The sequence below is a fragment of the Bradyrhizobium sp. ORS 111 genome (assembly GCF_045571485.1).
Lineage (GTDB): Bacteria > Pseudomonadota > Alphaproteobacteria > Rhizobiales > Xanthobacteraceae > Bradyrhizobium.
The window spans coordinates 4,713,694-4,769,926 of the sequence record NZ_CP120701.1; the positions used below are offsets into that span (position 1 = coordinate 4,713,694).

Annotated in this window: 51 protein-coding genes and 2 pseudogenes (2 of these 53 running past the window's edge); 18 read left to right on the forward strand and 35 right to left on the reverse strand. The window is 64.7% G+C overall.

Going from position 1 to position 56,233, the window contains the following annotated elements; translation table 11 throughout:
• Positions 1–1,657, forward strand: the 3' portion of a protein-coding gene (locus P6U30_RS22090; protein ID WP_407165023.1) for a PAS domain S-box protein. It extends 290 nt beyond the left edge of the window; 1,657 of the gene's 1,947 nt are visible here — the last part of the coding sequence; the start codon falls outside the window, past its left edge; the stop codon is at positions 1,655–1,657.
• Between the two features lie 261 nt (positions 1,658–1,918).
• Here P6U30_RS22090 and P6U30_RS22095 read toward each other — a convergent pair whose 3' ends face one another.
• The 4 genes from P6U30_RS22095 to P6U30_RS22110 form a co-directional block, all read right to left on the reverse strand.
• Complete coding sequence (locus P6U30_RS22095; RefSeq protein ID WP_407165024.1) at positions 1,919–3,190, reverse strand: NAD(P)/FAD-dependent oxidoreductase; 1,272 nt, start codon at positions 3,188–3,190, stop codon at positions 1,919–1,921.
• A complete protein-coding gene (locus P6U30_RS22100) occupies positions 3,190–4,854 on the reverse strand; it encodes a thiamine pyrophosphate-binding protein (protein ID WP_407165025.1) in 1,665 nt (554 codons plus the stop codon). Before P6U30_RS22100 ends, P6U30_RS22095 begins: the two co-directional genes overlap by 1 nt.
• Positions 4,855–5,216: 362 nt before the next feature.
• A complete protein-coding gene (locus P6U30_RS22105) occupies positions 5,217–6,362 on the reverse strand; it encodes an acyl-CoA dehydrogenase family protein (protein ID WP_407165026.1) in 1,146 nt (381 codons plus the stop codon).
• Positions 6,363–6,463: 101 nt separating this feature from the next.
• Complete coding sequence (locus P6U30_RS22110) at positions 6,464–7,648, reverse strand: lipid-transfer protein (protein WP_407165027.1); 1,185 nt, start codon at positions 7,646–7,648, stop codon at positions 6,464–6,466.
• A gap of 73 nt (positions 7,649–7,721) precedes the next feature.
• On the opposite strand from P6U30_RS22110, the gene P6U30_RS22115 reads away from it, so the two are divergent.
• Together P6U30_RS22115 and P6U30_RS22120 are read left to right on the forward strand one after the other, a co-directional pair.
• Complete coding sequence (locus tag P6U30_RS22115) at positions 7,722–8,507, forward strand: TetR/AcrR family transcriptional regulator (RefSeq protein ID WP_407165028.1); 786 nt, start codon at positions 7,722–7,724, stop codon at positions 8,505–8,507.
• Positions 8,437–9,991: pseudogene (locus P6U30_RS22120) on the forward strand (acyl-CoA synthetase). The gene P6U30_RS22115 and the pseudogene P6U30_RS22120 overlap by 71 nt, the downstream one beginning before the upstream one ends.
• Before the next feature lie 111 nt (positions 9,992–10,102).
• Here P6U30_RS22120 and P6U30_RS22125 read toward each other — a convergent pair.
• Entirely contained in the window at positions 10,103–10,927 is an 825-nt protein-coding gene (locus P6U30_RS22125; RefSeq protein ID WP_407165029.1) for an SDR family NAD(P)-dependent oxidoreductase, read from the reverse strand.
• 373 nt (positions 10,928–11,300) lie between these two features.
• Between P6U30_RS22125 and P6U30_RS22130 the strand changes: the two genes are divergently transcribed.
• Complete coding sequence (locus P6U30_RS22130) at positions 11,301–11,594, forward strand: hypothetical protein (RefSeq protein ID WP_407146917.1); 294 nt, start codon at positions 11,301–11,303, stop codon at positions 11,592–11,594.
• Positions 11,595–11,770: 176 nt separating this feature from the next.
• The gene (locus tag P6U30_RS22135) at positions 11,771–12,391 is read left to right on the forward strand and encodes a TerC family protein (RefSeq protein WP_407165030.1); all 621 of its coding nucleotides are present in this window, start codon (positions 11,771–11,773) and stop codon (positions 12,389–12,391) included.
• A gap of 204 nt (positions 12,392–12,595) precedes the next feature.
• On the opposite strand, the gene P6U30_RS22140 is transcribed toward P6U30_RS22135, so the two are convergent.
• The 4 genes from P6U30_RS22140 to P6U30_RS22155 form a co-directional block, all read right to left on the reverse strand.
• Positions 12,596–13,342, reverse strand: coding sequence for an RraA family protein (locus P6U30_RS22140; RefSeq protein WP_407165031.1), 747 nt, complete (start codon positions 13,340–13,342; stop codon positions 12,596–12,598).
• A 328-nt stretch (positions 13,343–13,670) separates the two neighbouring features.
• Positions 13,671–14,546 carry a CDP-diacylglycerol--serine O-phosphatidyltransferase gene (pssA, locus tag P6U30_RS22145; protein WP_407165032.1) on the reverse strand — a complete coding sequence of 292 codons (876 nt, stop codon included), beginning with the start codon at positions 14,544–14,546 and terminating at the stop codon, positions 13,671–13,673.
• Between the two features lie 78 nt (positions 14,547–14,624).
• Positions 14,625–15,323, reverse strand: a complete 699-nt coding sequence (locus P6U30_RS22150; RefSeq protein WP_407146921.1) for a phosphatidylserine decarboxylase — start codon at positions 15,321–15,323, stop codon at positions 14,625–14,627.
• Positions 15,324–15,377: 54 nt separating this feature from the next.
• Positions 15,378–17,366 (reverse strand): ABCB family ABC transporter ATP-binding protein/permease, encoded by a 1,989-nt coding sequence (locus P6U30_RS22155; protein WP_407165033.1) that lies wholly within the window; start codon positions 17,364–17,366, stop codon positions 15,378–15,380.
• Between the two features lie 213 nt (positions 17,367–17,579).
• Between P6U30_RS22155 and P6U30_RS22160 the strand changes: the two genes are divergently transcribed.
• Positions 17,580–18,185: a TIGR00730 family Rossman fold protein gene (locus P6U30_RS22160; protein ID WP_407165034.1), complete on the forward strand. Its 606-nt coding sequence runs from the start codon at positions 17,580–17,582 to the stop codon at positions 18,183–18,185.
• Positions 18,186–18,352: 167 nt separating this feature from the next.
• Here the strand turns inward: P6U30_RS22160 and P6U30_RS22165 are convergent, their stop codons facing one another.
• The 4 genes from P6U30_RS22165 to cysS all read right to left on the reverse strand — a co-directional run bounded on the left by P6U30_RS22165 (position 18,353) and on the right by cysS (position 22,361).
• Positions 18,353–18,730, reverse strand: coding sequence for a VOC family protein (locus P6U30_RS22165; protein WP_407165035.1), 378 nt, complete (start codon positions 18,728–18,730; stop codon positions 18,353–18,355).
• A 117-nt stretch (positions 18,731–18,847) separates the two neighbouring features.
• On the reverse strand, positions 18,848–20,446 hold the full coding sequence (gene cimA, locus P6U30_RS22170; protein ID WP_407165036.1) for a citramalate synthase: 1,599 nt from the start codon (positions 20,444–20,446) through the stop codon (positions 18,848–18,850).
• Positions 20,443–20,949, reverse strand: a complete 507-nt coding sequence (locus P6U30_RS22175; protein WP_407165037.1) for a GNAT family N-acetyltransferase — start codon at positions 20,947–20,949, stop codon at positions 20,443–20,445. The genes cimA and P6U30_RS22175 overlap by 4 nt, the downstream gene beginning before the upstream one ends.
• Positions 20,946–22,361, reverse strand: a complete 1,416-nt coding sequence (cysS, locus tag P6U30_RS22180; protein ID WP_407165038.1) for a cysteine--tRNA ligase — start codon at positions 22,359–22,361, stop codon at positions 20,946–20,948. Before cysS ends, P6U30_RS22175 begins: the two co-directional genes overlap by 4 nt.
• Before the next feature lie 296 nt (positions 22,362–22,657).
• Here cysS and P6U30_RS22185 point away from each other — a divergent pair, with 296 nt between their 5' ends.
• Positions 22,658–22,966 (forward strand): hypothetical protein, encoded by a 309-nt coding sequence (locus tag P6U30_RS22185; RefSeq protein ID WP_407165039.1) that lies wholly within the window; start codon positions 22,658–22,660, stop codon positions 22,964–22,966.
• 150 nt (positions 22,967–23,116) lie between these two features.
• On the forward strand, positions 23,117–24,274 hold the full coding sequence (locus P6U30_RS22190) for a DUF2865 domain-containing protein (RefSeq protein WP_407165040.1): 1,158 nt from the start codon (positions 23,117–23,119) through the stop codon (positions 24,272–24,274).
• A gap of 66 nt (positions 24,275–24,340) precedes the next feature.
• On the opposite strand, the gene P6U30_RS22195 is transcribed toward P6U30_RS22190, so the two are convergent.
• From P6U30_RS22195 to P6U30_RS22205, 3 genes are read right to left on the reverse strand one after another with little or no spacing between them, the layout of a single operon-like run.
• The gene (locus P6U30_RS22195) at positions 24,341–26,092 is read right to left on the reverse strand and encodes an NAD+ synthase (RefSeq protein WP_407165041.1); all 1,752 of its coding nucleotides are present in this window, start codon (positions 26,090–26,092) and stop codon (positions 24,341–24,343) included.
• A gap of 45 nt (positions 26,093–26,137) precedes the next feature.
• The gene (locus P6U30_RS22200; RefSeq protein ID WP_407146931.1) at positions 26,138–26,491 is read right to left on the reverse strand and encodes a diacylglycerol kinase; all 354 of its coding nucleotides are present in this window, start codon (positions 26,489–26,491) and stop codon (positions 26,138–26,140) included.
• Positions 26,492–26,506: 15 nt separating this feature from the next.
• Positions 26,507–27,895: a class II 3-deoxy-7-phosphoheptulonate synthase gene (locus tag P6U30_RS22205; RefSeq protein WP_407165042.1), complete on the reverse strand. Its 1,389-nt coding sequence runs from the start codon at positions 27,893–27,895 to the stop codon at positions 26,507–26,509.
• Positions 27,896–28,047: 152 nt separating this feature from the next.
• Between P6U30_RS22205 and P6U30_RS22210 the strand changes: the two are divergent.
• Positions 28,048–28,260 (forward strand): annotated as a pseudogene (locus tag P6U30_RS22210) (alpha/beta hydrolase); the annotation flags it as partial.
• Between the two features lie 825 nt (positions 28,261–29,085).
• Here the strand turns inward: P6U30_RS22210 and P6U30_RS22215 are convergent.
• The 7 genes from P6U30_RS22215 to P6U30_RS22245 all read right to left on the reverse strand — a co-directional run bounded on the left by P6U30_RS22215 (position 29,086) and on the right by P6U30_RS22245 (position 35,479).
• Positions 29,086–29,325 (reverse strand): DUF2934 domain-containing protein, encoded by a 240-nt coding sequence (locus P6U30_RS22215; protein ID WP_407165043.1) that lies wholly within the window; start codon positions 29,323–29,325, stop codon positions 29,086–29,088.
• Between the two features lie 293 nt (positions 29,326–29,618).
• Positions 29,619–30,347, reverse strand: a complete 729-nt coding sequence (gene mddA, locus P6U30_RS22220; RefSeq protein WP_407165044.1) for a methanethiol S-methyltransferase — start codon at positions 30,345–30,347, stop codon at positions 29,619–29,621.
• A gap of 229 nt (positions 30,348–30,576) precedes the next feature.
• Entirely contained in the window at positions 30,577–31,662 is a 1,086-nt protein-coding gene (locus P6U30_RS22225; RefSeq protein ID WP_407165045.1) for an alpha/beta hydrolase family protein, read from the reverse strand.
• A 26-nt stretch (positions 31,663–31,688) separates the two neighbouring features.
• A complete protein-coding gene (gor, locus tag P6U30_RS22230; protein WP_407165046.1) occupies positions 31,689–33,074 on the reverse strand; it encodes a glutathione-disulfide reductase in 1,386 nt (461 codons plus the stop codon).
• Between the two features lie 175 nt (positions 33,075–33,249).
• Positions 33,250–33,786, reverse strand: a complete 537-nt coding sequence (locus tag P6U30_RS22235; RefSeq protein ID WP_407165047.1) for a DUF2059 domain-containing protein — start codon at positions 33,784–33,786, stop codon at positions 33,250–33,252.
• A 23-nt stretch (positions 33,787–33,809) separates the two neighbouring features.
• Positions 33,810–34,508, reverse strand: a complete 699-nt coding sequence (rpiA, locus tag P6U30_RS22240) for a ribose-5-phosphate isomerase RpiA (RefSeq protein WP_407165048.1) — start codon at positions 34,506–34,508, stop codon at positions 33,810–33,812.
• A gap of 134 nt (positions 34,509–34,642) precedes the next feature.
• A complete protein-coding gene (locus P6U30_RS22245) occupies positions 34,643–35,479 on the reverse strand; it encodes an SDR family NAD(P)-dependent oxidoreductase (protein ID WP_407165049.1) in 837 nt (278 codons plus the stop codon).
• Between the two features lie 73 nt (positions 35,480–35,552).
• Between P6U30_RS22245 and P6U30_RS22250 the strand changes: the two genes are divergently transcribed.
• The 5 genes from P6U30_RS22250 (at position 35,553) to P6U30_RS22270 (ending at position 40,647) form a co-directional block, all read left to right on the forward strand.
• Entirely contained in the window at positions 35,553–36,233 is a 681-nt protein-coding gene (locus P6U30_RS22250; RefSeq protein WP_407165050.1) for an HAD-IA family hydrolase, read from the forward strand.
• Between the two features lie 161 nt (positions 36,234–36,394).
• Complete coding sequence (locus tag P6U30_RS22255) at positions 36,395–36,895, forward strand: hypothetical protein (protein WP_407165051.1); 501 nt, start codon at positions 36,395–36,397, stop codon at positions 36,893–36,895.
• A gap of 254 nt (positions 36,896–37,149) precedes the next feature.
• Complete coding sequence (gene moaA / locus P6U30_RS22260; RefSeq protein ID WP_407165052.1) at positions 37,150–38,184, forward strand: GTP 3',8-cyclase MoaA; 1,035 nt, start codon at positions 37,150–37,152, stop codon at positions 38,182–38,184.
• Positions 38,185–38,509: 325 nt separating this feature from the next.
• Positions 38,510–39,049, forward strand: a complete 540-nt coding sequence (locus P6U30_RS22265) for a TRAP transporter small permease subunit (protein ID WP_407165053.1) — start codon at positions 38,510–38,512, stop codon at positions 39,047–39,049.
• Complete coding sequence (locus P6U30_RS22270) at positions 39,046–40,647, forward strand: TRAP transporter large permease subunit (protein WP_407165054.1); 1,602 nt, start codon at positions 39,046–39,048, stop codon at positions 40,645–40,647. The genes P6U30_RS22265 and P6U30_RS22270 overlap by 4 nt, the downstream gene beginning before the upstream one ends.
• A gap of 26 nt (positions 40,648–40,673) precedes the next feature.
• On the opposite strand, the gene P6U30_RS22275 is transcribed toward P6U30_RS22270, so the two are convergent.
• The 7 genes from P6U30_RS22275 to P6U30_RS22305 form a co-directional block, all read right to left on the reverse strand.
• The gene (locus P6U30_RS22275; RefSeq protein ID WP_407165055.1) at positions 40,674–42,005 is read right to left on the reverse strand and encodes a sensor histidine kinase; all 1,332 of its coding nucleotides are present in this window, start codon (positions 42,003–42,005) and stop codon (positions 40,674–40,676) included.
• Between the two features lies 1 nt (position 42,006).
• The gene (locus tag P6U30_RS22280) at positions 42,007–42,681 is read right to left on the reverse strand and encodes a response regulator transcription factor (protein ID WP_407165056.1); all 675 of its coding nucleotides are present in this window, start codon (positions 42,679–42,681) and stop codon (positions 42,007–42,009) included.
• Between the two features lie 418 nt (positions 42,682–43,099).
• Positions 43,100–44,188 (reverse strand): TRAP transporter substrate-binding protein, encoded by a 1,089-nt coding sequence (locus P6U30_RS22285; protein WP_407165057.1) that lies wholly within the window; start codon positions 44,186–44,188, stop codon positions 43,100–43,102.
• Between the two features lie 214 nt (positions 44,189–44,402).
• On the reverse strand, positions 44,403–45,491 hold the full coding sequence (locus P6U30_RS22290) for a TRAP transporter substrate-binding protein (RefSeq protein ID WP_407165058.1): 1,089 nt from the start codon (positions 45,489–45,491) through the stop codon (positions 44,403–44,405).
• A 278-nt stretch (positions 45,492–45,769) separates the two neighbouring features.
• Positions 45,770–46,006 (reverse strand): hypothetical protein, encoded by a 237-nt coding sequence (locus P6U30_RS22295; RefSeq protein ID WP_407165059.1) that lies wholly within the window; start codon positions 46,004–46,006, stop codon positions 45,770–45,772.
• Positions 46,007–46,178: 172 nt separating this feature from the next.
• The gene (locus tag P6U30_RS22300; protein ID WP_407165060.1) at positions 46,179–47,312 is read right to left on the reverse strand and encodes an Mrp/NBP35 family ATP-binding protein; all 1,134 of its coding nucleotides are present in this window, start codon (positions 47,310–47,312) and stop codon (positions 46,179–46,181) included.
• Between the two features lie 56 nt (positions 47,313–47,368).
• The gene (locus P6U30_RS22305) at positions 47,369–47,806 is read right to left on the reverse strand and encodes a VOC family protein (RefSeq protein WP_407165061.1); all 438 of its coding nucleotides are present in this window, start codon (positions 47,804–47,806) and stop codon (positions 47,369–47,371) included.
• 214 nt (positions 47,807–48,020) lie between these two features.
• On the opposite strand from P6U30_RS22305, the gene P6U30_RS22310 reads away from it, so the two are divergent.
• From P6U30_RS22310 to P6U30_RS22325, 4 genes are all read left to right on the forward strand, one after another.
• Positions 48,021–48,893: an NAD(P)-dependent oxidoreductase gene (locus tag P6U30_RS22310; RefSeq protein ID WP_407165062.1), complete on the forward strand. Its 873-nt coding sequence runs from the start codon at positions 48,021–48,023 to the stop codon at positions 48,891–48,893.
• Between the two features lie 241 nt (positions 48,894–49,134).
• Positions 49,135–50,739 carry a sensor histidine kinase gene (locus tag P6U30_RS22315; protein WP_407165063.1) on the forward strand — a complete coding sequence of 535 codons (1,605 nt, stop codon included), beginning with the start codon at positions 49,135–49,137 and terminating at the stop codon, positions 50,737–50,739.
• 128 nt (positions 50,740–50,867) lie between these two features.
• Positions 50,868–51,071, forward strand: coding sequence for a DUF1289 domain-containing protein (locus P6U30_RS22320; RefSeq protein ID WP_280972183.1), 204 nt, complete (start codon positions 50,868–50,870; stop codon positions 51,069–51,071).
• Positions 51,072–51,099: 28 nt separating this feature from the next.
• The gene (locus tag P6U30_RS22325) at positions 51,100–51,669 is read left to right on the forward strand and encodes a TIGR02281 family clan AA aspartic protease (protein WP_407165064.1); all 570 of its coding nucleotides are present in this window, start codon (positions 51,100–51,102) and stop codon (positions 51,667–51,669) included.
• Positions 51,670–52,050: 381 nt separating this feature from the next.
• Here the strand turns inward: P6U30_RS22325 and P6U30_RS22330 are convergent, their stop codons facing one another.
• The 5 genes in view from P6U30_RS22330 to P6U30_RS22350 are tightly spaced (at most 40 nt apart) and all read right to left on the reverse strand, a layout consistent with a single transcriptional unit that may run on beyond the window.
• Positions 52,051–52,791: an ABC transporter ATP-binding protein gene (locus P6U30_RS22330; protein WP_407165065.1), complete on the reverse strand. Its 741-nt coding sequence runs from the start codon at positions 52,789–52,791 to the stop codon at positions 52,051–52,053.
• Positions 52,788–53,531, reverse strand: a complete 744-nt coding sequence (locus P6U30_RS22335) for an ABC transporter ATP-binding protein (protein ID WP_407165066.1) — start codon at positions 53,529–53,531, stop codon at positions 52,788–52,790. Before P6U30_RS22335 ends, P6U30_RS22330 begins: the two co-directional genes overlap by 4 nt.
• 2 nt (positions 53,532–53,533) lie before the next feature.
• Positions 53,534–54,538, reverse strand: a complete 1,005-nt coding sequence (locus P6U30_RS22340) for a branched-chain amino acid ABC transporter permease (protein ID WP_407165067.1) — start codon at positions 54,536–54,538, stop codon at positions 53,534–53,536.
• Complete coding sequence (locus tag P6U30_RS22345; RefSeq protein WP_407165068.1) at positions 54,535–55,404, reverse strand: branched-chain amino acid ABC transporter permease; 870 nt, start codon at positions 55,402–55,404, stop codon at positions 54,535–54,537. The genes P6U30_RS22340 and P6U30_RS22345 overlap by 4 nt, the downstream gene beginning before the upstream one ends.
• Before the next feature lie 40 nt (positions 55,405–55,444).
• Positions 55,445–56,233, reverse strand: partial view of an ABC transporter substrate-binding protein gene (locus P6U30_RS22350; RefSeq protein WP_407165069.1) — the 3' portion only. Its footprint extends 462 nt past the window's final position; the window shows 789 of its 1,251 coding nt (coding positions 463–1,251); its start codon lies beyond the right edge, outside the window; it ends in the stop codon at positions 55,445–55,447.

Below are 56,233 nucleotides of genomic sequence, written 5' to 3' on the forward strand. Positions count from 1 at the left end.
AACGGTGGTGATCGAGGCCGTGAAGAATCGCGACGGGTCGCTGGTCGGATTCGCCAAGGTCACGCGCGACGTCACCGAACGTCAAGAAGCCACCCAAGCCCTGCTGCACAGCGAACAGCGCTATCGCCGGCTGATCGAAGCGGTCGTTGACTACGCCATTTTCCAGCTCGATGCCGCTGGCGTCGTCGTCACCTGGAACGCCGGCGCCGAGCGGATCAAGGGCTACGCACCGGAGGAGATCATCGGCCAACACTTCTCGCGGTTCTACACAGAGGAGGATCGCGCAAATCGCGTGCCTCACCGCGCACTCGAGGAAGCAAGGCAACATGGCCGGTTCGAAGCCGAGGGATGGCGTGTCCGCAAGGACGGCTCGAAGTTCTGGGCGTCTGTGGTCATCGACAGGATCGTGGACGAAAGCGGGGCACTGGTCGGGTTTGCCAAAGTGACCCGCGATATCAGCGAGCGCCGGAACGCACAGCAAGCGCTGGCCAAGATCCAGGACCAGTTGCTCGCCTCGCAGAAGCTCGAAGCGGTCGGACAGCTCAGCGGGGGCGTCGCGCACGACTTCAACAACTTGCTGATGATCGTGATCGGCAATCTTGAAACGATGGAGCGGCACGGCAGGCAGCTTGCCACGAACGTCAATTTTCAGCGCGCTCTATCCCACGCAAAGCGCGGCGCCCAACGCGCCGCGAGCCTGACGAGCCGCCTGCTCGCCTTCTCGCGGCGGCAGGCTCTTGCCCCGAAACCGATCGAACTGAACAACTTCCTCAACGGATTGCAGGACTTTCTGCAACGGACCCTCGGCGAGCGCGTCGAGGTGCAGACCGTCGGCAGCGCCGGGCTTTGGCAGATCGAGGCGGACGCAAACCATTTGGAGTCCGCCATGCTGAACCTTGCGATCAATGCTCGGGACGCGATGCCGGACGGCGGTAAACTGACGATCGAGGCGGTGAACGTATCCGCCGATCATGAGTATTGCCTGCGCAATCCCGAACTCAGGCCGGGGCAATATGTGGTGATCAGTGTGACGGACACAGGTCTCGGCATGAGCCCGGATATCCTGAGCCATGCCTTCGAGCCGTTCTTCACGACCAAGGAGATCGGACAGGGCACGGGTCTCGGCCTCAGCCAAGTGTATGGCTTTGCGAAGCAGTCGGGCGGCCATATCAAGATCTACAGCGAGCTCGGCTACGGCACCAACGTCAAGATGTATTTCCCTCGTTACCGTGGCCCTGCTGTCGAGCAGGACATCGACCAGCCGGTCGCCGAGGCGGAAGGGAACAAGGTCGAGACAATTCTGGTCGTCGAAGACGACGAGGATCTTCGCACCTATATCAGCGAGTTATTGCGCGAGTTGAACTATCACGTGCTGGCGGCCGCGAGCGCACAGGCCGCACTGACCGTCCTGCTGCAGGAGCAACCGCATATCGACCTCCTTCTGACCGACGTGGTGATGCCGGGCATGAACGGTCGCGAGTTGGGCAAACGGGCTGCAGAGATGCGGCCTGGACTAAAGATCCTCTACATGACGGGCTACTCGCACAACGCGGTGATACATCATGGCAGGCTGGACCAGGGCGTCGACCTTCTGGAGAAGCCGGTCTCCCAAGCCAAGCTTGCCTTGCGGGTCAGGCAGATACTCGATCGCCGCTAGAGCATGACGGAATGAGATCGACCTGAAACAGCATCGGAGGTCACCTCTCCCTACGGAGAGGAGAACCGAAGCCCCGGCGAGTCGATCAACCCAAGCCCATGCCGCTTCCCGACAGCACGGCGTAAGCAGTACAGCACGATCGCGTCCGCAGGCGTTCCGCGGCCCTGCTCGATCAAACGGAAGACGTCAAGCATCGCCGACGATCAACCCGCACCGGCGAAGGCACGTGATCGCGCCGGCCGCCATCGCGGCGCGCCACGGCTACAGAAACCGCGACGGCGCGAACGGCTGAAGCTCGATCTCCGGCTGCTTGCCGCTCAACAATTGCGCGACGAGCCGGCCGGTGCGCGCCGAGCCGACCAGACCGACATGACCGTGACCGAACGCGTACACGACGTCGCGGGTGGCGCGCGCATAGCCGATGCAGGGCCGTCCATCGGGCATGCTGGGGCGGTAGCCGAACCAGGTCTTGATGCGTGATGCGGGAATAGTCTTGGGCAGCTTCGGAAACATGCCGAGCAGATTGTCGCGCAGGATCTCGGCGCGCTTCCAGTTCGGCTCGGCGTCCAACCCTGCGATCTCGACGGTGCCGGCGGCGCGCAGGCCCTTGTCGGTCCAGTTGACGACCATCTTGGCGTCGGAGGCCATCATCGAAGTGCGCGGTCCCGACTCCGGATGCTCGATCATGACGTGATAGCCGCGCTCTGTCTCAAGCGGCAGCGGATCGCCGATCGATGCGGTGAGCTGCTTCGAGCGCGCGCCGGCGGCGACGACTGCAGCATCGCAGGCGATCTCGCCGCACTCGGTGACGACGGCGACGAGCTTGCCGCCTTCGAGCTTCAGGCCGGTCGCCTTAGCCGCGACGCGGACGGCGCCGTTCGCGATCGCATGACTGGCGAGCGCTGCGACATAAGCCCCAGGATCGCGGCAACGCCCGGCCTCCTCCACCACGACGCCGAATTTGTAGCGCGAGTCGAGATCGGGCTCGCGCTGGCGCATCTCGTCCTCATCGAGCTCCAGCCATTCGATGCCGACACGCTTGCGGATACGCCAGCCGAGATCGCGGTCGAACGGCGCGCGGGACGGAAATACGTGCATCACCCCGCGCCGCTCGATCAGTTCGGGGACACCGGCCTCCTCCGCGAGCTGCCGGTGCAGCAGCGGCGCGTCCTTGAGCAGATCGCGCATCGCGCGCGCGGTGGCCTCGACCTGCGCCTCGGTCCAGCTCGACAGCAGATACTTGACGAGCCAGGGCAATGCCTTCGGCAGATAAGACCAGCGGATCGCCAGCGGCCCGAGCGGGTCCATCAGATAGCCCGGGACCTTTTTCCAGGTGCCGGGCTCGGCCGGCGGAATCACCGAATGCGACGACAGCCAGCCGGCATTGCCATAGCTTGCCGCCTGCTCACCTCCGGGCTCGCCCGGATCGATCAGCGTGACGCGATGCCCCTCGCGCAATGCCTCGATGGCACTGATCACGCCGACCGCGCCGGCGCCGATGATCGCAACGTGACGGCCGGCAGGCTGGGCCATCAGCGCGCGGCCTGCTGCGGCACAAAATCCTTGCCGACCGACAGCGCGCGCTGATCGACCAGGCAATGCAGGATCGCGGGCTTGCCGGAGGCCAGCGCGCGCTCGAACGCCGGCGCAAAGTCCTCGGTGCGCTCGACACGTTCGCCATGACCGCCGAATGCCTTGGCGTAAAGCGCGAAGTCCGGGTTCTTCAGTTGGGTGCCGACGACGCGGCCGGGATAATCGCGCTCCTGATGCATGCGGATGGTGCCGTATTGCGCGTTGTCGATGATGACGACGATCAGCGGCGCATCATACTGAACCGCGGTGGCGAACTCCTGCCCGTTCATGAGGAAGCAGCCGTCACCGGCGAACGCCACGACGACGCGATCCGGATAGTGCCGCTTGGCCATGACGGCGGCCGGCACGCCGTAGCCCATCGAGCCCGAGGTCGGCGCAAGCTGGGCCGCGAACGCGTGGAAGCGATGGTGGCGATGCAGCCAGCCGGCGTAATTGCCGGCGCCGTTGCAGATGATCGCGTCCTTCGGCAGCCGGTCGCGCAGCCAGGTGACGACCTGGCCGTACTGAAAGTTACCGGGCAATTCGCGCGGCTTCTCGGTCCAGGCGAGATAGTCCGCATGGGCCTTCGTCGCCTCACCCTTCCAGGCCGGCGTTGCCGATGGCTTCATGGCCTCGACCGCGGCGGCGAAGGCGGCCGGCGTGGCCTGGATCGCGAGCGCCGGCTGATAGACGCGGCCGAGCTCGTCGGAGCCGGGATGGACGTGAATCAGCTTCTGCTGCGGAACGGGAATGTCGAGCAACGTGTAGGACGACGACGGCATTTCCGACATGCGGCCGCCGATCAGCAGGATCACGTCGGCACCGGTGATGCGGTCCTTCAGCTTCGGGCTGGGGCCAATGCCGAGGTCGCCCGCATAATGCGAGTGGTCGGCGTCGAACAACGAGGCGCGGCGGAACGAGGTCGCGACCGGCAGATCGAACCGTTCGGCAAAGCGCGCAATGCCCTTGGCCGCGTCGACCGTCCAGGCGGAGCCGCCGAGCACGACGATCGGCGCCTTGGCCGAGTCCAGCATCGCACCGAGGCGTTCGAGGTCTGACGGCGCCGGCCAGGTTGCGGCGGGCTCGACGCGCGGCGCATCGGCGACCGCCGCGGTCTCGGTGAGCATGTTCTCGGGCAGCGAGATCACGACAGGACCGGGGCGGCCCTGCAACGCGACACGGAAGGCGCGCGCCACCAGTTCCGGGATGCGGTCGGGGCGATCGATCTCGACCGCCCATTTCGCCATGGTGCCGAATACCGCCTTGTAGTCGAGTTCCTGGAACGCCTCGCGCTCGCGCATGCCGGTGTCGACCTGGCCGACGAACAGGATCATCGGGGTCGAGTCCTGCATCGCGATGTGCACGCCATGGGCGGCATTGGTCGAGCCGGGGCCACGGGTCACGAAGCAGATGCCCGGACGTCCGGTGAGCTTGCCATAGGCCTCCGCCATCATCGCCGCCCCGCCTTCAGCGCGACAGATCACCACATCGATCGAGCTGTCATGCAGGGCGTCCAGCGCCGCGAGATAGCTCTCGCCCGGCACGCAGGTAACGCGCTCCACCCCTTGCGCGACCAGTTGGTCGATCAGAATCTGGCCTCCGGTGCGGGCATTGCTTTTGGTCATGAGGGCTCCCTAACGGATAGTGGCGCGTGTCGAGGCGTCGCGCGGATTGCTCCGAACGGGGTATGATAGACGGAAATACGGCGCAAGGCCGAAGTCGCCGCGGGAGACCGCGGCAACGACGAGCCATGCGACAGGGAAAGGACAGCGCGGCGGCGTCACCGATTTCCGCAGAACGGGCGGTTGCTGCCCGATCGGCCCAGCACGTCTGCGGACGCCGCGTTGCCACTCATAGTGAGGAGCGCGGAACGCGCGTCTCGAACCATGAGGTCCCGCCTTCGGCCTGCATCCTTCGAGACGCCGCTTCGCGGCTCCTCAGGATGAGGGGTTATGGCGCTTGTGACGCAGCAGGACGGTTGCCAGCCTCACAGCGAGCGCGCGATCAGGAGCTTCATGATCTCGTTGGTGCCGCCGTAGATCTTCTGGATGCGGGAATCGATGAACATCCGCGAGATCGGATATTCCTGCATGTAGCCGTAGCCGCCGTGAAGCTGGAGGCATTCGTCCGCGGTCTCGACCTGCTTCTGCGAGCACCACCATTTCGCCATCGAGGCCGTCACCGTATCGAGATCGCCGGCAACCAGGCGCTCGACGCACCAGTCGACAAAGACGCGGGCGATCATCGCCTCGGTCTTGCGCTCGGCCAGCTTGAAGGCGGTATTCTGGAACTCGAGCAGCGGCTTGCCGAACGCGTTACGCTCCTTGGTGTACTCGGCGGTGATCTTCACCGCGCGCTCCATCGAGGCGACGGCGCCGATCGCGAGCGACAGCCGCTCTTGCGGCAGTTGCTGCATCAACTGCACGAAGCCGTTGCCCTCCTCGCTTCCGAGCAGGTTCTCCGGCGGCACCACGACATTGTCGAAGAACAATTCGGAGGTGTCGGAGGCGTGCAGGCCAATCTTGTCGAGGTTGCGGCCGCGCCGATAGCCTTCCGCGCCTGCGGTCTCGACCACGATCAGCGACAGCCCCTTGGCGCCCGGACCGCCGGTGCGCGCGACCACGACGACGAGATCGGCAGCCTGGCCGTTGGTGATGAAGGTCTTCTGGCCGTTGATGACGTAGGAATTGCCCTGCTTCCTCGCCGTGGTCTTGACGCTCTGCAAATCCGAGCCGGTGCCAGGCTCGGTCATCGCGATGGCGCCGACCATCTCGCCGGACGCCATCTTGGGCAGCCAGCGCTTCTTCTGCTCCTCCGAACCGTAGTTGAGGATGTAGTGGGCGACGATCGCGCTGTGCACGGAGACCCCGGTGGTCAGCTCCGGCACCGTGCTCTCGAGATCGTCGAGCACGGCGGCGTCGTAGGCAAAGGTGGTGCCGAGGCCGCCATAGGCTTCCGGTACGCTCGGCAGCAGTGCGCCCATCTCGCCGAGCGCGCGCCAGGCCGAGCGGTCGACCAGTTTCTGCGCGCGCCAGGTCTCGGCGTGCGGCGCCAGATCCTTGGCGAGGAATTTGCGGAACTGGTCACGGAAGGTGTCCAGCTCCTCGGTCATCCAGGACGATCGGTATTGCATCATGCCCTCGCAATCAAATCAGCAGACCGCCGCCCGCGACGATCACCCGACCGCTGATGTAATTCGATTCCGGCGAGCAGAACAGTTCGACCATGCGGACCTCAGGCACGCTCGTAGAGCGTTACGACGCATGCGCCGCCGAGGCCGAGATTGTGCTGCAACCCGATCCGCGCGCCCTCGACCTGCGTTGCCGCCGCGGTGCCGCGCAACTGCCGCGTCAGCTCATAGCATTGCGCAAGGCCGGTGGCGCCGAGCGGATGGCCCTTCGAGAGCAGACCGCCGGACGGATTGGTGACAATCCTGCCGCCATAGGTGTTGTCGCCGTCATCGACGAAGCGCGCCGCCTCGCCTTCCGGACAGAGGCCGAGCCCCTCATAAGTGATCAGCTCGTTGTGGGCGAAGCAATCGTGCAGCTCGACGACGTCGAGATCGTCAGGCCCGATGCCGGCGGCCTCATAGACCTTCTTCGCGGCATCGCGCGCCATGTCATAGCCGACCACCTGCATCATGTCGCCGGCCGCGAAGGTCGACGGCGTATCCGTCGTCATCGCTTGCGCCGCGATGCGGACCTGCTTGTTGAGGCCGTGTTGCTCGGCGAATTTCTCCGAGACCAGGATCGCGGCGGCGCCGCCGCAGGTCGGCGGACACGCCATCAGCCGCGTCATCACGCCGGGCCAGATCACCTGGTCGTTCATCACGTCGTCGGCGCTGACTTCTTTACGGAACAGCGCCAGCGGATTGTTTCTGGCATGACGGCTTGCCTTGGCGCGCACCTTGGCGAAGGCGCTCAGCGGCGTGCCGTACTTCTTCATGTGGCTGAGGCCCGCACCGCCGAAATAACGCAGCGCCAGCGGCACGCCGGGCGCATCGACCAGCTTGTCGGCGGCGGCATCGAAATCGTCGAACGCGCTCGGACGATCGGTGAAGACAGCCCCTAGCGCGCCGGGCTTCATCTGCTCGAAGCCGAGCGCCATCACGCAATCGGCCGCGCCTGATTCAATCGCCTGCCGCGCCAGGAACAGCGCGGTCGAGCCGGTCGAGCAGTTGTTGTTGACGTTGACGATCGGGATGCCGGTCATGCCGACCGGATAGAGCGCGCGTTGCCCGCAGGTGGAGTCGCCGTAGACGTAACCGACATAGGCCTGCTGCACACGGCCGTAATCGACCCCGGCATCGGCCAGCGCCAGCTTGGCGGCTTCCGCGCCCATCACGTGATACGGCGCGTTGGCGCCGGGTTTGACGAACGGGATCATGCCGACCCCGGCAACATAGGCGCGCGACGTCATTATCGTCCTCCCGAAATTACTCGCTGGACTATTTATTACCCGTGGGTAATATATGACACATTTCTTGGAGTCAATGCGACACGCACCGCACGCCATGGACGCCCGCGCTCCCTCCTCCAACTCCCCGTCGCCCTGGCTGCCGTTCGAAAGCCGGCGTCGCGCCCGCGACGAGAAACGCGAAGCAGTGTTGCGCACCGCCGTCGCGCTGTTCCTGGAACAGGGCTATCACCGCGCCACGCTGAACGATGTCGCCAAGCGCCTCCACATCACCAAGCCGGCACTCTACAATTACTTCCGCAGCAAGGACGAGATCCTGTTCGAGTGCTGGTCGCTCGGCAACGAGCTGGTCGACGATTGCATCGCCGAGACTTCGGCCGGCGGCGGCAGCGGCCTCGACAAGCTGCGCAAGCTGACCGTCCGCTACGCCGAGCTGATGACCACCGACTACGGCAAGAGCCTGGTCCGCTTCGACCTCCGCGATCTGAACGAGGACAATCGCAAGATCGTGCAGACGGCGAAGCGGCGGATCGACCGCGCCTTCCGCAGCTATATCGCCGAGGGTATCGACGACGGCTCAATCAGGTCGTGCGATCCGAAGCTCTCGGCCTTCGCGATCGCGGGCTCGTTGAACTGGATCGGTCACTGGTTTCAGCCCGGCGGCCCGATGACCGGCAAGGCGGTCGCCGAGGAATTCGCGATCCGCCTGACCGAAGGGATCGTCGCGACGACAACGGGCAAGAAGGCGGACAAACCGCCTCGCACGGGAAACGCAGCAAGGGAGGACAGGAGTGAACATCACGCACGGACTGCGGCGCGCGCTGCAGGTCAATCCAAACGGACTCGCGGTCGTCTGCGGTGAACAGCGCCGCAACTGGCGCGAGGTCGGCGACCGCGTCGCCCGCCTCGCCGCCGGCATTCGCGCCCTCGGCGCCCGGAACGGCGATCGCGTCGCGATCCTGTCGCTGAATTCCGACCGCTATCTCGAGCTCTATCTCGCCGTCGGCTGGGCCGGCGCGGTGATCGTGCCGCTCAACATCCGTTGGTCTCCGCTGGAGAACGAGGACGCGCTGCGCGACTGCCGCGCCGGGCTCCTGTTCGTCGACAAGGCGTTTGCGCTGGTCGGCGCCGCGCTGGCCAAGGCCCTCCCGGGGCTCAAGCTGGTCTATGCCGACGATGGCGCGGCGCCTCACGGCATGGAGAACTACGAGACGCTCATTGCGCGCCACCAGCCGATCCCGGACGCGATGCGCGGCGCCGGCGACCTCGCCGGCATCTTCTACACCGGCGGCACCACCGGGCGCTCCAAGGGCGTGATGCTGAGCCACGGCAACCTGATGGCCAATGCGCTGAACGCGCTCGGCGAAGGCCTGTGGCCGGGCACCTCGGTGTACCTGCACGCCGCACCGATGTTCCACCTCGCCAATGGTGCGGCGATGTATTCGGTGCTGCTGTCCGGTGGCTCCAATGTCGTGATCCAGGGCTTTACGCCCGATGGCGTCGCAGCCGCCATGCAGAAGGATCGCGTCACCGACGTCTTGCTGGTGCCGACCATGATCCAGATGTTCGTCGATCATCCGACCCTCGGCGATTACGACCTGTCATCGCTGCGACGAATCTCGTACGGCGCCTCGCCGATCAGCGATGCCGTGCTGACGCGCGCGATGAAGGCGCTGCCGCATGTCGAGTTCACCCAGGCTTACGGCATGACCGAGCTGTCGCCGATCGCAACGCTGCTGCACTGGAAGGAGCATATCGGCGAAGGCCGCGCCAAGGGCCGGCATCGCGCCGCCGGCCGCGCCACGCTCGGCTGCGAGGTGAAGATCGTCGACGCGAACGACAAGATCGTGCCGGCGGGCACCGTCGGCGAGATTGCGGTGCGCGGCGACGTCGTGATGATGGGCTATTGGGAACGGCCGGAGGAGACCGCGCGCGGTGATCGACGGCTGGATGCATACCGGCGACGGCGGCTACATGGACGAGGACGGCTTCGTCTATGTCGTCGACCGCGTCAAGGACATGATCATCTCCGGCGGCGAGAACGTCTATTCGGCCGAGGTCGAGAACGCGCTGGCGCAGCATCCGGCGGTGGCGCAATGCGCCGTGATCGGCATCCCGAGCGAGCGCTGGGGTGAGCAGGTCCATGCCGTCGTCGTGATGAAGAGCGGCGCCAGCGCCACGCCGGAGGAGCTGATGGAGCACTGCAAGGCGCTGATCGCCGGCTACAAGTGTCCGCGCAGCGTCGACATCACCTCGACACCGCTGCCGCTCTCCGGCGCCGGCAAGATCCTGAAGCGCGAGTTGCGCCGGCCGTACTGGGAGAACCGCGACCGGCGCGTGAGCTGACCGCGCTGCATGGCGCTGCGACAGACCGCAGCGTGGGTTAACGATGCGTAACCCACCATTTCGCGCAGCCAAGATGGTGGGTTACGCCTTCGGCTAACCCACCCTACGCGGTCAACCCGACAATCCGGCCAGCTTTAGGCTTAGCGCTCGCAACTTGCCGCGCGCTTCGGCATCGTAGGCTTGCGCGTGGGCGCGGGCCTCGCGCATGCCATCGAAGAACAACCCGCTTCGGTCGGCGACGTCGTCGCCATGGACCAGATGCAGGATGGCGTCGCCGCCCTGCTCCACGGTCGACATCGGCGTGGTGCCGCTGGCGCGGACCATCGTGGTATTCATGTAGGTCGCCGGATGCAGCGCGTTCACGGTGACGCCACTGCCCTGCAACTCGGCCGCGAGGTCGATCGTGAACATGATCTGTGACAGCTTGCTCTGCGCGTAGGCGCGGCCGCCGCTGTAGTTCCTCGTGATCATCACGTCATCGAAATCGATCGGATGCTGGCCGAGCGAAGCGACTTGCACAATGCGCGCCGGGGCGCTCGCCTTCAGCCGCGGCAGCAGCAGATGCGTGAGCAAGAATCCGGCGAGATAGTTCACGGCGAAGCGCAGCTCGTGCCCGTCCTTGCTGGTCTGTCGCGCCGGCCCTTCATTCTGCGAGCCGATGCCGGCGTTGCTGACGAAAACGTCGAGCCGCTCCTGATCGTCCAACACCAATTGGGCGAACTCGCGGACATCAGCAAGCGAGGAGAGATCGGCCTGGTAGAACATCGGCTCGCGGCCGCTGACCCGCTTGATTTCGTCGGCGAGCGTCTGTGCCCGCTGCGTGTCACGGCCATGGATCAGGACGCGGGCGCCGGCGGTGGCGAGCTTCATCGCCACATAGCGACCGACGCCATCGGTGGACCCGGTGATCAGCACCGTCTTGCCTTCCATCTTCATCGCCGTCGTCCTTTTGTCGTCCGTGCACCAGCATCAAAGATAGTCGGCGATATCGACTTTGCCATGGCGTGAGACCTGACGCCAGAACGGCTTTATAGGTGCAACGATATAGTCAGGCACCTTAGGATCGTCGTGATCGTCTCCACCCCGGGTCATTGCCCATGCAGTCGGTCGCGCGGCGCGTCGCCGCACGGAACGCCCGCTCCTGCGGCGCCACGCCGCGTCTCGACATCAAGCGGTTCTGGTATCCTCCGCATAAGTCGACGAAGCCAAGGCGGGCGATTGCGGCCAGGCAGGCGCGAACGGGCACAGGATGTTCCGATCGTCTACAGACAGGATCATGCGGAACGCTCCATCACCGGAGCCATTCGGCATGCTGGTCCTGTTCGGCGTGCTGACCGCACTGCCGGCGATCGTGGCGCTCCGGCTGCTTGAGCCGGGGCTGGTCCTGCCCGTGCTCAGCATCCTGCTGTTCGCGCAGGCCGCAATCGCCGCGGTCGTGGCGTACGCCATCCGCGTGCGAACCACTTCGGCGCACTTGAACCTGTGGGATCTTGCCGGTGCGTTCACCCTGATGGGATGTGCCGCGGCGATCCTCGGCGAGCCGGATCAGGCGGCGCTGTTCTTCGAGGAACAGGCCGCGCTGCGTCCGGCGTCGCGACCGTAAATCCCAGGCCGGGCCCCTCTGGCAGCCGCAAGCTGCGATGTCGGACTGGAACATTTGGAGTGGCCCTGCTTCGACCCGCGACGCGAATTTGCGTCGTGGTGGATTTTGTCGTCGCACGACGGCAACAACCACCGTCGAACCCGGTCCACTCTCCGACCTCAAGGGGAGCATGACCCATGTCCGAACTTCTCACAGTCGAAACTTTCAGCGCGTTGTTGCAGGTCATCCTGATCGACCTCGTGCTGGCCGGCGACAACGCCGTCGTCATCGGCCTGGCCGCCGCCGGTCTGCCCGAGCGGCAACGCACCAAGGCGATCCTGATCGGCATCGGCGCCGCGACACTGCTGCGCATCCTGTTCGCCATCGCTACGACGCAGCTCATGCAGATCGTCGGTCTGTTGCTGGCGGGCGGCATCCTGCTGCTGTGGGTATGCTGGAAGATGTGGCGCGAGCTGCGCGCGTCCGCAGCCGGCGAAACGACGGGGCACGGCGCTGACGGCGCGAAGGTGCCGCGCAAGACGCTGCTTCAGGCCACCACCCAGATCATCGTCGCCGACGTCTCGATGTCGCTCGACAACGTGCTGGCGGTCGCAGGTGCCGCGCGCGAGCAGCCGATCGTACTGGTGTTCGGACTGATGCTCTCGATCGCGCTGATGGGGGCGGCCGCCTCGTTCATCGCGCGGCTGCTGCAAACCCACCGCTGGATCGCCTATGTCGGCCTGCTGGTGATCCTCTATGTCGCGATCGACATGATCGTTCGCGGCGTCTCCGATGTCGCCCGGATCGCGCCGGCCTGACGTGGAATGTAGAGCGACAGAGTATTGGCCGTGCCGCGAAACGCCTTCACCTCTCCCCGACGGGGAGAGGTCGATTTGCGCAGCAAATCGGGTGAGGGCCAGCGGCTTTCACGAGGGATTGTAACCCCTCACCCGGCGCTACGCGCCGACCTCTCCCAAGGGAGAGGTGAGCATCCGTCGCGGCGCCGATCAAGCTATATGGCGTCAGTGGATTTCCGCCGAGCGCTTCAGGGCGTCCTTCAGCTTCTCGAGCGTGAAATCCTTGGAGCGCGCGATCTCCAGGATCGGCGCCTCGCGGCGGCCACACAGCTCGGCGGCTTCGGGCAGCTTGGCCGCGACCTCGTAGGGGATCACGACAGCGCCGTGGCTGTCGGCGTGGATCAGGTCGTTGGAGCGCACCGTCATCCCGGCGACGCGGACTTCGCCGCCGAAGCTCTCCGCATGCACCCATGCATGCGACGGGCCGATCGAGCCGGCCAGTGCCTGGAAGCCCGGCGCCCATTGCGGGGTGTCGCGGATCGAGCCGTCGGTGACGACGCCGAGGCAGCCCAGCGCCTTGTGCACGTTGCTCTGCACCTCGCCCCAGAACGCGCCGTAGCCGACGTCGGGCCCGTCGATGTCCTGAATCACCGAAATACGCGGCCCGGCGCCGGTGCCGACATATTCGTAATATTCGATGCGGCGCTTCGACTGCTCCTCGGCCGAAAGGCCGGATTTCAGCACCGAGCGAATCGTCGCGGTGCGCGCGTAGCCGACGATCGGCGGCAGGGTCGGAAACGGGCAAACCAGCGGCTTCACGGTGTAGCCGATCAGACGGCGCTCCGGCGCCACGATCTCCATCGCGTTGCAGATCGTCGGCGTGTCGTAGCGCGCCAACGCTTCGAGGACGGAGGCTGGAAGCGGGGCGGAAGCGGATGTCGTCACGGCGTTTCTCTCCTGATTATTTGGCATCGGCCGACCTCAGGCTATAGCCGAGATCGAGCACGAACCCAACCAAGGCAACGCTCATGGCTGATATTTGGGAGATGCGAACCGGCGTTCTCCGTCATTGCGAGTTCGGACCGGCTTGAAGTCGCCTAGATGCACTGGACCAAACTTGATCTGGCACTCACCCACTTCTTCCTAGAGGGCGGATTCTTCCTAGAGGGCGGAACGAGATGCAAAGCTCGACAAATCATGTCGCGAGCATGCGGATGCACATTCTCTCTCAGTCGTCATGGCCCGCCACCGGGTCGCAATGACGTGGATAGGGCTTGGGCTTTCAGACCTGCGGCCCGCCTCAGTTCAACCTTGCCGGACGATTGTCCTGGTCGTTGCTGGCGGCCGGCGGCGCATAGGCCGGTGCCGCTGTCGGCGCCGGTGCGCTCGCTCCCTGGGTCTGCGCGGCAAGCTTGCGCTCCTGGTCGCGATACGACTTCCAGCCCCACGGCAGGCTGATCAGATAGAGCACCGAGCCCGCCGACAGGATGTGCCAGGGATAGCCGATCAAGAGCGCGACGAAGAACACCACTGCGACGAACACCGGCAGCACCATTTCCGGCGGCACCCGCATCTTCACCGTCTTGCCAGAGAATACCGGTAGCCGCGACACCATCAGGAACGCGACCAGCAGCGTATAGAACGCGGTCAGCGTCGCCGGCGGCATCGGCACGCCAAGGAAGGCGAGATAGATCGGCAGCAGCACGGTGATCGCGCCAGCCGGCGCCGGCACGCCGGTGAAGTAATTGGCGGCAAAGGCCGGCTTGTTCGGATCGTCGATCGAGGCATTGAAGCGCGCCAGCCGCAAGCCGCCGGAGATCGCAAACACCATCGCTGCGATCCAGCCGCCATTGTTCAACTCATGCAACTGCCAGAAGTAGAGGATCAGGCCGGGCGCGACGCCGAAATTGACGAAGTCAGCGAGGCTGTCGAGCTCGGCGCCAAATTTCGACTGCCCCTTGATCATGCGCGCGACCCGGCCGTCGATGCCGTCGAGGATCGCGGCGAACACGATCGCGGCGACCGCAAGCTCCATCCGTCCTTCCGTCGAGAGGCGGATCGCCGTCAGGCCAGCACAGATCGCCAGCAGCGTGATCATGTTCGGCACGAGCATCCGCACCGGGATCGGGCGGAACCGCCGGCGGCGAAACTCGGGAGAGTCTGGGTCGAATGGCATCATGGCTTACGAATATAGCAAGCACGCGCCCGCTCCGCCAATGGCAGGAACCGGCTGATTGGGCTGGCAAAAGCAGCGTTAATCGGCGCGGAACGTCCGGCCGGCATCGGCGCCGCGGAAATCCGCCAAAATCGTCTCGCCGGCGATCGCGGTCTGCCCTTCCGAGACCAGCGCCCTGGTGCCCTCGGGCAGATAGACGTCGAGCCGCGAACCGAAGCGGATCAGGCCGAAGCGCTCGCCGGCGCCGATCGACTGCCCTTCCTTGACGAAGCAGACGATGCGCCGCGCCACCAGCCCGGCGATCTGGATCACGCCGATCCGGCCGTTCGGCGTCGAGATCACCAGCGAATTGCGCTCATTGTCCTCGCTCGCCTTGTCGAGTTCGGCATTGATGAAGGCGCCCGGCCGATAGGCGATGCGGTCGACGCGGCCGGCCACCGGGCTGCGGTTCACGTGGCAGTTGAACACGCTCATGAAGACCGAGACCCGCGGCAGCGGCTTGTCGCCGAGACCGAGTTCGGCCGGCGGCAGTGCCTGGCCCACCATGGAGACGCGACCATCGGCCGGCGACACCACGATGCCGTCGCGCACCGGCGTCACGCGCACCGGATCGCGGAAGAACAGCGCGCACCAGATGGTGAGCAGCGTCCCGATCCACCCCAGCGGGGTCCAGATCCAGAACAGGATCAGACTTGCGAGCGCGAAGCCACCGATGAAGGGATAGCCCTCCGGGTGGATCGGCGGGATCTGCGCACGGATGGAATTGGCGATGGACATCAGGACTCGCTGGGTTCCCCGCCCCTTCGGCGGGAGATCGGCGCCCTACTTCCTCTATTCCGCGGCGGTCGGCAAGGGTTTCTCGACCGCCACAGGGGCGGAATCCTGGGCCGGCTCGGCGACTGAGGGCGGCAGGCGATTGGGCGTCTCGCTATCGTCATCGATCTGCGCAAGCCGCTCGCGGGCCTCCTCGGCCTCGCGCTGCCGGTTCCACATGCCGGCATACAGCCCGCCGGCGGCCAGTAGCCGCGCGTGAGTACCGCGCTCGGCAATCCGGCCCTGATCCAGCACGATGATCTCGTCGGCACCGACGATGGTCGACAGGCGGTGGGCGATCACCAGCGAGGTGCGGTTGCGTGAGACGCGCTCCAACGCGTCCTGGATCTCGGCCTCGGTATGGCTGTCGAGCGCGGAGGTCGCCTCGTCCAGCACCAGGATCGGCGGCGCCTTCAGCACCGTGCGCGCGATCGCGACCCGCTGCTTTTCGCCGCCGGAGAGTTTCAGCCCGCGCTCGCCGACTTGCGTCTCATAGCCCTTCGGCGACATCCGGATGAAATGATCGATCTGAGCCAGCCGCGCCGCCTCCTCAACTTCGGTGTCGCTGGCGTCCCAGCGGCCGTAGCGGATGTTGTAGCGGATGGTGTCGTTGAACAGCACGGTGTCCTGCGGCACCATGCCGATCGCCGATCTGAGCGACGTCTGCGTCACCGATTTGATGTCCTGGCCGTCAATCAGGATTCGGCCGCGCGAGACGTCGTAGAGTCGAAACAGCAGCCGCGAGATGGTCGACTTGCCGGCCCCGGACGGACCGACGATCGCGACCGTCTTTCCGGCCGGCACCTCGAAGCTGAGCCCTTTGAGGATCGGCCGGTCAGCCTCGTAGGCGAAGCGGACGTCCTCGAAGCGCACGCTGCCGGACGACACCGCGAGCGGCCTGGCGTCCACCGTATCCTTCACTTCCGGATTGCGCGCCAGCACATCGAACATCTTCTCGATGTCGATGATCGCCTGCTTGATCTCGCGATACACCATGCCCATGAAATTGAGCGGCTGGTAGAGCTGGATCATCATGGAGTTGATCAGCACGAAATCGCCGACGGTATGGGTGCCATTGCGGATGCCGAACGCGCACATCAGCATCGTCGCGGTGAGACCCACGGTGAAGATGACCGCCTGCCCGGTGTTGAGCACCGCGAGCGAGGTATAGGTCTTCACGCTGGCCTGCTCGTAACGCTCCATCGAGCGGTCGTAGCGCTTCGCCTCGCGCTCCTCGGCGCCGAAATACTTCACCGTCTCATAGTTGAGCAGCGAGTCGATCGCCTTGGTGTTCGCCTCGGTGTCGGAATCGTTCATCTTGCGGCGGATCTCGATCCGCCATTCCGTCGCGATGTAGGTAAAATACATGAACACGACGACGGTGAGCAGCACCGCCAGCACGTAGCGCCAGTCGAACTGCCAGAGCAGCACCGCCGCGAGCAGGGCGACCTCGACGATGGTCGGGATCAATTGCAGGATCACCATCCGCACGATGGTCTCGATGCCGGTGCGGCCGCGCTCGAGCACGCGCGTCAGTCCACCGGTCTTGCGCTCGAGATGGAAGCGCAGCGACAGCTCGTGCATGTGCACGAAGGTGATGTAGGCGAGCCGCCGCACCGCGTGCATGGCGACGCGCGCGAAGATGCCGTCGCGCCACTGCGTCAGCACCGCCATGATGACGCGCACCGCGCCGTAGCCGATCGTCATCAAGAGCGGCGAGGCGATCAGCCACATCATCCAGTTGGAGGGAGCGACCGGCGCCGAGCCGGCACCGTTCAGCGCATCGACCGCCCATTTGAAGGTGAACGGCACCGACAGCGTCGCGAGCTTCGCGAACAGCAGCAGCACCACCGACCACACCACGCGCATCTTCAAATCGGCGCGATCGCCCGGCCAGATGTACGGCCAAAGATGAACGAGCGTGCCGATCAGCGTCGCCTTTTCGGCCGTCTGCGTCGCGGCTGCGGGCGGCTCGACGGCCGGCGCATGCGAGTCCGGGGGCGCCATCAGGAGCCCGCCCGGGCCGGGGCGGCGCGCCCACTTGCCGTCACATCTTTTCCACGGTTTGACATTCTCGCCGTCATATAGACCGTTTGATTGCCGCGTACAGACTTGTGGCGAAAATCTTTCGCGATTCGCGGGAATTTACGGGATTTTTTCGCTCTCAATCCCCATATGCTATACTTGACCCTTTTTACGCTGCAGTGCCACAAGGATCGCATGAACCAAATCAAGACTGTCTGTGTCTATTGCGGCTCCGGCCCCGGTACCAATCCCCGCTTCGTTGAAGCTGCCGTTGCGCTCGGCAAGACCTTTGCCGAGAACAACGTCCGCCTGGTCTATGGCGGCGGATCGATCGGTCTGATGGGCGCGGTTGCCAAATCCACGCTTCAACACGGTGGCTCCGTCACCGGCATTATTCCGGAATTCTTGCGGGCGCGCGAGAACGCGCTGACATCGGTTCAGGAAATGATCGTTACGCCCGACATGCATGAGCGCAAGCGCCTGATGTTCGAGCGCTCGGATGCGTTCGTCGCTCTGCCTGGCGGCGTCGGCACGCTGGAGGAATTGGTCGAGCAATTGACCTGGCAGCAGCTCGGCCGTCACTCCAAGCCGGTGCTGCTCGCCAATGTCGACAATTTCTGGGTGCCCCTGCTCTCGCTGTTGAACCACATGCGCGCGACCGGCTTCATCCGCGCCTCGCTCGACGTCAACGTCCTGATGGCCGACCGCGTCGAGGACATCCTGCCGCGGTTGCGCACGGCGCTGGCGCGGACGCCGGAAAGCGCCAAGGAGCTCGCACCCGACGTCGCGCGGCGGCTTTGAACGTTCAGAGCCGCGGCCACCACTCTCTCCCCGTCATGCTGAGGAGCGCGTAGCGCGTCTCGAAGCAAGACGGCCCCGCTTTGGCCGTCCGCCCTTCGAGGCTCGCTTCGCGAGCACCTCAGGACGACGGGTCGAGCAACTTCATGACATGTGGGAGTGCGGGAGCTCTACTCGCTCGGAAAGGTCACGGCCTCGATACGATTGCCGTCGGGATCGAGCACGAATGCTGCGTAGTAGCGGACGCGATCATGCGGGCGCAGGCCCGGCGCTCCGTCGGAACGGCCGCCAGCCGCAACCGCGGCGGCGTGGAATGCATCGACATCGGCGGCCGTCTTCGCGCGCAGGCAGATGTGCGTGCCGCTCTCGTGCGGCACCGGCGGCATTCCGGCGCGCAGATTGATCCAGAATTCCGGATAGGCCTTGCCGAATCCGATCGTCGCCGGCCGGGTGACCAGACGAGCCAAACCGAGCGCGGCGAGCGTCGGCTCATAGAACCGCGCTGCGCGTTCGAGATCGCGAACGCCGACGGAGATGTGATCGATCATGAATCCCTCCCTCCCGTCATTGCGAGGAGCGAAGCGACGAAGCAATCCATGCCACAGCGTGTGCGCAGGGATGGATTGCTTCGCTTCGCTCACAATGACGGCTGGCGCGCATCGGCCTCACGTCGGTGCGCCCGACTTCACCAGCTTGTAGACCAGCGAATCCATCAGTGCCTGAAAAGAGGCATCGATGATATTCGGCGAAACGCCGACCGTCGTCCAGTTGTCGCCGTTCTCGTCCTCGCTCTCGATGAGGACGCGGGTAACCGCCTCGGAGCCGCCATTGAGGATACGCACCCGATAGTCAATCAGCTTCAGGCCGTCGATGTACTTCTGGTACTTGCCGAGGTCCTTGCGCAGCGCGACGTCGAGTGCGTTGACCGGGCCGTTGCCTTCGGCGGCCGAGATCAGCCGTTCGCCGTCGACGTCGACTTTCACCACGGCGAGCGCCACCGTGACGCGCTGGCCGTTGGCGTTGTAGCGCTGCTCGACGTTGACGTCGAACTGCTCGACCTTGAAATATTCCGGCACCTTGCCAAGCGTGCGCCGCGCCAGCAGCTCGAACGAGGCGTTGGCGGATTCGTAGGCGAAGCCCGCCGCCTCGCGCTCCTTTAACTCTTCGACCAGTCGCGTCAGCCGCGGATCGCTCTTGTCGTAGGCGATGCCGGCGCGGTCGAGCTCGGCCATGACGTTGGAGCGGCCGGCCTGGTCCGACACCAGCACCTTGCGGTGATTGCCGACCGATTCCGGCAACACGTGCTCGTAGGTGTGCGGATCCTTCAGCACCGCGGAAGCATGGATGCCGGTCTTGGTGACGAAGGCGCTCTCGCCGACGTAGGCCGCATGACGGTTTGGCGCCCGGTTCAGCATATCGTCGAGCGTGCGCGACACCTTCATGAGCGTCGCCATCTTGTCCGCTGTGACGCCGATCTCGAACTTCTCGGCAAACTCTTGCTTCAACCGCAAGGTGGGGATCAGTGAGCACAGATTGGCGTTGCCGCAGCGCTCGCCGAGCCCGTTGAGCGTACCCTGGATCTGCCGCGCGCCGGCACGCACCGCGGCCAGCGAATTCGCCACCGCCTGCTCGGTGTCGTTATGGGCGTGGATGCCGAGATTGGCCCCCGGTACATGCTGGATGACATCGCCGACGATGGTCTCGACCTCGTGCGGCATCGTACCGCCATTGGTGTCGCACAGCACCACCCAGCGCGCGCCGGACTCGTAGGCCGCCTTCGCGCAGGCCAGCGCGTAGTCTCGGTTTTCCTTGTAGCCGTCGAAGAAGTGCTCGCAGTCGACCATCACCTCGCGGCCAAGCGCCCTGGCCGCGGCGACGCTGTCGCGGATCGAAGCGAGGTTCTCCTCGTTGGTGGTCTCGAGCGCGACCCTGACCTGGTAGGCGGAGGACTTTGCGACGAAGCAGATCGCATCCGCCTTGGCCTCGAGGATGCCGGCCAATCCCGGATCGTTGGAGGCCGAGCGGCCAGGCCGCCGCGTCATGCCGAACGCGGTAAAGCGCGCATGGTCGAAGGCGGGCTTCTTGCTGAAGAACTCGCTGTCAGTCGGGTTGGCACCGGGATAGCCGCCCTCGACATAGTCGATGCCGAGCTCATCCAGCATTTTGGCGATCACCTGCTTGTCCTGCAGGGTGAAGTCGACGCCGTTGGTTTGCGCGCCATCGCGCAGCGTGGTGTCGAACAGATAGAGGCGCTCGCGGCTCATGCGTGGCCTCCCGGGGTCGCAACACCGTCGAGCTTCTTCTGCATCGTGGTGTTGGCGAGCCATTCGCCATTGATGGTCACCGAATTGCGCTGCTGCGCGACGTAGCCGCGCTTGCGGAAGAACTCGAGCGCGGTGTCGCTGGCATCGACCGTCAGGGTCTTGGCGCCGCGCGCGCCCGCGATCTTCTCCAGCGCATCGCACAGCGCCGCGCCGACCCCCTGCCCCACCGCGCTTGGATGCACGTAGAGCATGTCGATTTGGTCGGTGCCCTTCAGCGAGGCGAAGCCGACCGGCGCGCCCTGCAGCGTTGCGATCAGCGTGAGCTGGCCGGCGAGCTTCTTGCCGAACGCCGCTTCATCCTCGGCTGCCTGCGCCCAGGCTTCCTGCTGCGCCTCGCTGTAGTCATCGCCAGTGAGGTCCGTGATCGACGCCGCAAAGATCGCAGCGAGGATCGGCGCATCTTCCGGCAGGAACGGACGCAATGCGGGGGTGGAACGGCTCATCGCGCGACCTCCCAGGTCGTCATTGGCTTTCCTTCGGCATCCTTGCCGTCCTTGATTGCCACGCCCATGGCGGCGAGCTGATCACGGATACGATCGGACTCCTTGAAGTCCTTCCGCGCACGGGCCGCGGTGCGCTCGGCAATCAACGCTTCGACCGCATCGGCGTCGACGCCGCTCGCCTGCTGCTTGCGGTTCTTCCATGCGGCCGCGCTCTCCGACAGGAAGCCAAGCAGCCGAAGCGAACCGGCGAACTCCTTGCGGGCCTGCTCGTCGGTTGACGCGGCGTGGCGCAGACCGTGCAGCACGGCCATCGCCTGCGCGGTGTTGAGGTCGTCATAGAGCGCCTCGATCATCGCCGGCGACGGCGGGCCGGACTCGGCGTCGGCCGCGACCGCGTACCAGTCGTCGAGCGTCTTCGCAGCCTCCTCCGCACTCTTCAGCGTCCAGTCGAGCGGCGATCGGTAATGCGTTCTCAGCATGCTGAGCCGCAGCACCTCGCCCGGCCAATCGGCCAGGAGATCGCGGATCGTGAAGAAGTTGCCGAGCGACTTCGACATCTTCTCGCTCTCGATCTGCAGAAAGCCGTTATGCATCCAGACATTGGCCATGCGGTCGGAATGGAAGGCGCAGCAAGTTTGCGCCAGCTCGTTTTCATGGTGCGGGAACACCAGGTCGATGCCGCCGCCGTGAATGTCGAACCTCTCGCCGAGATGCTTCCAGGCCATCGCCGAGCACTCGATGTGCCAGCCGGGCCGGCCCTCGACCTTGATGCCTGCGGGCGACGGCCAGGACGGCTCGCCCGGCTTCGACGGCTTCCACAGCACGAAGTCGGTGTTGTCGCGCTTGTAGGGCGCGACGTCGACCCGGGCGCCCGCGATCATCTCGTCGAGCGAGCGCTTCGACAGCGAGCCATAGCGCGGCAGCACCGAATTCGCCGCATTCATCGCCTGCGGCGAGAACAGCACGTGGTCTTCGGCGACATAGGCGAAGCCGCCGGCGACCAGCTTCTCGATGATCGCGCGCATCTCCGGGATGTGCTCGGTCGCGCGCGGCTGCACCGTCGGGGCCAAGCAGCCGAGCGCCGTGACGTCGTCCTGGTACTGCTGGTAGGTCTGCTCGGTGACCTTGCGGATCGCCTCGTTCAGGGGCACGCCGGGAAAGTCCCGCGCGGCGCGGACGTTGATCTTGTCGTCGACGTCGGTGATGTTGCGGACATAGGTCACGTGACCCACGCCATAGCGGTGGCGCAGCACGCGGAACAGCACGTCGAAGACAATAGCGGCGCGGCCGTTGCCGATATGGGCGAAGTCGTAGACCGTCGGTCCGCAGGCATACATGCGGACATTGTCGGCATCGAGCGGCACGAACAGCCGCTTCTCCCGGGTCAGCGTATCGTAGAGTCGCAATTCCATGGAAAACCCATCCCTTGCGGCCGGGCGGTCCAATGATCTCAGGGTGATTGAGAAAAGACGGCCTCAGCCAGCGAATCGCTAGCTAATAATCTCGCGGCAAATGCTGCAGATGGCGAGGTGGCCGTTCATGGTTCCACCATGTCTCATGGCCGCTTTGTGCCGTCAAGAGCCTGTTCTGGGATCGCTTGCACCTGTCCAGCAGCGAAAATCGCTGCAAGCCCTTCATGGTTAATCATTATTAAGGATTCGGGCGTATCCGGTGACGCAACGGAGTCCCTCCGGTTCCCCGGTGCACCATGCGGTTCATTTCAGCATTCATCGCCTGCGCGTCCCTGCTCAGTGCCTCGGCCGCGCTCGCCGACAGCCGTGTCTTCATCATCGCCAACCAGGCTGATGGCTACGGTGTTGACCAGTGCCTGGCGCGCGGTGACAAATGCGGCGCCTATGCCGCGCGCGCCTATTGCCAGTCACGCGATTTTGCACAGGCGACGAATTACCGCCGCGTCGAGCCCTCCGAGATCACCGCCGCGATTCCGGGCGCGGCCAGCGACAAATGCAGCGGGAATAGCTGCGGCGACTACGTCGCCATCACCTGCCAGCGCTGAATGCGGGCCAAGCGGCTGGTCAGGCCGGGCCTTTTGCCACATCGGTGCCCCGGAAACGACGTGACGCTGCCCCGAGAAAAGGCTATTGCAGGCCCGCCTTGGCCGCGCTTGGCGTTTGCTCGCCGCGCGGCGTCGTTCTAATGGCCGGATATGCCCAAGACCTCCGATCTTCGCTTCTCCCGATGGCTTTTGACCTGCGCCGTTCTTGCCGGCATTGCCCTGCCCGCCTCCGACGCTTTCGCGCAGGTGAACCCGGGCCCGCCCGGACCGGCTCCGCAACAGGCGCAAGCCAACCCGATGTGCGCGCGGCTCGAGGGACAATTGGCGACGATCGACCATGGTGGCGGCAGCGGTGATCCGGCCAGGGAAGAGCAGATCCGCCGCTATCAGGACGCGGCAACCAGGCAGCAGGGCGAGCTTGATCGCGTGACGGCGCAAGCCCGGCGCATGGGCTGCGACAGCTCCGGCTTCTTCTCGCTGTTTAACAACAACTCGGCGCAGTGCGGTCCGGTCAACAACCAGATCCAGCAGATGCGCGCCAATCTCGACCAGATGACCGCGAACCTCGAGCGGCTGCGGTCCGGCGGGCTCGGCGGCGCCGACCGCGAGAACCAGCGCCGCTCGGTGCTGACCGCGCTGGCGCAAAACAATTGCGGCCCGCAATATGCGGCGGCCGCCGCGCGAGGGCCGGGCAACTTCCTCGAGAACCTGTTCGGTGGCGGCGGCAACGCCAGCCCGGACCCGGAAATACCCCCGCCCGGTCCCGAATACGGCGCGCAGTCCGGCACCTATCGCACCGTCTGCGTGCGCACCTGCGATGGCGCTTATTTCCCGATCTCATTTGCGACCGTGCAGGCGCGCTTCGCCGACGACGAGCGCGTGTGCAAGGCGCAGTGCCCTGCTGCTGAAGCGAGCCTGTTCGCCTATCGCAATCCCGGCGAGGACATCAACCAGGCGGTGTCGATCAGCGGTCAGCCCTACACTTCGCTGCCGAACGCCTTCAAGTACCGCACCGAGTTCAACCCTTCCTGCTCCTGCAAAGCGGCCGGCCAGAGCTGGGCGGAGGCGCTGAAGGGCATCGACGACCGGGCCAGTGTCGAGCAGCAGGGCGACATCGTCGTCACCGAGGAGAGCGCGCGCAAGATGCAGTTGCGCGCCCAGCAGCAGGCGACGAAGTCCGGCAAGAAGGGGGCGCCGGCAGCGGCGCAGCAGCAGCCAGCAGCGGCGGACGCGACGGCTCCGGCGGCGCCGTCGAGCGACGGTCAGATCCGCACGGTCGGACCGACCTTCATTCCGCCGAAGCACTAGATTCTTGTTTTGACGCGTTTTCTTCACGCGAACCGGTAGCCACTTCGCTCGAAAACGCTCAATGACTCAGCCCTCGAACGCCTCCGCCGACGCACGGCTGGTGCGCGTCACGAGCTGCTCGTCCGGCGCGGGCCAGACCTTGCCGGGATCGCGGAAACGGTTGGTGATGGGATAGCGGCGGTCGCGGCCGAAATTCTTGGCGGTGACCTTGACGCCCGGCGCCGCCTGCCGGCGCTTGTACTCGGCGATATAGAGCAGGCGGTCGACGCGCGTCACCACATCGCGGTCGAAGCCGGCGGCGATGATGGTGGCCAGCGGCTCCTCGCGCTCGACCAGACGCTCGAGGATCGCGTCCAGCACGTCGTAAGGCGGCAGCGAATCCTGGTCGGTCTGGTTCTCGCGCAATTCCGCGCTCGGCGGGCGGGTGATGATGTTGATCGGGATCACCTCGCCCGACGGTCCGAGCGCACCGTCCGGCTTCCACGAATTGCGCAGAGACGACAGGCGGAACACCTCGGTCTTGTAGATGTCCTTGATCGGGTTGAAGCCGCCGTTCATGTCGCCATAGAGCGTGGCGTAGCCGACCGACATCTCCGACTTGTTGCCGGTGGTCACCACCATGGCGCCGGTCTTGTTGGAGATCGCCATCAACAGGGTGCCGCGGGCGCGCGCCTGCAGGTTCTCCTCGGTGATGTCGCGCTCCAGGCCGGCGAACGCCGGCGCCAGGATCTTCTCGAAGCCGTTCACGGCGTCGGCAATCGGCAGCACCTCGTAGCGGATGCCGAGCGCGGCCGCGAGCTTGGCGGCATCGTCGAGCGAGACCTGCGCGGTGTAACGGAACGGCAGCATCACGCCACGCACCATCTGGGTGCCGAGCGCATCCACCGCGATCGCGGCGCACAGCGCGGAATCGATGCCGCCGGAGATGCCGAGCAGCACGCCCGGAAAACCGTTCTTGCGGACATAGTCGCGCAGGCCGAGCACGCAGGCCGCGTAATCCGCCTTGTCGCCCTCGACAAGCTCGACGATCGGACCGTTGCAGCGCCAGCCGTCCGGCGTCTTGCGCCAAGACAATGTCGTGATGTTCTCCTCGAACGCCGGAAGCTGCGCCGCGAGCGAGAGGTCCGCGTTCAGCGCGAACGAGGCGCCGTCAAAGACCAATTCATCCTGACCGCCGATCTCGTTGAGATAGATCAGCGGCAACCCGCTCTCGGTGACACGCGCCACCACGATCGACAGCCGCAGATCGGTCTTGTCGCGGGCGTAGGGCGAACCGTTCGGCACGATCAGGATTTCGGCGCCGGTCTCGGCCAGGCACTCGACGACGTTCTCGTATTCCTCTGATTCCTCGAGCCAGATGTCCTCGCAGATCGGCACCCCGATCCGCACGCCGCGCACCGTTATCGGCCCCGAGGCCGGCCCGCGCGCGAACAGCCGCTTCTCGTCGAACACGCCGTAGTTCGGCAGGTTGGCCTTGAAGCGCAGTGCTGCGATACGGCCCTCGTCGAGCAGCGCGCAGGCATTGTAGAGCTTGCCGTCCTCGACCCAGGGCGTGCCGATCAGCATCGCCGGCCCGCCATCGGCGGTCTCACGCGCCAGCTCCTCGATCGCAAGCCGGCAGGCCGACTGGAACGCCGGTTTCAAGACCAGATCTTCCGGCGGATAGCCGGCGATGAACAGTTCCGAGAGCACCACCAGATCGGCGCCGTCGGCCTTCGCCCGCTCGCGCGCGGTGCGCGCCTTCGCGGTGTTCGCGGTGACGTCACCCACCGTCGGGTTGAGTTGCGCCAGGGTGATCTTGATCTGTTGTTCGCTCATATCCTTAAGTTGTCCTGCTCGAGGCCAAACTTCAATCTGCCCGGATTAGAACGCGCCCATGCGTTCGGCGAGGGCGAACAGCCAGAACAGCCCGGCCATGACCAGCGCGACGCCGACCGCGGCGGAGCCCATGTCCTTGACCCGCCCGATCTGCGGATCGTGATCCATGGTCAGGCGATCGGCGAGCTTCTCGATCGCGGTGTTGAGCAGCTCGATGACCAGCACCAGCACCACGGTCGCAACCAGCTCGACCCGACGCATCATCGTGGCGCCGACCAGCCAGGCCAGCGGCAGCGAGAGCGCCAGCGCCACCACCTCCTCGCGAATCGCCTGCTCCGAGCGAATCGCGAAGGCCAGCCCGTTGCGCGAGTTGATGGTGGCTCGCCAGAACCTCAGCAAGTCACAGCCCCCAAATCACAGCCCCGCGACGGCCGGCATCGGTTTGGTCTTGCCGGCGCGCTCCTGTTTCAACAGCTCGGCGATCAGGAAGGCCATGTCGATCGACTGTTCGGCGTTGAGGCGCGGATCGCAGACCGTGTGGTAGCGGTCGTTGAGATCCTCATCGGTGATGGCGCGCGCGCCGCCGATGCATTCAGTGACGTCCTGCCCGGTCATCTCCAGATGCACGCCGCCGGCATGCGTGCCCTCGGCGGCGTGGGCCTGGAAGAACGACTTCACCTCCGACAGCACGCGGTCGAACGGCCGGGTCTTGTAGCCTGATGTCGATGTGATGGTATTGCCATGCATCGGGTCGCACGACCACACCACCACGCGCCCTTCCCGCTGCACGGCGCGGATCAGGCCCGGCAGATGGTCACCGACCTTGTCGGCGCCGAACCGGTTGATCAGCGTCAACCGTCCCGGCTCGTTGTCCGGATTCAGCACATCGATCAGCTTCAGCAGCTCGTCCGGCTTCAGCGACGGACCGCATTTCAGGCCGATCGGGTTCTTGATGCCGCGGAAATACTCCACATGGCCATGATCGAGCTGGCGGGTGCGGTCGCCGATCCAGATCATGTGACCCGAGGTCGCGTACCAGTCGCCGGTCGTGGAATCGACCCGCGTCATCGCCTGCTCGTAGCCGAGCAACAGCGCCTCGTGGCTGGTGTAGAAGTCGGTGGCGCGCAGTTCGGGGTGGCTTTCGAGGTCGAGGCCGCAGGCACGCATGAAGTTCAGCGCGTCCGAGATGCGGTCGGCCAGCTCTTTGTAGCGGCGTGACTGCGGCGAATCCTTCAGGAAGCCGAGCATCCACTGATGCACGCTACCGAGATTGGCGAAGCCACCGGTCGCGAACGCGCGCAGCAGGTTCAGCGTCGCCGCCGACTGGCGATAGGCCATCAACTGCCGCTGCGGATCGGGAATTCGCGCTTCCGGCGTGAACGCGATGTCGTTGACGATGTCGCCGCGATAGCTCGGCAGCTCGACGCCGTTCTGCTTCTCGGTCGGCGACGAGCGCGGCTTGGCGAACTGGCCGGCGATGCGGCCGACCTTCACCACCGGCAGCGCGCCGGCATAGGTGAGCACGACCGCCATCTGCAGCAGCACGCGGAAGAAGTCGCGGATGTTGTTGGCGCCGTGCTCGGCAAAGCTCTCGGCGCAATCGCCGCCCTGTAGCAGGAAGGCTTCGCCCGCGGCGACCCGGCCCAGCGCCTTCTTCAGGTTGCGCGCCTCGCCGGCGAACACCAGCGGCGGAAAGGTCGCAAGCTGGGCCTCGACATCCGCCAATGCCTTGGCATCGGGATAATCGGGAACCTGCACGACCTTCTTGGCGCGCCAGCTATCGGGTGTCCACCGCTCGGACATGAGGTCAACTCCTGAGCAAAAACCGCAACTTAATCCACGATCGAGGAAAGGCCCGGGTTATACACAGGCTCCCCCACCCCCGCTAGAAGGATTCCTGCAACTCCGTCAAGCTCTTGCAGGAAAAGCTGAATTCGCATTTGGTAGAGCATACCATGAATGCTGGGGTAAATGCCGCAGGCGCGGCCGCGCTGGACGACGTTTTTAGCGACGACATCGTCGCGCCCGCTGTCGATGGCTACCCGCTTGCGGTGACGTTGTTCCTGCCGCGCGGCATCAGGCGGAATGCCGTCCTGAACTGGGCCGCGCTCGATGTCACCGCGGCGGTGACGTGGATGCGCGAGCGCTACCGCAATCTGCCATTCGCCGGAGGCATTCCGATGCGATATCTCGTGCTCGCCCTGCTGCTGGCGTCCACCCCAACAATGGCCTGCTCGTTTGATACGGATTGCCAGCCGGGCAGCCGCTGCCTGAAGACGTCCGGCAATATCTACGGGGTCTGCGTCGGCGGCCTGTCGCCCGGCAATGCCAACGATCAACAGCCGGCTTCCTCCTCGCCGCTCGATGTCAACGGCACCTATGGCAACACCTGCACGTTCGACACCGATTGCGGTCCCGGCAGCCATTGCATCAAGGACATTTCGATCCAGGGCGTCTGCATGAGATAGTTTTCCGGCGGCCTCGTTGGCATGACGGAATTGGCTTCCGATTCAATTTGTCAAATGCCCGACCACGCTGTCATCCCCCGCATGCGGGTGATCCAGTATTTCCGGAGACGTCAGGGCTTGAGCCATGAGGCCGCAGCTCGCTCCGCCGCGTCGTCCCGGCGGAGGCCGGGACCCATACGCCGCGGCTTGGGTTGTGAACGGGACTCGTCGTTCCAGACGGTGCATGACAACATGCATTCGGGGTTATGGGTCCCTGCTTTCGCAGGGACGACAGCGAGTGTTTGGAGCGCTCTGAGTCATACATCCGCGAGTCATACATCCGCGATCTCGCAACATGAATCGTCCGAGCTTTGCATCTCGTTCCGCCCTCTCTTTGTAGAGGGCGCAGGGATGAGGGGCTTGCGCTGTCGGGCAACTCAGTGATTGGCGCCAAGAGATCGCGCTGTCCGTGCCCCCGCCAGTACGCGGACTACTTACCCGCAAGACTTGGAACGGCAGCCCGAAGTACGCGCGGCGGCTGCAGCGTCAGCTCCGGTGCTGGACCGCCTTTCTTGGCTTGCCGGATTTTCTCCAACGCCCTGCTTGCGGGGCCTCCTTCTGGCGCTCGGTCACTTCGGGCGAGCCGTTCCCGTGGCCGGACCTCTGTGAGAGCAATTCCTTTTCGGCCTGATACCAGAGCACGTCCATTTTGCACCGAGGTTCGCCGGCAGCCTTCCAGAGTTCGTAGGCGCGGGTCCGGATCTCCTGCTCGGTTGGACCAGTCATGGATGGCCTCCCTCCTGAGAAATCGTTTGGAAATACAATCGTTGCTGCAACGACCGTAGCTTATCCCCCGCGCTTTGCGCCCCGAATACCCGGGGATCGCTGCGCGGCTCGTGCTACGTAAGTCCAACTTCCAGGCCGCCGCGAGGTTCCTCAGCCGCGCGGGTCCGCATCTGCCAAGGTCCCTTAAGGGATCGCAGCCAGCGGGACGCGTCAGCATAGCACACCCATGGAAGGTCTGTCGTAGCCCGTCAGCGCAGGACCAGTTGGTCTCGCAGGTCGACAGCGCGCCGGTCTCAGGTTCCTTTCGGCGGCATCGGAATGATCATCGACACACGCTGCTGGTACTCGACATAGGCTTCGCCGTGGAATTTCACGAGGTCGCGCTCCTCCAGCAAGATGCCGATCAGGATGTAGCCGGTCGTCGCGATTGCAAACAGCAGATGCCCGACCGTCATCGTCGGCGTGGACCAGAAGGCCAGCATAAAGCCCAGATAGATCGGATGGCGAACGAACCTGTAGAACAGCGGCGTCTTGAAGCTCGGTGACTCCGCCACCTTCCCTTGCGAATAGGCGTAGACCTGCTGAAGCCCGAAGAGATCAAAATGATTGATCAGGAACGTGCCGAGCAACACGATGCCCCACCCGATCCAGAAGATGGCTTGCAGGATCGCAACGCCGACCGGGGCGCTGACGGTCCAGACCTCGGAGGTCAGCGGACGCCATTGCCAGAATAACAGGATCAGGATGAGCGTGGCGAACAGCACGTATGTGCTGCGCTCGACATAAGCCGGCACAAATCCGGTCCACCATCGCTTGAAGCCCTGCCGGGCCATGACGCTGTGCTGGACCGCGAACAGACCGAGCAGCACGAGATCGACAACAAATGCTTCCGTGGTCGAGGCGGCTGCGCCGCCATGATCGATGGATTTGGGAACGACGATATTCCCGACGAAGCCGATCGCATACAGGAACGTCAACAGAAACAGGATGTAAGAAAGCACTCCATAAACCAGCGCGGCCATGAGTCCCTCCCGTGTCGCCGGGCAGCACCCTTGCGCACAACAAGTGCCGCATCGAGGCTGCACCGTCCGCATTGTATGACAACAGACCAGCCGGGCCAATCAGCTTGCCCGGAGTTGGGGGTAGCTCACACGGCTAGACGCCAATGGGTTCGGCCGGGCCGCCACGGATTTTCCCGGTCCCGAGGCCCTACTCCGCGTGGGCTGCTGGCCTGCGATGCCGCGTCCACGCTCAGTGCAGGTTCGCATTGAAGAAATCGCGCGCGAGGCTGATGGTCTCGGTATGGATGGCGTCCCGGTCGGTGCCATCGGGATCGCGGCATGCAGCCCTGATCAACAGACGGCCTGCCGCTGTACAGGAGTCGAAGAAGACGAAATGGCCCGCGTGCGGAAACTCTTTGAGCGCCGCATGCGGAATCGCCCGGCCCAGCGCTTCTGCGCCCGAGGCTGGCGGCGTGACTTCATCGGCGCTTCCCGTGACGATCGCAACCGGGATCGATATCGCGCCAAGGCTCTCTGGCGTAAAGGCCGGTCCTGGCCCCGGCGCCATGGCGAAGACGGCGCGGATACGCTGATCGCGATAGGAATTGCCGGCAAGGCTATAGCGGCGCCGGTAGTCGGGGTCAGAGCTGAGGCGCACCAGACTTTTCTCGCGCAGATCCGAGACGCCTCGTTGCGCTGTGCACAATGCGTCGGCCGCGGGTGAGCGGCAGAATGCCTGCGTCCGCGCTGGATCGGTGATGCCGCCTGCGATCGCAATCACAGTGTAGCCGCCAAGCGAATGCCCGGCGGCGCCGATCCGCGCCTGGTCGATCTGGTCGCCGAAAGTCCTGTCGGCGCGCATGGCGTCAATGATCGCGCTGAGATCGACGGCGCGCAGCCACATCAGCGCATAACCGTCGACCGTATAGTCTTCCGATCCATTGTTCCCGGGGTGATTGACCGCAACGGCAATGAATCCGTGTGCTGCGAGCCCCGCGCCCAGCCAGGCCAGATCCGACGCTGTGCCGCCGAAACCGTGGGACAGCAGCACCAGCGGACGCCGCGGTCCCGGCGCCGGCGCGGCGTCAGGCGCGGCACGGCCGGCACGGGCGAAGGGGATAAAGGGAGGCCCGACCGATTGCGGCTGCTCGCGCGCAGCGGCCACGGCCGGGTACCAGATCATGGCGCGGAGCGCATGAGTCCTGGCGCCGCGCCAATCGAAAGGCTCGGGCGGAATGAAATCGCGGCTGGCGATGCCAACCTTGAACACATCGTCGCCGGCGTGTGCGGCACCCGGCGCCGTGAGAAGGATCAGCCACAGCGCCAGTACCCTCATCGGGATAATGCCTCGGGTGAGTGTCTCTACTCCGCCGCCTGTCGGACGTGGCGCGCGGTGGGGCTGCGCATCGTCACCAGCTCTTCGGCGGCCGTCGGATGCAGCGCCATCGTGGCGTCGAAATCGGCCTTGGTCGCCTTCATCTTCACGGCGATCGCGACGACTTGCGTGATTTCGGCCGCACCATCGCCGACGATATGGCAGCCGAGCACGCGGTCGCTCATGCCGTCGACCACGAGCTTCATCAGCACGCGGGTGTCGCGCCCGGACATCGTCGCCTTGATCGGACGGAAATCGGTCTTGTAGATGTCGACGTGGCTGAACTGCGCCCGCGCCTCTTCTTCCGTGAGGCCGACGGTGCCGATCTCGGGCTGTGAGAACACCGCGGTCGGGATCGTCGCGTGATCGACATGCACGGGCCGCTTGCCGAACACGGTGTCGGCAAAGGCGTGCCCCTCGCGGATCGCGACCGGCGTCAAATTGGTACGGTGGGTGACGTCGCCGATCGCGTAGATGTTGTCGACCGAGGACTTGGACCAGCCGTCGACCTGGATGCCGCCGTTGGCCGGATTGATGGCGACGCCGGCCGTCTCGAGGCCGAGATTGGCGACGTTGGGGTGCCGGCCGATCGCGAACATCACCTGGTCGGAGGCGATGCTGGAGCCGCTGGAGAGATGCGTGGTGAACCCCTCACCGTGCTTGTCGACCTTCGTCACCGTGCAGCCGGTGATGATGGTGATGCCGCGCTTCTCCATCTCGGCCCGGGCATGCTTGCGCACGTCCTCGTCGAAGCCGCGCAGGATGTTGTCGCCGCGATAAATCACGGTGACGTCGGAGCCGAAGCCGGCGAAGATGCCGGCGAATTCCAGCGCGATATAGCCGCCGCCCTGGATCACGATGCGCTTTGGCAACTCCTTCAGGTGAAATGCCTCGTTGGAGGAAATCACGTGCTCGATGCCGGGAATCGCCGGGCCGTGATTGGGCGCGCCGCCGGTCGCGATCAGAACGTACTTCGCCGTGACCTGTTCGCCGGTCGCGAGCCTGAGGGTGTGGGCGTCTTCCAGCACCGCGCGGGTCTTCACCACCGTGGCGCCGGATTTCTCGACATTGGTGGTGTAGGCGCGCTCGAGGCGGGCGATCTCCTTGTCCTTGTTGGCGACCAGCGTCGCCCAATCGAAGGAGACCTGCCCGATGCTCCAGCCGAAACCGGCTGCGTCCTCGATCTCCTCGTGGACGTGGCTGCCGATCACGAAGAGCTTCTTCGGCACGCAGCCGCGGATCACGCAGGTGCCGCCCATCCGATACTCTTCGGCGACCATCACCCTGGCGCCATGGCCGGCCGCGATGCGGGCGGCACGAACCCCGCCCGAACCACCACCGATGACAAACAGGTCGACGTCGAAATCCGCCATGGTCAAATCTCAGTTTCAGCAACTCCGCCGGAAACCGGCTCGCACAACTCGCTCTCCTCATACTGAGGAGCCCGCGAAGCGGGCGTCTCCAAGGATCGAGGCCGCTGGTGGGGGCCTCATGGTTCGAGACGCACGCTCCGCTCCTCACCATGAGGAGCCCAATGGCACGGCGCGCTTAGATATCCTTGCCGCGCTTCTTCATCTCGGCCTTGAACTGAGCCGCGACGATCACGCCAAACTGCTGCGCCCATTGCTGCATATAGTTCAGCGAGTCCGTGATTGCCTTGGGCTCGGAGGTCAAAAGTTTCTGACCGAGCGGCGACTTGTAGAACGCCACGAGGTCCTTCAGCTCCTGCTCGGTGAACTCGCTGGCATAGATCTGCGCCATGCCCTCGCCGATCTCCTTCTCACGGCCGGCCATGTTCTTGGCGACGATGACCGCGACCTCGTCGAGATCCTTCTGGTAGTTGAGATATTGTTGCAGCAGACCGGTCTTGGTCTTCTCGACGATGCCCGGAACGGCACCCGCATACATGGTCGCCACGTTCTTGAGCGCCAGGATCTCCTTGGCGTAGGCGATCGCCGCGGGCGAGGACTGCTTGACCTTCGGCGGCGCGGGCTGCTGCTGCTGCTGCGCCATGGCCGGCGCCGAAGCCAGCGCCAATCCGACCGCAAGGGTCGCAGCCGACAAAAGTCCCGAGAAACGCTTCATTCCAAGTCTCCTTGCTTGCGGCGTCATCGCCGTTCAACAACCCGAATTCCCTGCGCGCCGGCCAGAACGACACCGCTCGCGAGCCCAATGAACAGACCATGCTCCACCACGCCCGGGATCACGCTGAGCAGACCGGCCAGGCGCGGCGGATCGCCGATCCGGCCAAGATGGGCGTCGACGATCCAGTGGCCGCCATCGGTGACGAAAACGTGACCGTCCTTGCCTTTGCGGATAACCATTTCGCCCGAGACGCCGGCCTTTGCGAAGGCGCGCACCATCGCCGCCCTGGTCGCGGCAAGCCCGAACGGAATCACCTCGACCGGCAAGGGAAAGCGGCCGAGCGCCTCGACCCACTTGCTGTCATCCGCAATCACGATCATGCGATCGCTGGCGGCCGCGACGATCTTCTCGCGCAGCAGCGCGCCGCCGCCGCCCTTGATCAGGTTGAAGGCGGGATCGATCTCGTCGGCGCCGTCGACGGTGAGGTCGAGATGATCGATGTCGTCCAGGGTGGCCAGCGGGACACCGCAGCGGATCGCGTCCGCGCGGGTTGCCTCCGAGGTCGGCACGCCGACGACGTTCAGGCCGGACCGCACCTTCTCGCCGAGTAGTTCGACGAAATGCTTGGCGGTGGAGCCCGTGCCGAGCCCGAGCTTCATGCCGTCGCGCACCTCATCGAGCGCGCGCGCCGCCGCCTGGCGTTTCAGTGCGTCCATATCCACGTGCCGAAGCCCCTCTATTCTGCGCCTTGCCGGCGGGCATGCCATCCGCCCCATCCGGCGGGCGCATATCTAGCGTCGTTTTGTGGGGAGGAATAGCACCATCAACGGTCCGTCAGACCTATTGCCGAGACCGGCTATTGCCCGGAAAACGCATCGATTGCGGCCAGAATCGTCGCAAAACGGCCTTCGACCTCGGCCCGCATGCCGGGATGGGTGAAAATGTAGAGCCGATCCTCGCGGATCGCGGAAAGAACTCGCGCCGCCACCACCGCAGGATCGAGCCCGGCCTCCAGCCGCTGCGCGATCTCCGCGACCATCGCGGCCGACGGCCCGGCGGGATCGAGCTCGGGAGTCGGTCCGTATCGCTCGGGGCGGTTGCGCCCGCTCTCGCCGATCCGGGTGCGCACATAGCTTGGGCAGAGCACGCTGACGCCGATGCCATCAGGCGCGAGCTGCCAGGCGAGCCCCTCCGACATGCTGACGACTGCGAACTTGCTCGCCGAGTACGGGCTGAAGCCGAGCCCGGCATTCATCCCGCCCATCGATGCGGTGTTGACGATATGGCCGCCTTCGCCGTGCCGGCGGATATGCGGCAGGAAGCTTTTGATGCCGTGCACGACGCCCATCAGGTTGACGTCGATCACCCAGCGCCAGCTCTCGATCGAAATCTGCTCGATGCCGCCGCCGGCGGCGACGCCAGCATTGTTGCAGAGAACATGGACATTGCCGAAGGCGCGGAACGCAGCGTCGGCTGCGTCATCCATGCTGACGGGATCGGCGACATCACAGACGACACCACGGACCTCCGCTCCGGAGGCGCGCAGCGCCTCGACGGCACGGTCCAGCGGCGCCGATTCGATGTCGGCGAGCATCACTTTCATGCCTTCGCCGGCAAAGGCCGTCGCCAACGCCAATCCGATGCCGCTGGCCGCACCCGTGATAAATGCGGTCTTTCCAGCAAGTTGCCGCATCGCCGCCTCCCTTTTGCGACGTCCCAGCATCTACTCTTGCATCACGGCGCGCCGCCCGATAGCCAAATGCATCATGCCCGCCTCATCTCCCCCCATCATTGTCTTCGATCTCGACGGGACACTGGTCGAGACCGCTCCCGACTTGATCGGCGCACTCAACTACGTGCTCGACCGAGAGGGCCTGCGGCCGGTGCCGTTCGCCTCCGCGCGCAACATGATCGGCGCCGGCGCGCGCAAGCTGATCGAACGCGGGCTGGAGGTGGAGGGACGCGCCGTCACCACGGCCGAGCTCAACCGCCTGACGACGGACTTCGTCGATTACTATGCTGAGCATATCGCCGACGGCTCGCGGCCGTTTGACGGGCTGGAAGCCGCGCTCGACAGGCTCGACGCGCAGGGCCATCGGCTCGCGGTTTGCACCAACAAGCTCGAATGGCTGTCGAAACTGCTGCTCGACCGGCTCGGCCTGAGCCCGCGCTTTGCCGCGATTTGCGGCGCCGACACGTTCGGCGTGGCAAAACCGGACCCCATGTTCCTGCGCGAGACCGTCGCGCGCGCCGGCGGCCAGCTCCCGGGAGCCATCATGGTCGGTGATGCCGGGACCGATGTCGGGGTGGCGCGGCGCGCCCAGGTCCCGGTCATCGGGGTCGATTTCGGCTATACCGACGTACCGATGGCGGAGCTCAAGCCGGACCGGCTGATCAGCCATATGCGCGACCTGCCGGACGCCGTCGCCAGCCTGACGAGGCCATAAGATATCTCCAAGCACTTGATATTGCTTGGCGATATCAAGCTATGCGAATTTTTCGTTAACCATCCTTTAAGGAACAGGGCCCCCGCTGTTGCGCCTCTGTTCCGGCGCCCCTATGGTCCGGCCGGGGATTGTGGCTGATAGCCGCAGTAGAGTGTGGAATCATGCGTCGTATCATCGCGATTGCGGTCGCCGGGCTGAGCCTGGCCGGCTGCTCCTCCTTTTCATTGGATTCGTTCAAGTCGGCCCCGCCGCCGATGCAGGTCCAGCTCGATTCCGCGCCGCAGGGCGCGGATGCGGTGACCTCGCTCGGGCCGGGCTGCAAGACGCCGTGCTCGGTGTCGGTGCCGACGCCGGAAACGAACTTCTCCGTCACTTTCAATCTGCCGAAATACCAGCCGGAGACGGTGCCTGTGACAGTGACCCATACGCCGGGTGACTTCACCACGCCGGCCACGACCGCGCTCGATCCGAGCCCGGTGTTCGCGGAGCTGAAGCCGGCCGGCCCGCCGCCGCGCAAAACGCATCCGAAGCACAGGAAACCGAAGCCGGCCGCCGCCGCAGCGGCGCCCGCCCCGGCCGCCGCCGGCTCACCGTTCCCCGATCCGAACGCGGCGCCGGCCGCCACGGCCTCGGCTCCAGCCGCCGCAGCGCCGACCCACTGAACCAGGATCGCACTGCAAAAGGCCGGCTCTGGCGACAGAGCCGGGCCTTTTGCGCTAGCGGTGCTGCGATCGAGATCCGGCATCGAGCGATGTCCTGCGCCTATCGTACGCGAGCCGCTTTGCATGCTGCGGATCATCGCTTGGATCATCCGTAGGGACGCATTGTGACGGCGCGCCAACATGCATAGATTGCGGGAAGCGGAGCCCGTCGTCGCGGCTCCGGTGTGGGGAACAAGGTGCAGGGCCTGAGTTGAATGAACGGATCCACGGAGCCCCTTTCTGACACGCTGTCCCGTCCGATGACCGATCCGTTCGGGCGGACGATCCGCTACTTGCGCGTCTCCGTGACCGATCGCTGCGATCTGCGCTGCTTCTACTGCATGTCCGAGGACATGACCTTCCTGCCGAAGGCCGACCTCCTGACCTTGGAAGAGCTCGACCGGCTGTGCTCGGCGTTCGTCGCCAAGGGCGTGCGCAAGATCCGCCTCACCGGCGGCGAGCCGTTGGTCCGCCGCAACGTGATGAGCCTGGTGCGCTCGCTGTCGCGCCACCTGTCGACCGGGGCGCTCGACGAGCTGACGCTGACCACCAACGGCTCGCAGCTCGCACGCTTCGCCGGGGAACTCGCCGATTGCGGCGTCCGCCGCGTCAACGTCTCGCTCGACACGCTCGATGCCGCCAAGTTCCGCGCGATTACCCGCTGGGGTGACATCGACAAGGTGCTGGCCGGTATCGAGGCCGCGCGATCAGCAGGGCTCGCGGTCAAGATCAACGCGGTCGCGCTGAAGAACATGAACGAGGACGAGATCCCCTCCCTGATGGAATGGGCGCACGGCAAGGGGATGGGGCTGACCCTGATCGAGGTGATGCCGATGGGCGACATCGGTGAAGGCCGCATCGATCAGTATGTGCCGCTGTCGCTGCTCCGCGCCCGGCTCGAGACGCACTACACGCTGACCGATCTCGACGACAACACCGGCGGCCCTGCCCGCTACGTCCGCGTCGCCGAGACCGGCGGCAAGCTCGGCTTCATCACGCCGATGACCCATAATTTCTGCGAATCCTGCAACCGGGTGCGGATCACCTGCACCGGCACGCTGCACACCTGCCTCGGCCACGAGGACGCATCCGATCTGCGCCGGCCGCTGCGCGCCTCGCCCGACAATGACCTGCTCGCGGCCGCGATCGACCGCGCCATCGGACTGAAGCCGAAGGGGCATGATTTCATCATCGACCGCCGCCACAACCGCCCGAGCGTCAGCCGGCATATGAGCGTGACCGGCGGCTAGCGCCCCGCCCCCTCCGACGCCCGTCCCGCCGTCATCCGATTTGCCAAGGCGGGACAACGGTTTGTCCGCGCGTCAATTTGCCCATTTTCCGATTGACGGAGTTCGGCGGCGCTGATTTGGTGCGCCGGCCTTCACGCTAGCCTGGCCGGATAGGCCGCTGCCCTATCAGGTGCAGCCAAGAATGGCGGGAGCGGATTTCGGGGGAGGACGGCCTTTTGCAACTGCTCCTGGAAAGTGAGCCGTGGCTCCGTGCGTATGCGCGCGGCGGCCCAGCGATGCTTGGCAAGATATTTGGCTCGCGCGCCGCGCGGCCGCGGAGATCGTGATGCGTCCATTGTTGGCTATCAGTACGGCCATTGACCAACTCAACGAGAAGATCGGCTATATCTGCAACCTGCTCGTCCTGATCGCCTGCCTGGTCAGCGCCGGCAATGCGATGATCCGCTACGCGTTCAGCTATTCCTCGAACGGCTGGCTGGAGGCGCAGTGGTACATGTTCGCCATCCTCGTGATGTTTGGCGCCTCCTACACCTTCAAGCGCAACGAGCATGTGCGGGTCGAGATCCTCTATCTGATGCTGTCCGAGCGCGGCCAGCTCTGGCTCGACATGATCGGCACGCTGTTCTTCCTGATCCCGGCCTGCCTGCTGCTCGCCTATCTGTCCTGGCCGTTCTTCTACCAGGCCTATGCGGTCGGTGAGATGAGCGGCAACGCCGGCGGCCTGCTGCGCTGGCCCATCAAGTTCGTTATCCCGTCCGGCTTCGTGATGCTCGCATTGCAAGGCGTCTCCGAGGTGATCAAGCGGATCGCCGCGCTGCAGGGCTATGTGACGATCGACGCGAAGTACGAGAGGCCGACGCAATGATCACCTTGGAGATGATGCCGCCCTTGATGTTCGGCGGCCTGATCGTTGCGATGTTGATCGGCTATCCGGTGGCGTTCACGCTCGCCGCGGTCGGCCTGTCGTTCGGCTTCCTCTCGATTTACCTCGGCTTCTTCGACCTGAACTTCCTGCAGGCGATCCCCGGCCGCATCTTCGGCAGCGTGCTGTCCAACGAGCTGCTGCTCGCGATCCCCTTCTTCACCTTCATGGGCTCGGTGCTGGAGCGATGCGGCTTGGCCGAGGACATGCTGGATTCGATGGGCCAGCTCTTCGGCCCGATCCGCGGCGGCCTCGGCTATTCCGTGATCATCGTCGGCTTCATCCTCGGCGCCATCACCGGCACGGTGGCGGCACAGGTGATCGCCATGGCGCTGATCTCGATGCCGGTGATGATCCGCTACGGCTACAACATCCGCTACATCACGGGCGTGCTGGCCGCCTCCGGCACCATCACGCAGTTGGTGCCGCCGTCGCTGGTCCTGATCGTGCTCGCCGATCAGCTCGGCAAATCGGTCGGCGATATGTATCTCGGCGCCTGGGGCCCGTCGGTGTTCCAGATCCTGCTGTTCGCCGGCTACACCTTCCTGCTCGGCATCATCAAGCCGAGCCACGTGCCCGCCGTGCCGAAGGAAGCGCGCACGCTGACCGGCTGGGCGCTGTGGAAGAAGTGCCTGCTCGGCATCATCCCCTCCGCCGTTTTGATCTTCGTGGTGCTCGGCACCATGATGATGGGCCTTGCGACCCCGACCGAGGCCGGCGCCATGGGCGCGGTCGGCGCGATCGTGCTCGCCGCCATCCATCACAAGGATTTCAGCGCGACCGGCAAGAAGGTGCTGGTCATAGGCGTGATCGCCGGCGGCATCGGCACCATCATTGCGATGCTCTACACGGAGAACCTGATCTTCAAGCTTGCCTTCGCGATCACCTATCTCGCGGTGGTCTGGATCTGCCTCGAGGCGGTGAAGATTCCGGACCTGCGCGACCTGATCAAGCAGGGGTACGAAACGACCATGCGCATCACCTGCATGGTCACCTTCATCCTGATCGGATCGACCTGCTTCTCGGTGGTGTTCCTCGGCGTATCCGGCGGCACCTGGCTGGAGCACCATCTGACGTCGCTGCCCGGCGGTGTCTGGGGCTTCCTGATCTTCATCAACCTCTTCATCTTCTTCCTGGCCTTCTTCCTCGACTTCTTCGAGATCGCCTTCATCATCCTGCCGATGATCGCACCGATTGCGCAGAAGGTGCTGGCGCCAGTGGTCGGCCCCGACGCGGCGCTGATCTGGTTCGGCGTGATGCTTTGCGTCAACATGCAGACCTCGTTCCTGCATCCGCCGTTCGGCTTTGCGCTGTTCTATCTGCGCGGCGTGGCGCCGAAGGAAGTGAAGAGCTCCGACATCTACTGGGGCGCGATGCCCTGGATCGGCCTGCAGGCGATCATGGTGATCCTAGTGATCGCCTTCCCGGTCACGGTCACCGGGCTGCTCGACAAGCCGCAGAACGTCGACCTCAACAAGGTCAAGATCGAGGTCCCGCAGATCGACCTGCCGCCGCTCGATTTCGGGCAGCCGAGTAAATAGCCGCACGCAAGACGCCGCGGACCTCCTCAGGAGGCCGCGGCCGGCGCTTCTCTCGCGAGGCGGAAGCTCAGCGTGAACTGGGCCCCGCCCTCGGGCAGATTCTCCACCTTGACGGTTGCTTCGTGGTCGTCGACCACGCCCTGCACGATCGAGAGCCCGAGCCCGGCACCGTCGGTGCGGCGGCGATCGCCGCGCCAGAAGCGCTGAAAGATCAGGCTCTGCTCACCGGGCGGAATGCCGGGCCCACAATCCCGCACCCGGACCGAGCCATCGTCACGCACCTCGACGTCGACCGAGGTCTCGTCCGCGGTGTATTTGATCGCATTCTCGGCGAGGTTGAAGATCGCCCGTTGCAGCATCTCGGCATTGCCCTTGACCGGCACCGGGTCCTCGGTGCCGCGCAACGCGATATCCTTCTGCCGGGCCAGCGCATAGGGCGCGATCGACCCGACCACCTCGGCGCACACGGCGCGCAGATCGGCGGTCTCGCCGGGATCGAGCACCAGCGTGTCGAGCTCGGCGATCTCCAGGAGCTGGCTGACGATGCGGCTCATGCTTTCGATGTCGGCATGCAGCTCCTCGGTGCCCTCGTCCGCCTTGAGCGTCTCGATCCGGGTCCTCAGGATCGCAAGCGGCGTGCGGAGCTGATGCGCGGCGTCCGCCGTGAACTGCCGTTGCACCCGAAAGCCGTCCTCGAGACGGTCGAAGGCTTGGTTCACGGCCGTCACCAGCGGCAGGATCTCGCTCGGAATCCGCTCCGTCGGCAGGCGGATGCCGGTGCGCGCCGGCCCGATATTCTTGGCCTCATCCGAGGCCCGCAACAGCGGCGCCACGGCGCGGCGGAAAATCACGATGTCGGTGGCGAGCAGGAGCAGCAGGGTCGGGATGGTGATCCAGCCGACCCGGCGGAAGAAATTGGCGACGATGTCGTCGGTGATGACGTCGCGGTGCGACAGGTCCTCGGCGACGTGGATGCGAACGGTCTCCCCTCCGACATTCCTGTATACGCTCGCGCCCGCGATCGTATCTGATGACGTCCGCCGTGATGGGCTGCTGCTGTGCGATGAAAACAGAACGCGGCCCGCGGCATCGTAGATATCGTAGCGGTAGCGGCCATAGGCCTCGGAATAGAGATCCTTCAGGCTCTCCGGCAGATTGAGCGCCACCTTGCCGTCGCGGTCGACGGCGAGCTTCTCGCCGAGCACGTCGGCCTGGTCGCGCATTGCCTCGCGATGCAATTGGTCGATTTCGGAATTCAGCAGCCACAGCAGCAGGACCGGCAAGAAGACCGCGGCGATCGTGACAGCAACGATGTGCAGAAACACGATCCGTGAGGTCAGCGACGTGAAGCGGAACACGCTACTTCTCCTCCGCCATCAGGTAGCCGACCCCGCGGATGGTGTGGATCGTGATCCTGGCATTGTGTTCGGCGAGCAGCTTGCGCAGCCGCGACACATACACCTCGACGGCGTTGGAGGCGACCTCGCCGGCAAGCCCGAAGATGTGGTCCTCGACGTTCTTCTTCGGCACCACCCGCCCCTGCCGCCGCAGCAAGATCTCGAGCACCGAGGTCTCACGCGAGGAAAACACGTGGGGGGCGCCATCGATGAACACCTGGCGGCTCTCGGTGTCGTAAACGAGATTGGCAAGGTTCAGCGAGGAGCCGAGCAACTGGCCAGGGCGGCGCAGGATCGCCTCGAGTCGCGCCACCAGCTCCTCAAGCGCGAACGGCTTGGCGAGATAATCGTCGGCGCCGCTGCGCAAGCCGTTGACTCGATCCTGCAACCCGTCGCGGGCGGTCAACACCAGCACCGGCAACGGGTCCGTCTTGCGGCGAAGCTCGGACAGCACCGACAAGCCGTCGCCGTCGGGCAGGCCGAGATCGAGGATCATGGCGGCATAGGTCACGCTGCGCAGCGCATCGCGCGCCTCGGCAACGCTATGCACGACATCCGCCTCATAACCTGCGGCCATCAGCCCGGAGGCCAACAGGCGCGACAGCTCGATGTTGTCCTCGACGATCAGAAGGCGCACCGTAGCAATCCTGTCTTCATTCAAGCACTCTTGTTGTACGTCCGATTGTGCCACACCAGCTACTCCGGACATTCCCGGGCCAACCATTCCGGGCAACTGCATCGCGCAAACGACGCGCATGTTTCAGACCGGCTAGCACGCGGATCATACGCTATGCTTTTCTGTACGACAGCTCAGAGGCTGCGAATTTATGTGGCGAAAGCGACGTAGCAATCCATGTTCCGCGCACGCGCGTGCGATGGAATTGCTTCGCGGAAGCCTGTCGTCGGGCGCGCATTCGCGCGACCCGTTGGCTCGCAATGACGGGACTGGCGACTTGCGTGTTCGAGAGCCGCGTCGCGTCGAGGACATGATCGCCGCAAGCAAAAACCCCGGGGCGTTGCCCCGGGGTCTTCGCATTGTGACAGGTTGGTCGCGATCAGGTCTGCGCGTGGCGGGCCATGAAATTGTCGTAGCCGACCTCGGCGACCTGGAACCATTGGTAGCCGCTGCTTGAATAGGCCGTCAGCGAATCCAGCACCTTCTTGAAGTTGGCGTTGCCGGCCGCGACCTCGGCGTGCAGCTCCCGCGCCGCCTTGAAACTCGCCTCCATGATCGGCGGCGAAAATGCGTGCAGCTTGGCGCCGCCGGCGAGTAGCTTCTTCATCGCCGTCGGATTCACCGTATCGTATTTCGCCATCATCCAGTTGTTGGCGAAATGACCGGCCTGATCGAGGATGTTCTGGTAAAATTTCGGCAGCGCGTTCCACTTGTCGAGGTTGATCATCGCCAGCAGCATCGGCCCGCCTTCCCACCAGCCGGGATAGTAGTAATGCGGCGCGACCTTGTGCAGGCCGAGCTTCTCATCGTCATACGGGCCGACCCATTCGGCGGCGTCGATGGTGCCCTTCTCCAGCGCCGGATAGATGTCGCCGCCGGCGAGCTGCTGCGGCACGCAGCCGAGCTTCTGCATGACGCGTCCGGCAAAGCCGCCGATGCGGAATTTCAGGCCCTTCAGATCATCGACCGTGTTGATCTCCTTGCGGAACCAGCCCCCCATCTGACAGGTGGTGTTGCCGGCAAGCAGCGAGGTGACGTTGTAGCTCTTGTAGAAGTCGTTGAGCAGCTCCTTGCCGCCTCCGAGCATGTACCAGGCCTGGTTGAGGCGCGCGTTCGGACCAAACGGCACCGCCGAGCCGAAGGTGAAGGTCGGGTCCTTGCCGAAGTAATAGTAGGACGCCGTGTGCCCCATCTCGACCGTACCGTTCTGCACGGCGTCGAGCACCTGCAGGCCGGGCACGATCTCGCCGGCGGCAAAGGTCTGGATCTGGAATTTGTTGTCGGTCGCCTCGCCGACGACCTTGGCCATGACCTCGGCGCCGCCGTGCAGCGTGTCGAGCGATTTCGGCCAGCTCGTGGTCATGCGCCATTTGATCTCCGGCATCGACTGCGCGATCGCCGGCGCCGCAACCGTTGCCGCACCCGCGACGCCCAATCCGGTGACCTTGATGAAATCCCTACGCTTCATGCGAGTTCTCTCCCCTGTGTTGCTGTGTCAGGGCGCCGACTGTTTCGTCGTGACCGCCCGCTTTTCTTGGTCGTCGCGATCAATCGCCGATCGCGCGCCGCCTTCGTGCCGAGGCTTGGACGCGAGCATGGAACATCCCCTTCCCGAACGCCAGACGCAAAAAGCCCGGCCTTCTGGCGAAGGCCGGGCTACTTAAGTCGAGCTGTGAGGGGGATCAGCCGCGGGTGCGCGAGCGGATCATGAAGCTGTCGAAGGTATATTCGGCGACCTGCCACCACAGATACTGATCGGAGCGGTAGGCCTGCATGGCCTCGATCGACTTCTTGAAGTCGGGGTTCTTGGCCGAGATTTCGCCCCACAGCTCGTTGGTCGCCTTGAGACAGGCCTCGAGCACCTCGTTGGTGAACGGACGCAACTGCGTGCCGCCGGCGACCAGCCGCTTCAGTGCCGACGGGTTCTGCATGTCGTAGCGCGCAGCCATCCAGCTATTGGCGTTGGCGCAGGCGTTGGTCAGGATGGCCTGATAGTTCTTCGGCAGCGCGTTCCACTTTTCGAGGTTGCAGTAGGCGTGCACGGTCGGGCCGCCTTCCCAGAAGCCCGGATAGTAGTAGTACTTCGCGACCTTCTGGAAGCCGAGCTTCTCGTCATCATAGGGGCCGACCCACTCGGCGGCGTCGATGGTGCCCTTCTCCAGCGCCGGATAGATGTCGCCGCCGGCGAGCTGCTGCGGCACCACGCCGACCTTCTGCAGGACCTGGCCGGCGATACCGCCGATGCGGAATTTCAGGCCGGAAAGATCGGCAACGGTCTTGATCTCCTTGCGGAACCAGCCGCCCATCTGGGTGCCGGTGTTGCCGCAGGGGAAACCGATCACGCCGAACTTCTTGAAGAACTCGTTGCCGAGCTCCTGACCGCCGCCCTGGTACCACCAGGAATTCTGCATGCGGGCGTTGAGGCCGAACGGGACCGAGGCGTAGATCGCGAAGGTCGGATCCTTGCCGACATAGTAGTAGGCGACCGTGTGCGACATCTCGACCGTGCCGTTGGAGGTCGCATCCAGCGCCTGCAGGCCCGGGACGATCTCGCCGGCCGCGAACACCTGGATCTGGAACTTGTTGTCGGTCATCTCGGCGACGTACTTCGCGACCTGGTCCGCGCCGCCATAGATGGTGTCAAGCGACTTCGGGAAGCTCGAGGTCAAGCGCCACTTGATTTCCGGGGAGGACTGCGCGATCGCCGGCGAGGCAACGGCCGTCGCGGCAGCACCGGCCGCAGAAACTTTCAAAAAATCACGACGCTTCATCGTAAGGCATCTCCTTGAGGGGCGTTTCCCACTGACTGCAAGCCTCTCCTCCGGCGAAAAGGCAGCCGGGGCGCTCTCGCGGGCCCTTTAACACGGAAGCGACTTCACGGAAACGCGACAATGGCATGACTGCGCCAATTAAACGAAAGTCTGATGACGCGGAAATATGCCGGGAAATGCAGGCTCAGGCCGCGGCCATGACAGCTCGCAGCAACTCGCGGACCTTGGGGCCGGTCGCGCGGTAAATCGCCGCGTGCGGGCGGGACTCCCCGGGGCAATCAGCGCCGCGTCGTCTCCCGCGACTTCTTGGCTTGATTGGCCAAATGTCGCCCGCGTCGAATCCAACTCTGCGCGGTCGTCTTGCTGACGCCAAACGTCTTCGCGATCGCCATGGCGGCCTCGCCGATCGAGTCGGATTTCTTTGCAATGTTGAACGCCATGCGGGACGCCTCTTCGCGCTTCTCCCGCGTCAGATGTTTGCGGCGTTCTTTCTTTGCTTCGCGTGCTGCTGCCATGTCGACGCTCGCCAGACGGCCCTTCCCACAGTTTGGGCTTCACTCGTGGCCGCCTTCAACTGGTGGGAATGGTGGTACGATTCGGCCGATGCTGTACAAACGTACAGCACTGAACCGATTCAGCAATCGTCCGGGACGACGGGCCTGTGAAGAAAGCCGCCGGGGCGCGGCCTCAGGCCGCGGCAATGACGCCTTGGAGCTGGTCGCGGACCTTGGCGCCGATCGCGCGGTAAATCGCCGCGTGCGGGCCGTCCGGCTCGCTCGCGACCACCGGGTTACCGGAATCGGAGGTGGTGCGGATCGCCATATGCAGCGGGATTTCGCCGAGGAACGGCACGCCCAGCCGCTCGGCCTCGTGGCGGGCGCCGCCGTGACCGAAAATGTCCGAGCGCGTGCCGCAATGCGGGCATTGGAAATAGCTCATGTTCTCGACAATGCCGAACACGGGCACGTTGACCTTCTTGAACATGGCAAGGCCGCGCCGCGCGTCGATCAGCGAGAGGTCTTGCGGCGTCGAGATGATGATGGCGCCCTTGAGCGGAACGTTCTGCGCCAGCGTGAGCTGGGCATCGCCGGTGCCCGGCGGCATGTCGACGACCAGCACATCGAGCGTGCCCCAGGCAACGTCGCGCAACATCTGGGTGATCGCCGACATCACCATCGGCCCGCGCCAGATCATCGCGGTGTCCTCCTCGACCAGGAAGCCGATCGACATGATCGACAAGCCGAAGCGGTTGAGCGGAATCATCTTCTTGTCGTCGTTGAGCTGCGGCTTCTCGCGGATGCCGGTCAGCCGCGGCACCGACGGCCCGTAGATGTCGGCGTCGAGCAGACCGACGCGCAGGCCAAGATCGCGCAGGCCGAGCGCAAGGTTGAGCGCGGTGGTCGACTTGCCGACCCCGCCCTTGCCGGAGGCGACCGCGATGACCGCGGAGATGCCGGGGATCTCGGCCTGCCGCGCCATAGGCGAGCCAGCCGCGCCTTGCGGCGGATGGCGATGCGCCGACGCGGGCGGAACACCGCCTGGCGGGCGCGCCGGCGGCGCTCCTGCACTCCCCGGTTTGCGCTCCGCGGTCAGCGCGACCATCGCGACGCTGACGCCGGGAATGGCACGCACGGCGGTCTCGGCCTCGGCCCGCACGCTCTCCCAGGCGCGGGCCTCGGCGGCATCGACGTTGATCGAGAAGAACACCTTGCCGTCGGTGACCGTGACCGCCGACAGCACATTGGCGTTGGTCAAGGCGACGCCGCGCGGCGACATCACCTTGGCAAGGCAATCGAGGACCTGTTGTTGCGTCACGCTCACCGCGCATCTCCTAAAGCAGTTCGGATGCGACCCTTAGAGCGTTGCGGCGCAAAAGGCTACCTCGCTCCGACGTCGTCTTGACGCTCGGCCGGGGCCGCACCGGCCTCTTCCTTGGCGGCCTCGTAGTTCAGCTCGATCATGACCCCGTTGGGATCGTTCACGAAGATCTGCCAGAGATCGCCGCCCGGAACCTGGCGCGAGTCGAATTCCATGCCCTTGGACTGCAGGCGGTTCTTCATGCCGGCGAAGCCGTAGCTGGCAAAGGCGACATGATGGACGACGCCCGAATCCGGCTTTTGTGCCTCGTCGGTCTTCGAAATATCGACCAGATGCACCACGGCCTTGCCCTCGCTGTACATCCACGCGCCGGGAAACGCGAAGTTCGGCCGCGGGCCCTTTTCCAGGCCCAGAATGTCCTCATAGAACCGCACCGTATCGGCGAGATTCCTGGTCCTGATGTTGAAATGGTCGAGCACGCCCACGCTCACGCCCATGCGAAACACTCCCCTTTTTGTGAGGTTCTTTGGTACCCCGATCCTAGCACGAAACCCGCGGGCGCCGCCAAACGAAGCCGTTGCCCTCCGCCGCTGAGGGGGTATGGTGCGGCTCCCTCCATGGACGGAATGCCCCGCCCGCGCCCCAGGACTTGCCGGCGCGGCCTTGGGGCGATCACCAAGGCAAATACCAAGACAAAACAAGGTAGCAGACATGGCTAAAGTCGCTTTTCTCGGTCTCGGCGTGATGGGTTTCCCGATGGCGGGGCACCTCGTGAAAAAAGGTGGCCACGAGGTGACCGTGTACAACCGGACCGCAGCGAAGGCGAAGGACTGGGCCGACAAGTTCGGCGGCAAGAGCGCACCGACGCCGAAGGCTGCCGCCGAAGGTCAGGACTTCGTGATGTGCTGCGTCGGCAATGATAACGACCTGCGCGCGGTCACGATCGGCCCCGACGGCGCCTTCGCCGGCATGAAGAAGGGCGCGACCTTCGTCGACCACACCACCGCTTCCGCCGAGGTCGCCCGCGAGCTCGACGCCGCCGCCACCAAGGGCGGCTTCAAGTTCGTCGACGCGCCGGTGTCCGGCGGCCAGGCCGGCGCCGAGAACGGCGTGCTGACGGTGATGTGTGGCGGCGCCGAAGATGCTTACGCGGGCGCGGAGCCGATCATCACCGGCGCCTATGCGCGGATGTGCAAGCGGCTCGGACCGGCAGGCGCCGGCCAGTTGACCAAGATGGTCAACCAGATCTGCATCGCCGGCCTCGTGCAGGGCCTGTCGGAGGGCATCCACTTCGCCAAGAAGTCCGGCCTCGACGTTGCCGACGTGATCGAAACCATCTCCAAGGGTGCCGCGCAATCCTGGCAGATGGAAAACCGCTACAAGACCATGAACGAGGGCAAGTACGATTTCGGCTTCGCCGTCGAGTGGATGCGCAAAGACCTCTCGATTGCGCTGGCGGAAGCCCGCCGCAACGGCGCCACTCTGCCGGCGACCGCGCTGGTCGATCAATTCTATGCCGAGGTCGAGAAGATGGGCGGCAGGCGCTGGGACACGTCGAGCCTGCTCGCCCGGCTGCAGCGCTAAATCCTTCGCAGAACGAACCGGCGCAGGCGCGGCGTAACCGCGCCTGGCCGTCCGCCATCGACGGTCCACAGAGCGACCGTGCAACGGGCTTTGCGCGGTCGGCTCAACGCACGGCCAAAAGTTAATTTAACTCCCCGTTAACGTGTTTCTTTAGCTCTTTAAGTTATCGCTTAATGATTTGGCGTCACAGATAGACGATGCAAAAAGCTCGCGCGGTTCGCGAGCAGGATTTGTGTTGTTTATGAGTAATCCCGCAGAAAAGCCTGAAGTTGTACAGCTTCCGGCAGGGCCTCAGGTGGCGGCGCCGGTGAACAGCCGACGCGCCTCCGCGCAGCGGGTGCGCGAAGCGCGCGATCGGTTAACGTCGACCAGTGGAACCCGCCCCGCCTTCGACGCCGAACTGCTCAGACAATACGCCCAGACCAGGATGTCGGCATCCTACGTCGTCATGCTGCTGGTGGTTGCAACCGGCGTGCTGTTTGGCTTCTGGATGCGGCCGATCGTGGCCGCTGCGTGGACCTGCGGCATGCTCTGTATCCACGCCGCGATCATTCGCGGTTGCTCCCGCTTCCTCGCCGAGCAGCCCTCGGTCGCGGTGACCCGCAAATGGCGCACGCGCTTCGTCCTGCTCGACCTGCTCTACGGCTTGTGCTGGACCGCGATCCTGATGCATCCCGCCGGCCGCGACCTCGCCTCCAACACGCTGATGATGTTCCTGATGCTGCTGGTGATCGCAGTGTCGAGCATGCTGGCGGCGAGCCTGCCGATCGCCGCGCTCGCCGCGACGATCCCGGTGACGGTGGCGATCGCGCTTGATCTGGTGCTGAGGGGCTCTTTCGACAATTACGTGCTGGCGCTGCTGGCGCTCGCGGCCGAAGGTTACTTTGCGCTGCTCGCCCACCGCCTGCATTCGACCACGCTCGCGACGCTGGAGGCACGTGCCGAAAAGGACGCGCTGATCGGCGAACTGGAACAGGCCAAGGCGATCTCCGACGAGGCGCGGCATCGTGCCGAATCCGCCAACGTCGCCAAGTCGCGCTTCCTCGCCCAGATGAGCCACGAGCTGCGCACGCCGCTCAATGCGATCCTCGGCTTCTCCGAAGTGATGAAGAGCGAGATCTTCGGCGCGCATACGGTGCCGGTCTACCGGGAATATTCCGCCGACATCCATAATTCCGGCGTGCACCTGCTCAACCTCATCAACGAGATCCTCGACCTGTCGCGCATCGAAGCCGGCCGCTACGAGCTGAACGAGGAAGCCGTGGCGCTGGTGCATGTCGTCGCCGACTGCCACCATCTCCTGAAGCTGCGCGCCTCGAGCCGCGGCATCACCATCCACGAGGTGTTCGAGCACGGCATGCCGCGCATCTGGGGTGACGAGCGCGCCATCCGCCAGGTCGTGCTCAACCTGCTCTCCAACTCGATCAAGTTCACCCCGCAGGGCGGCGAGATCTGGCTGAAGGTCGGCTGGACCGCGTCGGGCGGACAATATCTGAGCGTCAAGGACACCGGTTCCGGGATCGCCGAAGACGAGATTCCCGTTGTGCTGGCCTCGTTCGGCCAGGGTTCCAACTCGATCAAGTCGGCCGAACAAGGCGCGGGTCTCGGGCTGCCGATCGCCAAGAGCCTGATCGACATGCATGGCGGCACCTTCACGCTGAAATCGAAGCTGCGGATCGGCACCGAGGTGATCGTCACGTTCCCGCCGGAGCGGGTCATGAGCGCGCTGGCGCCGATGTCGGAGGATGCGCCGCCGATGCAGCCGGAGCCCGTGGTGAGCTCAGCGAGCGGCGACCGGCAGCGTGTACGCCGCAGGTCGATCATGAGTGCAGGCACCGGACTGTAGAGCATGGCGCGGAAAGGTGCGATGCGGTTTTCCGAAGATCATGCTCTGGACAAGCAGCAGAAGCGCGAGGCGAACCATTGCGGTTCGACCCGCTTGTGCAAGCGGCTGAAACCGTTCAACACTGAAGAATGAGCTCAGAAACGCCGTGTATCGCAGTCTGCATGATGGACCCCAGGACCAAGCTCTGCTTCGGATGCGGTCGCACGCTTCCCGAGATCGCGCGCTGGCACAAGATGGACAGTGCGGAGCGGTTGGCGGTGATGGCACTGCTGCCGGCGCGCATGGCGGATGCCGGGCTCGAGCGCATGGAGCCGCGTCCGAAACGCGCCTGAGCCTGCGCGGGATGCGCGGAGGCGCACGATGAGCCGCATTCTCCTCGTCATCCTGCTGCTGATGGCGACCGCCGGTGCGGTCGTCGCCTATGGCGATCCCAACCAGATCGCGCGCGCCAGAGAAAACATCTCGCAAATCCTCGGCCGGAGCAGCGGCGGCGGCAATCCGTCCGCAGCCCCTGCGGTTGAGATCGCACGCAGCCAGGGCGGCGAGTTCGCATTCCGCGCCAAGATCAACGGGGTCAGCGCACCAATGGTGATCGACACCGGCGCGACCTCGGTCGTGCTGACCTGGGAAACGGCGAAGGCGATCGGTCTGCCGACCGAGATGCTCGAATACAACGTCGATCTCGAGACCGCCGGCGGTCACACCAAGGCGGCGCGGCTGACGCTCGATCGGCTCGCTGTCGGAAAGCTCGTCGAGAAATCGGTGCCGGCGCTGGTGGTCCAGCGCGGCCAGATGAAGACCAATCTGCTCGGCATGAGCTTCCTCGACCGGCTCGAAAGCTGGGGCGTGCGCGCCGACAAGCTGATGCTGACCGGCTACCCCGAACTGTCCGCGCACAGTCATCGGCGCCCGCGCACGGCGGTCGATTAAAGCATGATGGGATTACCTTGACCTGACACAGCGCGAAAGGTCACCTCTCCCTTGGGAGAGGTCGATTTGCGCAGCAAATCGGGTGAGAGGTTACGGTCGATCGAGAGGCCAAGACCCCTCACCCGGATTGCTTCGCAATCCGACCTCTCCCCGATGGGGAGAGGTGGGCCGAAGCCGCAGCGAGTCGCTTCAACTCAAATTCATCCCGCTTCAGCGCCGTCGTTGCGACCTCAGACCCGCTTCTGATGGAAGCGATAAAGCAGGATGCCGAGCGTGATCGCGGCAACCACGTAGAACGCCAGGGCATCTGTGTTGGGATGTCCCTCGAAAAAGGCCAGCATCATTCCCCTCCTCGCCATGAAAATCGCGGATGTGTCGGCATCATCGCAGTGCGCCCTGCTGCTCGCCCACGGCCCATTCCTTTGCACTCGCGCCGGCCATCGAGCGGACGCGCTCCTCGTCGTTTGCGAGTTCCGCGGCGCTGCCGCTGTAGATGATGGCGCCGTCGTCCAGCACATAGGCGCGATCGGCGATGGCGAGGCTGACGCGAACATTCTGCTCGACCAGCAGCACGGAGATCCCCTCCTTGCGCATCGTCTGAATGATCTGGAAGACTTCCTTGACGATCAGCGGAGCGAGCCCCTGGCTCGGCTCGTCCAGCAGAAGCAGCTTGGGATTGAGCAACAATACTCGCGCGATCGAAAGCATCTCCTGCTCACCGCCCGACAACTGACGGCCGCGACTGTCCCGCCGCTCGGCGAGACGCGGAAAGGTCTTGAAGACGCGCATGGTGTCCCAAGGACCGGGCCGCGCGACCGGCACCCGCAAATTGTCCTCGACGGTCAGGTTGGCGAAGATCTTGCGGCCTTCCGGCACGTAACCCACGCCGAGCGCCGCCACCTGATAGGGTGACATCCGGGTCGCGTCGATGCCGAACAGGGTCACACTGCCCTCGCGCGGCGGCGTCAGTCCCATGATGCTGCGCAGCGTTGTCGTCTTGCCGGCTCCGTTGCGGCCAAGCAGCACGACGATCTCGCCTTCGTTCACGGTCAGGCCGACATTGTGCAGGATATGGCTCTTGCCATAGAACGTTTGCAGCCCCGCGACCGTCAGCGGCGTCATCGGCTCTCTCCAAGATAAGCTGCCTGCACCGCTTCGGAGGCTGCGATCTCGTCAGGCCGCCCCTCGGCAAGTAAGCCGCCCTGATCGAGCACCGTGATGTAGTCGGCCAGGTGGAACACCACGCGCATGTCGTGCTCGATCAGCACGATGGTGTAACTTCTTTCCCTGTGCAGGCGACGAATGAGGGTCGTGATCTCGTAAGTCTCCTGGTCGCCCATGCCGGCGGTCGGCTCATCGAGCAGCAGCAGGCGCGGAAGCTGCGCCAGCGCCATCGCGATCTCGGTGGTCCGCTGGTCGCCGTGAGAGAGTTCGCCGACCAGCCGGTCAGCCTTGGCGCTGAGCCCCACGAGCGCCAGCATTTCAGCCGCGACGTCGTTGGCGAGCTTTGCGTCGGCCCGGTTCGGCAGCATGTGCAACGTCTGTTGCGCCGCGACCTCGGCCGCGGTGAGCACGTTCTCGTGGACGGTCAGTTCCGGAAACACTTCGGTGATCTGGAACGTGCGTCCCATGCCGAGTCCGACCCGCAGGTGCGCCGGCAGGCGCGTCACGTCCTTGCCTTGAAAGAGGATCGATCCCCTGGTCGGCGGAAAGTAGCCGCTGATCATGTTGAAGAAGGTCGTCTTGCCCGCCCCGTTCGGGCCGATGATGGCGCGCAGCTCGCCCGGCCTGACGGACATCGAGACGTCTTTCACGGCCACCAGGTTGCCGAACCGCTTGGTGATATTGCGAACCTCGAGCATGGTCACACCGACTTGCGTATCCGCCGCATGCCGAGCAGGCCGCGCGGGAAGAACAGCACCACGATCACGAAGATCGCGCCGACAAAGGACATCCAGTTCACGGTCATCGACGAGATGTAGTCCTGCAACACCACGAACACGGTTGCACCGACCAGCGGTCCCCAAAACGTCCGCATGCCGCCCATCACGCACATCACGACCAGATAGCCGGACAGCGAGTAGTGCAGCGCCAGGGGATCGGCGAAGTTGTTGAGGAGCGCATAGAGGGTGCCGGCAAGCGCGGTGAAGAAGCAGGAGATCGAGAACGACAGCCAGATTTGTCGTTCGACCGGAATCGCCAGGAAGCGCGCGCGGCGCTCGTTCTCCCGGATTGCCCGCAAGGTGTGGCCGAACGGAGAGCGCACCAGAAGGCCCATCAAGCCCACGGCGAGCGCGAAGACGGCGAGAAGGAAGAAATAGAATCTGTTGCCGCCGTCGGTGATGTCGAGCGTCAGCGGACCAAACCCGATCGGCTCGCGGTGAAAATCGCGCAGGCCGTCAAAGCCGCCGGTAAAGTCGTTCCAGCTATAGGCGAGATAGTACCAGAGCTGCCCGAACGCGATCGTGCACATCGCAAAGTAGACGCCGCGGCGGCGCACGATCAGAAGACCGAACAGCGTCCCGGCCAATCCACCCAGCAGCGTCCCCAACAGCATGGCGAGCGGCGTGCTGTGCACGAGATATCGCAAGGTGAGCCCGGCCCCATAGGCGCCAAGGCCAAAATAGGCGGCGTGGCCGAAGCTCAAGACACCGGTGAAGCCCAGCAGCAGATTCAGTCCCATCGCGGCAAGTCCGAACACCAGCACGCGTCCGGCGAGCGCGGTGTAGCCGCCGAGCAAGGGGAGCCAGTACGGCACCGCGAGCAGGACGGCCCAGACGACGGCGAGCATGACCCATCTCGGAACTGCAGGCGTCCGCTTTGGACTCATCGCCGCGGCGGTTGCGCTGCTGCCGACGTCGGTGCTCATGCCATCATTCCTTCCTCGCCCATCAGACCTCGGGGACGAACGAGAAGCACGATCATCATGATGGCATAGATCACGGCCTCACTTGCCGAAGGATAGAAGACTGTGGTGAGCGCCGCGGCCACTCCAATCAGCAGCCCACCGAACAGCGTGCCGATCAGGCTGCCGACGCCGCCGACGATGATCGCGATGAAGCTCGGCATCAGCAGATCGTCGCCCATATTGGGATTGAGGCCGATCTGCCCGGCGGCCAGCACCCCGCTCAAGCCGGCGAGCAGGCAGCCAAGCGCGAAATTGAACGTGCGTAACAGGCTGATGTTGACCCCGAGCGACGCCACCGTCTCGAGATCAAGCGTGCCCGCCCGGATGCGTATGCCGACTTGGGTGTAGCGCAGGAAGGCGAACAGTCCGGCCACCGCAATGATGACGACGCCGACCATGAAGACGCGGTACCAGGTGATGAAGAACAGTGTCGCGCTGATCGGCTGCGACAGGAACTCCGGCAATCCGAGCGGCAACCCGTTCGGTCCCCAGATATAGCGGGCGGCATCCTGCATCACGAAGGCGAAGCCGAAGGTCAGCAACAGGCTATAGACCGGATCCCGGTTATAGACGCGCCGGATCATCAGCCGCTCGACCGCAAGACCTATCAGCGCCGTGATGAAGGGCGAGACCAGCAACGCGCCCCAGTAACCCAGCGCCGGCGACAAGGTGAAAGCAAGGTAGCCGCCGAGCGCCAGGAAGTTGCCGTGCGCGAAGTTGATGACGTTGCTGAGGTTGAGGATCAGGGACAGGCCCAGCGCCATCAGCACGTAGAATGCACCGATGATCAGACCATTGGTGACGTTGAAAAGTATGACCTGGATCATCCCGCCCTCGGCTCTGGTGACTATTCAGCCAGCGCTTCGGTCAGGCCGGCGCCACCATCTTGCAGCCGGTGTCGGCCACCGAGCCCGCAGCCTCATCGCCCGGGACGAGCGCGGAGACAGTGAACAGGTCATCCGGTTCACCCTTCGGCGGATGAACTTCGCCGACGAAGATATTCGGCATCAATTCATGATCTCCCGCGCGATAGCGCACCTTGCCCGGTTGCAGCGCGACATCCGGCGGCAGCTCGAGGTCCTCCAGCGCCTTCGCCATCTTCGGACCTTCAAGGGACTTCGCTTTCTCTGCGGCAAGCCGGACCGTGTGCATCCCCACGTAGCCGAACCAGTCGCGCGCAGTGGGCGTCTTCTTGGTGGCCGCGCGGAAATCGCTCACAAACTTCACGACCTCGGGCACCTTGGGCTGGTTCCACCACCACTCCATGACCCACCAGCCGGTCTGCGCATCAGGCGGACATCCCTTGACGCTTTCCAGCTCGAACAGCGCACCGCCCAGTGCCATTTCCTTCTGCATTCCGAACTGGGTGAATTGCTTCATGCAATTGATCTGTGTCAGGCCGCCCATGTTGTTGAGCAGAACGTTCGGCTTGTAGGCCTTCGCCTTGATCAAGGTCGCGGAGAAATCGGTGTTGTTGATCGGGAGCATATCGCCCTCGAATGTTCCGCCGGCCTTCTTCAGCGCTTTGATGAAGGCGTCCTGCAAGGTGTGGCCGTAGGCATAGTCCGGCGTGATGAAGAACCACTTCTTGCCGAACTTCTTCACCAGTTCCGGCGTGACGGCATTGGCGTCCATCGTCGTGGTGTTGCAGATGCG

What these genes read in the sequence shown, in the direction of transcription:
- P6U30_RS22095 (WP_407165024.1), bottom strand. Translation starts at nt 3,190, where the DNA reads ATGGCCCAGCCTGCCGGCCGTCACGTTGCGATCATCGGCGCCGGCGCG.
- P6U30_RS22100 (WP_407165025.1), bottom strand. Translation starts at nt 4,854, where the DNA reads ATGACCAAAAGCAATGCCCGCACCGGAGGCCAGATTCTGATCGACCAA.
- P6U30_RS22105 (WP_407165026.1), bottom strand. Translation starts at nt 6,362, where the DNA reads ATGCAATACCGATCGTCCTGGATGACCGAGGAGCTGGACACCTTCCGT.
- P6U30_RS22110 (WP_407165027.1), bottom strand. Translation starts at nt 7,648, where the DNA reads ATGACGTCGCGCGCCTATGTTGCCGGGGTCGGCATGATCCCGTTCGTC.
- P6U30_RS22115 (WP_407165028.1), top strand. Translation starts at nt 7,722, where the DNA reads ATGCGACACGCACCGCACGCCATGGACGCCCGCGCTCCCTCCTCCAAC.
- P6U30_RS22125 (WP_407165029.1), bottom strand. Translation starts at nt 10,927, where the DNA reads ATGAAGATGGAAGGCAAGACGGTGCTGATCACCGGGTCCACCGATGGC.
- P6U30_RS22130 (WP_407146917.1), top strand. Translation starts at nt 11,301, where the DNA reads ATGCTGGTCCTGTTCGGCGTGCTGACCGCACTGCCGGCGATCGTGGCG.
- P6U30_RS22135 (WP_407165030.1), top strand. Translation starts at nt 11,771, where the DNA reads ATGTCCGAACTTCTCACAGTCGAAACTTTCAGCGCGTTGTTGCAGGTC.
- P6U30_RS22140 (WP_407165031.1), bottom strand. Translation starts at nt 13,342, where the DNA reads ATGCCAAATAATCAGGAGAGAAACGCCGTGACGACATCCGCTTCCGCC.
- pssA (WP_407165032.1), bottom strand. Translation starts at nt 14,546, where the DNA reads ATGCCATTCGACCCAGACTCTCCCGAGTTTCGCCGCCGGCGGTTCCGC.
- P6U30_RS22150 (WP_407146921.1), bottom strand. Translation starts at nt 15,323, where the DNA reads ATGTCCATCGCCAATTCCATCCGTGCGCAGATCCCGCCGATCCACCCG.
- P6U30_RS22155 (WP_407165033.1), bottom strand. Translation starts at nt 17,366, where the DNA reads ATGGCGCCCCCGGACTCGCATGCGCCGGCCGTCGAGCCGCCCGCAGCC.
- P6U30_RS22160 (WP_407165034.1), top strand. Translation starts at nt 17,580, where the DNA reads ATGAACCAAATCAAGACTGTCTGTGTCTATTGCGGCTCCGGCCCCGGT.
- P6U30_RS22165 (WP_407165035.1), bottom strand. Translation starts at nt 18,730, where the DNA reads ATGATCGATCACATCTCCGTCGGCGTTCGCGATCTCGAACGCGCAGCG.
- cimA (WP_407165036.1), bottom strand. Translation starts at nt 20,446, where the DNA reads ATGAGCCGCGAGCGCCTCTATCTGTTCGACACCACGCTGCGCGATGGC.
- P6U30_RS22175 (WP_407165037.1), bottom strand. Translation starts at nt 20,949, where the DNA reads ATGAGCCGTTCCACCCCCGCATTGCGTCCGTTCCTGCCGGAAGATGCG.
- cysS (WP_407165038.1), bottom strand. Translation starts at nt 22,361, where the DNA reads ATGGAATTGCGACTCTACGATACGCTGACCCGGGAGAAGCGGCTGTTC.
- P6U30_RS22185 (WP_407165039.1), top strand. Translation starts at nt 22,658, where the DNA reads ATGCGGTTCATTTCAGCATTCATCGCCTGCGCGTCCCTGCTCAGTGCC.
- P6U30_RS22190 (WP_407165040.1), top strand. Translation starts at nt 23,117, where the DNA reads ATGCCCAAGACCTCCGATCTTCGCTTCTCCCGATGGCTTTTGACCTGC.
- P6U30_RS22195 (WP_407165041.1), bottom strand. Translation starts at nt 26,092, where the DNA reads ATGAGCGAACAACAGATCAAGATCACCCTGGCGCAACTCAACCCGACG.
- P6U30_RS22205 (WP_407165042.1), bottom strand. Translation starts at nt 27,895, where the DNA reads ATGTCCGAGCGGTGGACACCCGATAGCTGGCGCGCCAAGAAGGTCGTG.
- P6U30_RS22215 (WP_407165043.1), bottom strand. Translation starts at nt 29,325, where the DNA reads ATGACTGGTCCAACCGAGCAGGAGATCCGGACCCGCGCCTACGAACTC.
- mddA (WP_407165044.1), bottom strand. Translation starts at nt 30,347, where the DNA reads ATGGCCGCGCTGGTTTATGGAGTGCTTTCTTACATCCTGTTTCTGTTG.
- P6U30_RS22225 (WP_407165045.1), bottom strand. Translation starts at nt 31,662, where the DNA reads ATGAGGGTACTGGCGCTGTGGCTGATCCTTCTCACGGCGCCGGGTGCC.
- gor (WP_407165046.1), bottom strand. Translation starts at nt 33,074, where the DNA reads ATGGCGGATTTCGACGTCGACCTGTTTGTCATCGGTGGTGGTTCGGGC.
- P6U30_RS22235 (WP_407165047.1), bottom strand. Translation starts at nt 33,786, where the DNA reads ATGAAGCGTTTCTCGGGACTTTTGTCGGCTGCGACCCTTGCGGTCGGA.
- P6U30_RS22245 (WP_407165049.1), bottom strand. Translation starts at nt 35,479, where the DNA reads ATGCGGCAACTTGCTGGAAAGACCGCATTTATCACGGGTGCGGCCAGC.
- P6U30_RS22250 (WP_407165050.1), top strand. Translation starts at nt 35,553, where the DNA reads ATGCCCGCCTCATCTCCCCCCATCATTGTCTTCGATCTCGACGGGACA.
- P6U30_RS22255 (WP_407165051.1), top strand. Translation starts at nt 36,395, where the DNA reads ATGCGTCGTATCATCGCGATTGCGGTCGCCGGGCTGAGCCTGGCCGGC.
- moaA (WP_407165052.1), top strand. Translation starts at nt 37,150, where the DNA reads ATGAACGGATCCACGGAGCCCCTTTCTGACACGCTGTCCCGTCCGATG.
- P6U30_RS22265 (WP_407165053.1), top strand. Translation starts at nt 38,510, where the DNA reads ATGCGTCCATTGTTGGCTATCAGTACGGCCATTGACCAACTCAACGAG.
- P6U30_RS22270 (WP_407165054.1), top strand. Translation starts at nt 39,046, where the DNA reads ATGATCACCTTGGAGATGATGCCGCCCTTGATGTTCGGCGGCCTGATC.
- P6U30_RS22285 (WP_407165057.1), bottom strand. Translation starts at nt 44,188, where the DNA reads ATGAAGCGTAGGGATTTCATCAAGGTCACCGGATTGGGCGTCGCGGGT.
- P6U30_RS22290 (WP_407165058.1), bottom strand. Translation starts at nt 45,491, where the DNA reads ATGAAGCGTCGTGATTTTTTGAAAGTTTCTGCGGCCGGTGCTGCCGCG.
- P6U30_RS22295 (WP_407165059.1), bottom strand. Translation starts at nt 46,006, where the DNA reads ATGGCAGCAGCACGCGAAGCAAAGAAAGAACGCCGCAAACATCTGACG.
- P6U30_RS22305 (WP_407165061.1), bottom strand. Translation starts at nt 47,806, where the DNA reads ATGGGCGTGAGCGTGGGCGTGCTCGACCATTTCAACATCAGGACCAGG.
- P6U30_RS22310 (WP_407165062.1), top strand. Translation starts at nt 48,021, where the DNA reads ATGGCTAAAGTCGCTTTTCTCGGTCTCGGCGTGATGGGTTTCCCGATG.
- P6U30_RS22315 (WP_407165063.1), top strand. Translation starts at nt 49,135, where the DNA reads ATGAGTAATCCCGCAGAAAAGCCTGAAGTTGTACAGCTTCCGGCAGGG.
- P6U30_RS22320 (WP_280972183.1), top strand. Translation starts at nt 50,868, where the DNA reads ATGAGCTCAGAAACGCCGTGTATCGCAGTCTGCATGATGGACCCCAGG.
- P6U30_RS22325 (WP_407165064.1), top strand. Translation starts at nt 51,100, where the DNA reads ATGAGCCGCATTCTCCTCGTCATCCTGCTGCTGATGGCGACCGCCGGT.
- P6U30_RS22330 (WP_407165065.1), bottom strand. Translation starts at nt 52,791, where the DNA reads ATGACGCCGCTGACGGTCGCGGGGCTGCAAACGTTCTATGGCAAGAGC.
- P6U30_RS22335 (WP_407165066.1), bottom strand. Translation starts at nt 53,531, where the DNA reads ATGCTCGAGGTTCGCAATATCACCAAGCGGTTCGGCAACCTGGTGGCC.
- P6U30_RS22340 (WP_407165067.1), bottom strand. Translation starts at nt 54,538, where the DNA reads ATGAGCACCGACGTCGGCAGCAGCGCAACCGCCGCGGCGATGAGTCCA.
- P6U30_RS22345 (WP_407165068.1), bottom strand. Translation starts at nt 55,404, where the DNA reads ATGATCCAGGTCATACTTTTCAACGTCACCAATGGTCTGATCATCGGT.